The 57,671-nt window shown below is 62.3% G+C and carries 55 protein-coding genes and 1 tRNA gene (2 of these 56 cut by a window edge); 35 read left to right on the forward strand and 21 right to left on the reverse strand.

All coding sequences use genetic code 11. The annotated features are described in order from the left end of the window. From ABX74_RS12815 to ABX74_RS12825, 3 genes are all read left to right on the forward strand, one after another. Window positions 1–177, forward strand: the 3' end of a protein-coding gene (locus ABX74_RS12815; RefSeq protein WP_020907922.1) for a glutamate synthase subunit beta. Its footprint begins 1,326 nt before the window's first position; 177 of the gene's 1,503 nt are visible here — the last part of the coding sequence; its start codon lies off the left edge, out of view; it ends in the stop codon at window positions 175–177. Window positions 178–259: 82 nt separating this feature from the next. Further along, window positions 260–1,678: a pyruvate kinase gene (gene pyk / locus ABX74_RS12820; protein ID WP_003944038.1), complete on the forward strand. Its 1,419-nt coding sequence runs from the start codon at window positions 260–262 to the stop codon at window positions 1,676–1,678. Next, window positions 1,679–2,560, forward strand: a complete 882-nt coding sequence (locus ABX74_RS12825) for an acyl-CoA thioesterase (RefSeq protein ID WP_019748651.1) — start codon at window positions 1,679–1,681, stop codon at window positions 2,558–2,560. 33 nt (window positions 2,561–2,593) lie between these two features. Here ABX74_RS12825 and ABX74_RS12830 read toward each other — a convergent pair whose 3' ends face one another. Next, entirely contained in the window at window positions 2,594–3,097 is a 504-nt protein-coding gene (locus ABX74_RS12830) for an SRPBCC domain-containing protein (protein WP_003944006.1), read from the reverse strand. A 278-nt stretch (window positions 3,098–3,375) separates the two neighbouring features. On the opposite strand from ABX74_RS12830, the gene ABX74_RS12835 reads away from it, so the two are divergent. After that, the gene (locus tag ABX74_RS12835; RefSeq protein WP_046378636.1) at window positions 3,376–4,296 is read left to right on the forward strand and encodes a bifunctional 5,10-methylenetetrahydrofolate dehydrogenase/5,10-methenyltetrahydrofolate cyclohydrolase; all 921 of its coding nucleotides are present in this window, start codon (window positions 3,376–3,378) and stop codon (window positions 4,294–4,296) included. Between the two features lie 166 nt (window positions 4,297–4,462). Here the strand turns inward: ABX74_RS12835 and ABX74_RS12840 are convergent, their stop codons facing one another. Together ABX74_RS12840 and ABX74_RS12845 are read right to left on the reverse strand one after the other, a co-directional pair. Beyond that, on the reverse strand, window positions 4,463–5,095 hold the full coding sequence (locus ABX74_RS12840; RefSeq protein ID WP_047888956.1) for a hypothetical protein: 633 nt from the start codon (window positions 5,093–5,095) through the stop codon (window positions 4,463–4,465). 75 nt (window positions 5,096–5,170) lie between these two features. Beyond that, a tRNA-Leu gene (locus ABX74_RS12845) sits at window positions 5,171–5,247 on the reverse strand. 107 nt (window positions 5,248–5,354) lie between these two features. Here ABX74_RS12845 and ABX74_RS12850 point away from each other — a divergent pair. Further along, complete coding sequence (locus tag ABX74_RS12850) at window positions 5,355–5,972, forward strand: ANTAR domain-containing response regulator (RefSeq protein WP_003944029.1); 618 nt, start codon at window positions 5,355–5,357, stop codon at window positions 5,970–5,972. Between the two features lie 218 nt (window positions 5,973–6,190). Then, window positions 6,191–7,522, forward strand: a complete 1,332-nt coding sequence (locus ABX74_RS12855; protein WP_003944031.1) for an ABC transporter substrate-binding protein — start codon at window positions 6,191–6,193, stop codon at window positions 7,520–7,522. 56 nt (window positions 7,523–7,578) lie between these two features. Here the strand turns inward: ABX74_RS12855 and ABX74_RS12860 are convergent, their stop codons facing one another. From ABX74_RS12860 to ABX74_RS12875, 4 genes are read right to left on the reverse strand one after another with little or no spacing between them, the layout of a single operon-like run. Then, window positions 7,579–8,385 carry an ABC transporter ATP-binding protein gene (locus tag ABX74_RS12860; protein ID WP_007728720.1) on the reverse strand — a complete coding sequence of 269 codons (807 nt, stop codon included), beginning with the start codon at window positions 8,383–8,385 and terminating at the stop codon, window positions 7,579–7,581. After that, window positions 8,382–9,410 (reverse strand): ABC transporter ATP-binding protein, encoded by a 1,029-nt coding sequence (locus tag ABX74_RS12865; protein ID WP_020907906.1) that lies wholly within the window; start codon window positions 9,408–9,410, stop codon window positions 8,382–8,384. Before ABX74_RS12865 ends, ABX74_RS12860 begins: the two co-directional genes overlap by 4 nt. Beyond that, a complete protein-coding gene (locus ABX74_RS12870; protein ID WP_003944088.1) occupies window positions 9,403–10,392 on the reverse strand; it encodes a branched-chain amino acid ABC transporter permease in 990 nt (329 codons plus the stop codon). Before ABX74_RS12870 ends, ABX74_RS12865 begins: the two co-directional genes overlap by 8 nt. Window positions 10,393–10,397: 5 nt before the next feature. Then, entirely contained in the window at window positions 10,398–11,708 is a 1,311-nt protein-coding gene (locus tag ABX74_RS12875) for a branched-chain amino acid ABC transporter permease (protein WP_223257902.1), read from the reverse strand. Window positions 11,709–12,011: 303 nt separating this feature from the next. On the opposite strand from ABX74_RS12875, the gene polA reads away from it, so the two are divergent. Next, window positions 12,012–14,759 carry a DNA polymerase I gene (polA, locus tag ABX74_RS12880; RefSeq protein WP_047888958.1) on the forward strand — a complete coding sequence of 916 codons (2,748 nt, stop codon included), beginning with the start codon at window positions 12,012–12,014 and terminating at the stop codon, window positions 14,757–14,759. Between the two features lie 75 nt (window positions 14,760–14,834). Here the strand turns inward: polA and trxA are convergent, their stop codons facing one another. Together trxA and ABX74_RS12890 are read right to left on the reverse strand one after the other, a co-directional pair. Then, window positions 14,835–15,206, reverse strand: a complete 372-nt coding sequence (gene trxA, locus ABX74_RS12885) for a thioredoxin (RefSeq protein WP_003944106.1) — start codon at window positions 15,204–15,206, stop codon at window positions 14,835–14,837. 74 nt (window positions 15,207–15,280) lie between these two features. Further along, window positions 15,281–16,276, reverse strand: a complete 996-nt coding sequence (locus tag ABX74_RS12890) for a helix-turn-helix domain-containing protein (RefSeq protein WP_020969741.1) — start codon at window positions 16,274–16,276, stop codon at window positions 15,281–15,283. 213 nt (window positions 16,277–16,489) lie between these two features. On the opposite strand from ABX74_RS12890, the gene ABX74_RS12900 reads away from it, so the two are divergent. Next, entirely contained in the window at window positions 16,490–17,419 is a 930-nt protein-coding gene (locus tag ABX74_RS12900; protein WP_047888959.1) for a DMT family transporter, read from the forward strand. On the opposite strand, the gene ABX74_RS12905 is transcribed toward ABX74_RS12900, so the two are convergent. Further along, entirely contained in the window at window positions 17,364–17,939 is a 576-nt protein-coding gene (locus ABX74_RS12905; protein ID WP_223257901.1) for a 2'-5' RNA ligase family protein, read from the reverse strand. The two genes, ABX74_RS12900 and ABX74_RS12905, sit on opposite strands and share 56 nt — an antisense overlap. Here ABX74_RS12905 and ABX74_RS12910 point away from each other — a divergent pair. The 4 genes from ABX74_RS12910 (at window position 17,905) to ABX74_RS12925 (ending at window position 21,795) form a co-directional block, all read left to right on the forward strand. Further along, complete coding sequence (locus ABX74_RS12910) at window positions 17,905–19,002, forward strand: isocitrate/isopropylmalate dehydrogenase family protein (protein WP_021334021.1); 1,098 nt, start codon at window positions 17,905–17,907, stop codon at window positions 19,000–19,002. The genes ABX74_RS12905 and ABX74_RS12910 overlap by 35 nt on opposite strands. Before the next feature lie 206 nt (window positions 19,003–19,208). Beyond that, window positions 19,209–20,081 (forward strand): ABC transporter substrate-binding protein, encoded by an 873-nt coding sequence (locus ABX74_RS12915; protein WP_024487476.1) that lies wholly within the window; start codon window positions 19,209–19,211, stop codon window positions 20,079–20,081. Further along, entirely contained in the window at window positions 20,081–21,037 is a 957-nt protein-coding gene (locus tag ABX74_RS12920; protein ID WP_019748635.1) for an amino acid ABC transporter permease, read from the forward strand. The genes ABX74_RS12915 and ABX74_RS12920 overlap by 1 nt, the downstream gene beginning before the upstream one ends. Beyond that, a complete protein-coding gene (locus ABX74_RS12925; RefSeq protein WP_019748634.1) occupies window positions 21,034–21,795 on the forward strand; it encodes an amino acid ABC transporter ATP-binding protein in 762 nt (253 codons plus the stop codon). Before ABX74_RS12920 ends, ABX74_RS12925 begins: the two co-directional genes overlap by 4 nt. Before the next feature lie 3 nt (window positions 21,796–21,798). On the opposite strand, the gene ABX74_RS12930 is transcribed toward ABX74_RS12925, so the two are convergent. Further along, window positions 21,799–22,644 carry a class I SAM-dependent methyltransferase gene (locus ABX74_RS12930; RefSeq protein WP_007728737.1) on the reverse strand — a complete coding sequence of 282 codons (846 nt, stop codon included), beginning with the start codon at window positions 22,642–22,644 and terminating at the stop codon, window positions 21,799–21,801. Between the two features lie 338 nt (window positions 22,645–22,982). Between ABX74_RS12930 and rpsA the strand changes: the two genes are divergently transcribed. After that, window positions 22,983–24,470 (forward strand): 30S ribosomal protein S1, encoded by a 1,488-nt coding sequence (gene rpsA, locus ABX74_RS12935; RefSeq protein WP_019748632.1) that lies wholly within the window; start codon window positions 22,983–22,985, stop codon window positions 24,468–24,470. A 174-nt stretch (window positions 24,471–24,644) separates the two neighbouring features. Here the strand turns inward: rpsA and ABX74_RS29905 are convergent, their stop codons facing one another. Then, window positions 24,645–24,860, reverse strand: coding sequence for a hypothetical protein (locus ABX74_RS29905; RefSeq protein WP_003944056.1), 216 nt, complete (start codon window positions 24,858–24,860; stop codon window positions 24,645–24,647). A gap of 159 nt (window positions 24,861–25,019) precedes the next feature. On the opposite strand from ABX74_RS29905, the gene coaE reads away from it, so the two are divergent. After that, the gene (coaE, locus tag ABX74_RS12940) at window positions 25,020–26,234 is read left to right on the forward strand and encodes a dephospho-CoA kinase (RefSeq protein WP_021334024.1); all 1,215 of its coding nucleotides are present in this window, start codon (window positions 25,020–25,022) and stop codon (window positions 26,232–26,234) included. 4 nt (window positions 26,235–26,238) lie between these two features. On the opposite strand, the gene ABX74_RS12945 is transcribed toward coaE, so the two are convergent. Further along, on the reverse strand, window positions 26,239–26,757 hold the full coding sequence (locus ABX74_RS12945; protein WP_047888960.1) for a DUF402 domain-containing protein: 519 nt from the start codon (window positions 26,755–26,757) through the stop codon (window positions 26,239–26,241). Window positions 26,758–26,843: 86 nt separating this feature from the next. Between ABX74_RS12945 and uvrB the strand changes: the two genes are divergently transcribed. The 3 genes from uvrB to ABX74_RS12960 all read left to right on the forward strand — a co-directional run bounded on the left by uvrB (window position 26,844) and on the right by ABX74_RS12960 (window position 30,568). Continuing rightward, window positions 26,844–29,006, forward strand: a complete 2,163-nt coding sequence (gene uvrB, locus ABX74_RS12950; RefSeq protein ID WP_019748629.1) for an excinuclease ABC subunit UvrB — start codon at window positions 26,844–26,846, stop codon at window positions 29,004–29,006. Window positions 29,007–29,051: 45 nt separating this feature from the next. After that, window positions 29,052–29,927, forward strand: coding sequence for an SCO6745 family protein (locus ABX74_RS12955; RefSeq protein ID WP_029538185.1), 876 nt, complete (start codon window positions 29,052–29,054; stop codon window positions 29,925–29,927). 188 nt (window positions 29,928–30,115) lie between these two features. Beyond that, a complete protein-coding gene (locus ABX74_RS12960; RefSeq protein ID WP_019748627.1) occupies window positions 30,116–30,568 on the forward strand; it encodes a universal stress protein in 453 nt (150 codons plus the stop codon). 1 nt (window position 30,569) lies between these two features. Here ABX74_RS12960 and ABX74_RS12965 read toward each other — a convergent pair whose 3' ends face one another. From ABX74_RS12965 to ABX74_RS12975, 3 genes are all read right to left on the reverse strand, one after another. Further along, complete coding sequence (locus ABX74_RS12965; protein WP_019748626.1) at window positions 30,570–31,031, reverse strand: DUF732 domain-containing protein; 462 nt, start codon at window positions 31,029–31,031, stop codon at window positions 30,570–30,572. An 83-nt stretch (window positions 31,032–31,114) separates the two neighbouring features. Beyond that, entirely contained in the window at window positions 31,115–33,397 is a 2,283-nt protein-coding gene (locus ABX74_RS12970; RefSeq protein ID WP_047888961.1) for a HelD family protein, read from the reverse strand. Window positions 33,398–33,528: 131 nt separating this feature from the next. Then, complete coding sequence (locus tag ABX74_RS12975) at window positions 33,529–34,461, reverse strand: DoxX family protein (RefSeq protein ID WP_003944048.1); 933 nt, start codon at window positions 34,459–34,461, stop codon at window positions 33,529–33,531. A gap of 217 nt (window positions 34,462–34,678) precedes the next feature. On the opposite strand from ABX74_RS12975, the gene ABX74_RS12980 reads away from it, so the two are divergent. After that, a complete protein-coding gene (locus ABX74_RS12980; protein WP_020907890.1) occupies window positions 34,679–35,158 on the forward strand; it encodes a DUF2716 domain-containing protein in 480 nt (159 codons plus the stop codon). A gap of 28 nt (window positions 35,159–35,186) precedes the next feature. On the opposite strand, the gene ABX74_RS12985 is transcribed toward ABX74_RS12980, so the two are convergent. Beyond that, on the reverse strand, window positions 35,187–35,873 hold the full coding sequence (locus ABX74_RS12985) for an MBL fold metallo-hydrolase (protein WP_020969731.1): 687 nt from the start codon (window positions 35,871–35,873) through the stop codon (window positions 35,187–35,189). Window positions 35,874–36,047: 174 nt separating this feature from the next. On the opposite strand from ABX74_RS12985, the gene uvrA reads away from it, so the two are divergent. Beyond that, window positions 36,048–39,008 (forward strand): excinuclease ABC subunit UvrA, encoded by a 2,961-nt coding sequence (uvrA, locus tag ABX74_RS12990; protein WP_024487477.1) that lies wholly within the window; start codon window positions 36,048–36,050, stop codon window positions 39,006–39,008. 72 nt (window positions 39,009–39,080) lie between these two features. On the opposite strand, the gene ABX74_RS12995 is transcribed toward uvrA, so the two are convergent. Continuing rightward, window positions 39,081–39,791 carry an alpha/beta fold hydrolase gene (locus tag ABX74_RS12995; protein ID WP_019748620.1) on the reverse strand — a complete coding sequence of 237 codons (711 nt, stop codon included), beginning with the start codon at window positions 39,789–39,791 and terminating at the stop codon, window positions 39,081–39,083. 80 nt (window positions 39,792–39,871) lie between these two features. On the opposite strand from ABX74_RS12995, the gene ABX74_RS13000 reads away from it, so the two are divergent. After that, window positions 39,872–40,582 (forward strand): helix-turn-helix transcriptional regulator, encoded by a 711-nt coding sequence (locus ABX74_RS13000; protein ID WP_019748619.1) that lies wholly within the window; start codon window positions 39,872–39,874, stop codon window positions 40,580–40,582. Between the two features lie 5 nt (window positions 40,583–40,587). On the opposite strand, the gene ABX74_RS13005 is transcribed toward ABX74_RS13000, so the two are convergent. Then, window positions 40,588–41,004 (reverse strand): DUF1801 domain-containing protein, encoded by a 417-nt coding sequence (locus ABX74_RS13005; RefSeq protein WP_019748618.1) that lies wholly within the window; start codon window positions 41,002–41,004, stop codon window positions 40,588–40,590. Window position 41,005: 1 nt separating this feature from the next. Then, the gene (locus ABX74_RS13010; RefSeq protein ID WP_020907885.1) at window positions 41,006–41,374 is read right to left on the reverse strand and encodes a DUF1844 domain-containing protein; all 369 of its coding nucleotides are present in this window, start codon (window positions 41,372–41,374) and stop codon (window positions 41,006–41,008) included. Window positions 41,375–41,744: 370 nt separating this feature from the next. Between ABX74_RS13010 and infC the strand changes: the two genes are divergently transcribed. The 6 genes from infC (at window position 41,745) to pheT (ending at window position 47,770) form a co-directional block, all read left to right on the forward strand. Beyond that, window positions 41,745–42,437 (forward strand): translation initiation factor IF-3, encoded by a 693-nt coding sequence (gene infC / locus ABX74_RS13015; RefSeq protein WP_047888962.1) that lies wholly within the window; start codon window positions 41,745–41,747, stop codon window positions 42,435–42,437. 43 nt (window positions 42,438–42,480) lie between these two features. Next, complete coding sequence (gene rpmI, locus ABX74_RS13020; protein ID WP_003944043.1) at window positions 42,481–42,675, forward strand: 50S ribosomal protein L35; 195 nt, start codon at window positions 42,481–42,483, stop codon at window positions 42,673–42,675. A gap of 63 nt (window positions 42,676–42,738) precedes the next feature. Beyond that, complete coding sequence (gene rplT, locus ABX74_RS13025) at window positions 42,739–43,128, forward strand: 50S ribosomal protein L20 (RefSeq protein WP_019748616.1); 390 nt, start codon at window positions 42,739–42,741, stop codon at window positions 43,126–43,128. A 23-nt stretch (window positions 43,129–43,151) separates the two neighbouring features. Continuing rightward, the gene (locus ABX74_RS13030; RefSeq protein WP_007736261.1) at window positions 43,152–43,982 is read left to right on the forward strand and encodes a TrmH family RNA methyltransferase; all 831 of its coding nucleotides are present in this window, start codon (window positions 43,152–43,154) and stop codon (window positions 43,980–43,982) included. Window positions 43,983–44,152: 170 nt separating this feature from the next. Then, a complete protein-coding gene (gene pheS / locus ABX74_RS13035) occupies window positions 44,153–45,223 on the forward strand; it encodes a phenylalanine--tRNA ligase subunit alpha (RefSeq protein ID WP_047888963.1) in 1,071 nt (356 codons plus the stop codon). A 60-nt stretch (window positions 45,224–45,283) separates the two neighbouring features. Continuing rightward, window positions 45,284–47,770, forward strand: a complete 2,487-nt coding sequence (gene pheT, locus ABX74_RS13040; protein WP_019748615.1) for a phenylalanine--tRNA ligase subunit beta — start codon at window positions 45,284–45,286, stop codon at window positions 47,768–47,770. A 58-nt stretch (window positions 47,771–47,828) separates the two neighbouring features. Here pheT and ABX74_RS13045 read toward each other — a convergent pair whose 3' ends face one another. Next, complete coding sequence (locus ABX74_RS13045; RefSeq protein WP_047888964.1) at window positions 47,829–48,893, reverse strand: Lrp/AsnC family transcriptional regulator; 1,065 nt, start codon at window positions 48,891–48,893, stop codon at window positions 47,829–47,831. A gap of 56 nt (window positions 48,894–48,949) precedes the next feature. Here ABX74_RS13045 and ABX74_RS13050 point away from each other — a divergent pair, with 56 nt between their 5' ends. From ABX74_RS13050 to argF, 9 genes are all read left to right on the forward strand, one after another. Further along, entirely contained in the window at window positions 48,950–50,269 is a 1,320-nt protein-coding gene (locus ABX74_RS13050; RefSeq protein WP_047888965.1) for a flavin-containing monooxygenase, read from the forward strand. Beyond that, a complete protein-coding gene (locus ABX74_RS13055; RefSeq protein WP_041815009.1) occupies window positions 50,269–51,180 on the forward strand; it encodes a bile acid:sodium symporter family protein in 912 nt (303 codons plus the stop codon). Before ABX74_RS13050 ends, ABX74_RS13055 begins: the two co-directional genes overlap by 1 nt. After that, the gene (locus ABX74_RS13060; protein WP_047888966.1) at window positions 51,177–52,112 is read left to right on the forward strand and encodes an SDR family oxidoreductase; all 936 of its coding nucleotides are present in this window, start codon (window positions 51,177–51,179) and stop codon (window positions 52,110–52,112) included. Before ABX74_RS13055 ends, ABX74_RS13060 begins: the two co-directional genes overlap by 4 nt. Before the next feature lie 131 nt (window positions 52,113–52,243). Beyond that, window positions 52,244–52,705: a hypothetical protein gene (locus tag ABX74_RS13065; RefSeq protein WP_047888967.1), complete on the forward strand. Its 462-nt coding sequence runs from the start codon at window positions 52,244–52,246 to the stop codon at window positions 52,703–52,705. Between the two features lie 38 nt (window positions 52,706–52,743). Then, the gene (gene argC / locus ABX74_RS13070; protein ID WP_019748609.1) at window positions 52,744–53,814 is read left to right on the forward strand and encodes an N-acetyl-gamma-glutamyl-phosphate reductase; all 1,071 of its coding nucleotides are present in this window, start codon (window positions 52,744–52,746) and stop codon (window positions 53,812–53,814) included. Between the two features lie 59 nt (window positions 53,815–53,873). Further along, window positions 53,874–55,085, forward strand: coding sequence for a bifunctional glutamate N-acetyltransferase/amino-acid acetyltransferase ArgJ (gene argJ / locus ABX74_RS13075; protein ID WP_020907877.1), 1,212 nt, complete (start codon window positions 53,874–53,876; stop codon window positions 55,083–55,085). Beyond that, a complete protein-coding gene (gene argB, locus ABX74_RS13080) occupies window positions 55,082–56,005 on the forward strand; it encodes an acetylglutamate kinase (protein ID WP_019748607.1) in 924 nt (307 codons plus the stop codon). The genes argJ and argB overlap by 4 nt, the downstream gene beginning before the upstream one ends. Further along, complete coding sequence (locus ABX74_RS13085; protein ID WP_020969719.1) at window positions 56,002–57,201, forward strand: acetylornithine transaminase; 1,200 nt, start codon at window positions 56,002–56,004, stop codon at window positions 57,199–57,201. The genes argB and ABX74_RS13085 overlap by 4 nt, the downstream gene beginning before the upstream one ends. Beyond that, a protein-coding gene (argF, locus tag ABX74_RS13090) for an ornithine carbamoyltransferase (RefSeq protein WP_019748605.1) crosses the window boundary here: on the forward strand, window positions 57,198–57,671 show its 5' portion. The gene runs 477 nt beyond the window's last position; 474 of the gene's 951 nt are visible here — the first part of the coding sequence; the start codon lies at window positions 57,198–57,200; the stop codon falls past the right edge of the window. The genes ABX74_RS13085 and argF overlap by 4 nt, the downstream gene beginning before the upstream one ends.

Below are 57,671 nucleotides of genomic sequence, written 5' to 3' on the forward strand. Positions count from 1 at the left end.
CAGACCCGGACACCCGGCGTATTCGTCTGCGGCGACGCGCATCGCGGGGCGTCGCTGGTCGTGTGGGCGATTGCCGAGGGACGGTCGGCCGCACGTGCCGTCGACATGTTTCTCACAGGCGAGTCGGCGCTTCCGGCGCCAGTTCATCCAAAGGCATTTCCGCTGTTCGTGAGCTGACCAACTGAATCGAGTAAGTACAGAAAGTGCAGGTCGCAAATGCCGGATAGAAGTGCGGTGGGGTAGCGACTAGGCTCGAGCCGTGAACCGACGGACAAAAATTGTATGCACACTTGGACCTGCGACAGCTTCTGGCGACCGCATCCGTGAGCTCGTGGAGAGCGGCATGGACGTGGCGCGCCTCAACTTCAGCCACGGCGAGCATGCCGATCACGAAGAAAACTACATTCGCGTCCGCGCCGCGTCGGACGCCACCGGAAAGGCCGTCGGTGTTCTCGCCGACCTTCAGGGGCCCAAGATTCGCCTCGGCCGATTCAAGGACGAGCGGACCACCTGGGCCAACGGTGAAGAGGTTCGTATCACCGTCGACGACGTCGAGGGAACGCACGATCGCGTCGGGACCACGTACAAGGAATTGGCGCGCGACGCCAAGGCCGGCGATCGACTGCTGGTCGACGACGGAAAGGTCGGCCTGGTCGTCACGTCCATCGACGGCAACGACGTCGTCTGTCGGGTCACCGAAGGCGGTCCGGTCAGCAACAACAAGGGCCTCTCACTGCCCGGTATGAACGTCTCCGTTCCAGCCCTGTCGGGCAAGGACATCGCCGACCTCGAGTTCGCTCTCAAGCTGGGTGTCGACTTCATTGCACTCTCCTTCGTTCGCTCACCGGCGGACGTCGAATTGGTTCACGCCATCATGGATCGAGTCGGGCGCCGCGTTCCCGTCATCGCGAAGCTCGAGAAGCCCGAGGCCATCGACAATCTCGAGGCCATCGTGCTCGCGTTCGACGCCGTCATGGTCGCCCGCGGTGACCTCGGTGTCGAGTTGCCGCTCGAGCAGGTCCCGCTCGTTCAGAAGCGCGCAATCCAGATTGCTCGTGAGAACGCGAAGCCGGTCATCGTCGCGACGCAGATGCTCGAGTCGATGATCGAGAACTCACGTCCCACTCGCGCAGAGGCATCCGATGTCGCCAACGCCGTTCTCGACGGCGCCGACGCAGTCATGCTCTCGGGCGAGACTTCGGTGGGCAAGTACGTCATGGAAACCGTTCGCACCATGGCCCGCATCGTCGAGGCCGTCGAGAACGAATCAACCCGTGTCCCACCGTTGACCCACGTCCCGCGCACCAAGCGCGGAGTCATCTCGTACGCAGCACGCGACATCGGCGAACGTCTCGACGCCAAGGCCTTGGTTGCGTTCACTCAGTCCGGTGACACGGTGCGTCGACTGGCTCGTCTGCACACGCCGCTGCCGTTGCTCGCCTTCACACCGCTGCCTGCGGTGCGCAGTCAGCTGACGCTGACGTGGGGAACCGAGACGTTCCTGGTCGATGCGGTGGCCACCACTGACGAGATGGTGCGTCAGGTGGACAGTGCGTTGCTCTCCCTCGGGCGGTACGTCAAGGGTGACCTCGTGGTCATCGTTGCCGGATCCCCTCCGGGAACTGTCGGTTCCACCAACCTCATTCACGTCCACCGTATCGGCGAAGAGGACCACTGAGTGACCCACGCGAACGCGTCCACCGACCTCGGTACTCTTCTCGGTCTGTTGGATCTGGAGCAGATCGGTGACGACGCGTTCCGTGGATACCACCCGAAACAGGTAGGTTCGCGGACGTTCGGCGGCCAATTGGTGTCTCAGGCACTGATGGCCGCCGGACGGACTGTCGATGGTGATCGCCCCATCCATGCCGTGAACGCCCATTTCATTCGGGGCGGAGATGTGAAGGCGCCTATCGAGTACCGGGTGGAGCGTCATCGTGACGGGAGGGCATTCGCCAACCGTCAGGTGACTGCCTATCAGGGTGAGAACGAATTGTTCGTGATGCTCGCGGCGTTCCAGGACTCCGGCAAGGGGCTCGACCATGCTGTCGAGATCCCGGATGTTCCACTTCCGGAGTCGTTGCCTCCCATCGGCGATCATCTGGTGGGGTACGAGGAAAAACTGCCGCATTTCAGTGCGGCGCTCAAGCCGATCGACATGCGGTACGCCAACGATCCGGCGTGGATCCTCAAGGGCACCGGCGAGAAACTCAACCACAATCGGGTGTGGATGCGCCCCGACGGTGATCTGCCGGACGATTCGCTCATTCACGCTGCGACGCTGGCATATTCGTCCGACACCACCGTGCTCGATTCGATTCTGACCACTCATGGTTTGTCCTGGGGTCATGATCGTATCGTCGCGGCGACGGTCAATCATTCGATCTGGTTCCATCGCCCGTTCCGGTTCACCGACTGGGTTCTGTACGCCACCGAATCGCCGGTCGCCGCAGGTTCGCGCGGTCTGGCAACCGGACGGTACTTCTCGGTGGAAGGACTGCTGTTGGCGACGGTGGTCCAAGAAGGAATGATCAGGCATTTCCCGCGTAAAGGGGAATGAGATGCGGGCCCGAGACTGAACTCGGGCCCAGAATCAAGCAGACTTGCGATATTGCGGTGAGAGTTCGTCGGCGCGGTCCCACGGAGACCAGTCGACTTCGCGTCCATCGAGTTGGGCCGCAACAACTTCCAAGCCCGCGTGCCAGCCGGCAGCGTGGGCGTACGCGGACTCTTCGTCTTCCATCGTGTGGGTGAGGGTCAGCCAGCAGCCGCCGGTGCCGTCCGGTGCCAGTTCCCAATGCAGAGTATCTGCGTCCCAGAGGAATTCGAGAATTCGGTGCGGGTGGACGCTGATGACCGTCCCGCGCGTCACGTGATCTGCGGGCAGTCCGAATCGCTCGACTTGTTCCGGGGTCACCTTGAACAGCAGATCCGCGCCTGGAGTGAGATTGAAATCGACGTCCGCCGGGAACCAGGCGTCGAGGTACTCGCGTTCCGTTATCACTTTCCAGACCTTGTCCGGTGCGTGCGGAATTGCCAGTTGGAAGCTCAGTGACACCCGACCGTCATAGGTCAGGTTTATCTTGCCGTTGTCCATCGGTGCCTCCAATGCTTGGTGCCCGTGCGGTTGCCCCCATCGTGCCATCTAATTGCTTAGGATGGAATAACTGCAGGTCAGATCGTTACCTATTGATAGGTTATGTCGATTTGTCTCGATTTGAGAGCGGCGTTCCGGATGCGTTTCGTGGCAGTGAGACAAACGCGCGGTACGCTGACCGCGCACGACTGGCGCGGGTGGGAATTACCACCGGGGAGTGCACATCGCGAGGCATCGACCGCCTGGGTGCTTCACACATCTTGTGTGAAGGGGGATTCATGTCTACCGAAAATCTGCCTACCGAAAATCTGCCCAGCCAGAACGTGGCCGCTCGAATAATCGACGGACGCGCAATTGCCGATGCTGCGCTCGCGGACCTCTCAGTGCGCACGAGGCAGTTTCGTGATGAGACGGGGCACGTTCCTTGCCTGGCCGCCGTCATCGTGGGAGCGGACCCGGCCTCGAAGGCGTATGTACAGATGAAGGCCAAACGGTCTGTCGTCGTCGGAATGACGTCGCGGACGGTCGAACTCCCGGTGAGTACAACCACCGAAGAACTAGTCGACGTGCTGAGAGCGTCGTCGGCGGACCCTTCGATCGACGGCATACTGCTGCAACACCCGGTGCCAGGCCACATCGACGAACGGGCTGCGTTCGATGCCATCTCGGCCGACAAGGACGTTGACGGCGTTACCTCGGCAGCGTTCGCGGCAATGGCGTTGACCGGTGGGGGATTCGAATCATGTACACCGAGTGGCATCCTGCGCCTGCTCGACGCCACAGGCGTCGAACTCTCCGGAAAGCATGCTGTCGTGGTCGGCCGAAGCCCGATACTCGGATTGCCGATGGGAATGCTCCTCCTGCGTCGAGGCGCAACGGTGACATACTGCCATTCGCGAACCGTCGACCTGGCCGCCCACGTCGCTTCGGCAGACATCGTCATCGCGGCCGTCGGTGTTCCGGAACTGATCAAAGGGGCGTGGATCAAGCCTGGGGCAGTGGTGATCGATGCGGGGTACAACGCGGGCAACGTCGGAGATGTGGAGTACGCCGCCGCGCTCCCACATGCCGGTGCGATCACACCGGTGCCGGGTGGCGTCGGCCCCATGACGGTTGCCGTCCTGCTGGAACAAACACTGGCAGCAGCAGTTCGCGCAGCGGAAGTTCGGGCATGCAGTGAGAGTTCGGGCATGCAGTGAGAATCATGACAGTCGTGTTGGACCGGACCCAGCAATCGCCTCGGATCGATTGTGAGACCTCGGTTTCGAGACGGAGTATTCATCCGCCCCTCGATAACCGAATTACCGCGTCGAGCACCGCTGCGCTGGAATGGCTGAGCTGAGCGCGCAATTGGGTATTCGACAGTCAACTGTCTGCCGTGGGGATGTCGATCATCAACTGGGACGGTGAATCGGATGTCGATACGGTATATGCCGGACGGATGTCGACCGTGCCGACAAACGACTGCAGGATCGCACTGTTCCTGGCCGCACTGTCTATGCGCGTGATGTTTTCGCCCTCGTGAGATACGGAGTTGAGCGACGAATCCGATTGGACTCCCATCAGGTCGACTTGAAGTATCGATCGACTTCCGACGTCCACGACTGTGCTGTCACCCGCTCGGATTGCTTCGCTGACGTATTCGGTTTTCCAGAACACTGATCCATTTCCGTCGAATCGGTAGGTGATTCGGGTGAAACCGTCGTGATCGGTTACGTCGATCTCGGTCACGTCGACGCGCGGATTCGGTGAAAAGATCTCCGTGTCGTTCGGGAGCGGAGCAAGCGTGGAGATCTCGGTTGGTAGGGCATCGATCGGGGGAGTGCCGACCTGAAGGGTGCCTGTCTGTGTTGCAGCATCGAGGACGGTCTGGGTGGAAGATTCGCCGGCAGTGTTGGATTCGCCGGCAGTGTCGGATTGGTCGTCAGTCTGACACCCGGGGAGCAGCGCGAAAACAGATATGGCTCCGAGCAGAGCAATCAGGCGACGACCGTTCATGGATCGAATCTAACTGCGGTCGATCTGGGGTACAGCCGAATGCCGAAACCTTGCGGTACGGCCAACTGCGGCAGGTGGTGCCCTCGGTGAGACTCGAACTCACACTGGACGGGTTTTGAATCCGTTTCCTCTGCCAATTGGGATACGAGGGCTTGTTGCGATGACTACATTAGAAGATGCGATTTCAATGTCAAACACCGGTACCCTCTAATCGTTCGCGTCTCGTGTCGGGGCGGTTCGATGGAGGAGGATGGTGGCCATGAATTCGCCGCAGCCGCAAGGCAATCAGCTCGCACCCCGTCGTGTTGTCGTCGCTGAAGACGAGGCGTTGATCCGCATGGATCTGGTCGAGATGCTCCGCGAAGAGGGCTACGACGTCGTCGGTGAGGCCGGTGACGGGCAGGTTGCGGTGGAGTTGGCCGAGTCGCTCAAGCCTGATCTGGTCATCATGGACGTGAAGATGCCCAGGAGAGACGGCATCGACGCCGCTTCGGAGATTGCCGCCAAGCGGATCGCTCCTGTTGTCATTCTCACAGCGTTCAGTCAGCGCGAGTTGGTCGAGCGCGCACGCGATGCCGGCGCCATGGCTTACTTGGTCAAGCCGTTCTCGATCAGTGACCTCGTTCCCGCTGTCGAATTGGCGGTCAGTCGTTTCCGCGAGGTGACGGCGCTCGAGCGTGAGGTCGCTGATCTTTCCGACCGGCTCGAAGCACGCAAGCTGATCGAGCGAGCCAAGAGTGTTCTGATGGTTCGCCAAGCGCTCACCGAACCTGAGGCGTTCAAGTGGATTCAGCGTGCCGCGATGGATCGGCGCTCCACGATGAAGGCGGTCGCACAGGTCGTACTGGAAACTCTGGGCGGTGAACCGGACGCTTGAGCAAAGTGTCCGGGTTATCCGGCTGCACTGAGTGGCTGCGTCGACCGTCGAAACGTCGCGCAGCGCTACAGCCGTGTAAACACTGTGCGCCTTCAGATAACAGTCAGGTCACAGGGCTTTCTTGAAGGATCGCGAAACGGTTCCAAGGTCTAGCGTCTGATCCCACAGCGAGCGCCAGTTCGGGTGGCGCGAGCACCGGCTGATCTTAGGAGCGTGGGATGGCTAGACGAACACTTGTGCGTACTGCTGCAGTTCTCGGCGCGGCATCACTGGCACTTGCAGGCTGTAGCTCGGACAAGTCGGATGACTCGTCTTCGAGTGGCTCTACGTCCGGCGCTTCCGCCGCGACGACATCCGTCACGACTGATTGCACCCCGGAGCAGGCCAAGGCCGGCGCCACCCCGTCCACGGAAGCGCTGCGTATCGGTACGCTTCTTCCTGATACAGGCAGCTTGTCGTTCCTCGGGCCGCCGATGGTCGCGGGCACCCAGCTGGGAGTCAACGACGTCAATGCAGCCGGAGGCGTTCTCGGCCAACCGGTCCAGCTGATTCCCGGCGATTCGGGTGACACCACAACGGACACCGCCAACACCACCGTCGACCGCGAATTGGCTGCAGGCACTCAGGTCATCGTCGGCGCCGCGTCGTCCTCGGTCTCGCTCAAGGTGATCGACAAGATCGCCAGCGCAGGCGTCGTGATGTTCTCGCCTGCCAACACTTCGGACCAATTCGTCTGCTACCCCGACAAGGGCATGTACTTCCGCACCGCTCCGACGGACGTACTACAGGCTCAGGCCGTCGCACAGCTCATTTCGGACGACGGTGGTCAGCGCGTAGCGATCATGGCCCTCAACGACCCGTACGGGACGGGTCTGGCGGACAACATCGAAAAGAATCTGATCGATTCGGGCGTCCCCTCCGATCAGATCGAGAAGATCATCTACGACCCGAACGCGCAGTCGTTCAACTCCGAAGTCGATCAAGTCAAGAACTTCAATCCGGATGCAGTGGCATTGGTGGGCTTCGAGGAGTCGGCGAAGATCATCACGCGCATGCACGAAGTGGGCATCGGCCCGTCGGACGGAATGGCGATGTACGGCGTCGACGGCAACATGGGTAACGCGCTCGGCGAATCCGTGGCGAAGCCGTTGCTCGACACCATGCAGGGAACCACGCCCCTGACGGACGTCGGAGCTGCCTTCCAGGATCGTCTCAAGGCTGTGAACCCCTCTCTGATCGACTTCAACTACGCCGGAGAGTCGTACGACGCGGTGGTGATCTCAGCGCTCGCTGCCGAGCAGGCGAAGTCGACGGCCGGTACCGACATCGCGGCCAACATCAACAGCGTCACCGAAGGTGGCACCAAGTGCACGTCCTACGTCGAGTGCCTGCCGTTGGTGAAGGCGGGAACCGACATCGACTACGACGGCATCACCGGCGAGTTGGACTTCAACGATTCGGGAGAACCGTCCATCGGTTCGTACGGAAAGCTCAAGTTCGGCCCTGAGAACACGCTGACCACAGAAGGATTCGTGGTCGTGGGCAAGTAAGCAGCCAACGAGAATGGGCCAGGGTCGCAAGACCCTGGCCCATTCTCGTGTCTGTTCTACTTCTCTTTGCTGCCAGCGAGCGTTCCCAAGTACAACTCGATCACCTTGGGGTCGTTCATCAGATTGGCGCCGGTGTCGGTGTACGCGTTCTTACCCTGATCGAGTACGTAGCCGCGGTCGCAGATCTGAAGGCAGCGGCGCGCGTTCTGCTCGACCATGATGACCGAGACACCCGCAGCATTGATCTTCTTGCAGCGGATGAACACCTCGTCCTGGAACATGGGGGACAGGCCCGCGGACGGTTCGTCGAGCAGCAGCACCGACGGATCCATCATCAGGGCCCGGCCCATCGCGACCATCTGGCGTTCGCCGCCGGAGAGTGCGCCGGCCTTCACCTTTCGTCGTTCACTCAGAAGAGGGAACAGTTCACTCACGAAGGCGAATCGTTCCGCGAATGCCTTGGGCCGCAGATAAATGCCCATTTCGAGGTTTTCTTCGATGGTCAGAGTCTGAAAGACGTTCTGTGTCTGAGGGACGTACCCGACTCCCTTCTGAACGAGGACGTGAGCGGGCGCAGACGTGATGTTGTCCTCGCGTAAGGTGACCGACCCTTCGCGTACCGGTATCAGTCCGAACAGTGATTTCAGGAGTGTCGATTTGCCTGCGCCGTTCGGTCCGATGATCCCGACGATTTCCCCTTCCTTCAGGAAGAAGTTGCATTCACGCAGGATGTTGACGCCGGGAATGTAGCCCGCGACGAGGCTGTCGGCGCGGAGCAGGGCACCTGCCGACAGTCGCTGATGCTCCTCGGCCGTCGCGGCGAACTCTGCAGGCGTGAGTGAACGTGCGTGGTTCTCGCTCATGGCTTCTCGTGCCTTCCGCGCGGTTCCTCGGGACTCGATTCCAGCGTCGCGGCGAGATCGGCCGGAAGGCTGTCGACGTCGGGTTCCGACAGGTCCCCGCCCGACTCGAGGGTTTCGACCTCGGCTTCAGCCAGGGCGGCGGCCAGAACGGCCGTCTCGCCCACCGGATTTCCGTTGTCGTCGAACTCGAGGGCCTGGTCATGGTGGCTGCCCAGATATGCGTCGACGACGGCTGTGTTGGACGAGAGTTCGTCCGGGGTGGATTCGGCGATGACGCTGCCCTGTGCCATGACCACCACCCAATCGCTGATATCTCGGATCACGTCCATGTCGTGCTCGACGAACACGACCGTCATTCCGTCGTCGCGCAATGATTTGATGTGTCCAAGCAGGCTTTGCGTCAGAGCAGGATTGACCCCCGCCATCGGTTCGTCGAGCATCACCACCGAGGGCGAGGTCATGAGTGCGCGAGCCATTTCGAGCAGTTTGCGCTGCCCACCGGAGAGTGAACCGGCGAGGTCGTCTGCCTTGGTGTCGAGTTTGAATCGTGCGAGGAGTTCGTTGGCGCGTTCGGTGATCTCGCGTTCCTGCCCTTTCCAGATCCACGGAACGAGGGATGCAAAAATGCGTTCACCACGTTGGCCGGTGGCGCCGAGACGTACGTTGTCCAGCACGGTGAGTTTGGAGAGCGCCTTGGTCAACTGGAACGTCCGTACCACTCCTTTCCTGGCTACCTGGTGGGGATACATGCGGCCCAGCGATTGACCGTCCATCGACCACGTACCGGTGTCCGGCCGGTCGAAACCGGTGAGGAGGTTGAAGAGCGTCGTTTTTCCGGCACCGTTCGGACCGATCAGACCTGTGATGCACCCTCGTTGAATCTCGAGGTGATCGACGTCGACGGCCTTGAGACCGCCGAACGTCCGCGAGACGTTGTCAGCGACCAACACCGGGTCGGGTTTCGCCGATCCGGGAAGGTGAGGAACGTCGGCAAAGATCTGTGCTCTGGTATCGGCGTCAAGCATTGAGTTGCACCTCCCGCTTGTTACCCAGTATTCCCTGCGGTCTGAAGACCATCAGGAGAGCAATCATCAATCCGAGTAGGACATACCTGGTGGCGCCGACTTGCTGTTCCGTGAGTGAAAGCAGCGGATTTTCGCCGGAGATCGCCTGACGCAGCAAGGCATCAGGGATGGCGAGGAGGAACCAGAACAACATTGCGCCGACCACCGGGCCGAATACCGTTGCCGCCCCGCCCAGAATCAGTGCGCCGAACGCGAAGAACGTCTGCGCGGTCGAGTAGAAGTCCGGGTTGATGGACTTGGTCTGCAAAGCGTTGAACACACCGGCCAGACCACCGATCACGCCGCCGAGAACCAGCGCCTGCATCTTGTACACGAAGACGTTCTTGCCCAACGATCGCGCTGCGTCCTCGTCTTCGCGTACCGCCTTGAGGACGCGCCCCCACGGACTGTGCGTCAACAGGTAGACAAATCCACACAAGATCAAGACCAGCGTCCACCCCACGACCATCGACCAGAGGTCGTCTCCGTAGAACTTCACGCCGAGAAACGAGTACTGCTTGGCCGAGTCGAAGGGGCTCAGTGCGGTGAACGGGTCTGCGAAACCGAACAGGCCATTGGTGGAACCGGTCACCGAATCCGACGCGGTCGAGCGGAAGATCAGACGCAGGATCTCCGAAGCAGCGATGGTCACGATGGCGAGATAGTCGGCGCGCAGACGCAGCGTCGGGATACCGAGCACGAGCGCGAGGAGTCCGGCTGCGGTAAGTCCGACGAGGATGCCGAGCCACAACGGCTGGTCGTAGGTCACGGTCATGATGCCGACCCCGTAGCCGCCGAGGAGGGCAAAACCGATCTGACCGAAGTTGAGCAGTCCGGCGTAGCCGAAGTGCAGGTTCAGCCCGATTGCCAGCAATGCGTAGAAGATTGCCGACGGCCCGATCAACTGGGCGAAGGAAACCTGGAAAGCTCCCATGATGTCCATGTTCGTCACCCGATCCTTTGTCTGGATCCGAGGATGCCCTGGGGGCGAACCACGAGGATCACGATCAAGACGAGAAGTCCGCCGATGTATTTGAGATCGGGGTTGATGATGAGCGTCGAGAGTTGGACCAGAAGTCCCACGATGACGCAGCCGAGTAGCGCCCCGTACGCGGTTCCCAGACCACCGAGGGTGATTCCGGCGAACATGAGCAGCAGCAGTTTGAAGCCCATTTCCCACTGGACGCGTCCGCCGAGTTCGGAGATACCGAACAGCACACCGCCGAGGGCGGCCAGTCCGCCGCCGAGACCCCAGACGAACATGATCACGCGCTCGACGTTGATTCCGGACGAAGCGGCGAGGTCACGATTGTCGGAGACGGCACGCATGGCCTTTCCGATGCGAGTCTTCTGCAGAAGCAGTGCGACGCCGACCAGGACGACCAGACTGACGATCATGACTATCGCGTTGGCGTCGGTCAGTGCGATCGGACCCCAGTTCTTCTCGACCTGGCCCTGGTAGTCGTCGAACGGTTCGGCGCGGTCGGAGAAGAAGATCAGGATCAAGTAGCGCAATGAAATCGCGAGACCGATCGAGACCACCAATTGCGCGATCAACCCGGTCTTGCGCTTACGCAGTGGTTTCCAGACGATTCCGTTGGTCAGCAGGCCGATGCCGATGCCGACGAAGATCGCGAGGATCGTGGCGGGAATCAGCGGAACGCCGAAGGACGTGTTGATCACCCAGGCAGCAACGGCTCCTAACGTCACCATCTCGCCGTGAGCGAAGTTGGTCAGGCCAGTGGTGCCGTAGATCAGGCTCAAACCCACACCGGCGATCGCGATCACGAGGCCGAACCGCAGACCGTCGACCGTCGTGCGGATCAGCTTCTCGCCGAAGCTGACATTCGAGGCGGTACGTACCTCGCCGAACGAGAAGATCACGGTGTTCGCGCGGCCGGCCACCACCTCGCGTTCGACAGCGGCTTGCACACTGACCCCGTCGGGAAGTGTGTCGGCAACGATCTCGAAGGTGTAGGTGCCCGGTGCCACGGCCAGTTCCCAACGGCCGTTCGATGCCGATTCTCCGGTGGCGACTTCCGTACCGGAAGAATCGAGCGCACGGACGGTGACGCCCGCGAGGCGTGTGCCGCCGTTGTTGAGATTGCCGCTGACGGGGACCGCGTTGTCGGGAACCGGTGCTGTCGGTGTTGCGGATGCTGTCGGGGTCGGCGGTGTAGGGGAAGTGGTCGGTTCCTGAGCCGAAGCAGTTCCGGCCAGGCTGAGTAATGCGAAGAACGTCAGTAATGCAAAGGCCAGTAGTCGGCTGAGTGTGGCGAGGGTCTGCCGTTTCACTACGGGTGGGGCCACGTACGTCCTCCGAGCGGGTCGGGAATAGCGCGTCTGGACAAAGGTGCCGCGCAGCACAGGGATTGTTTCGTTGCTGCGATTTCCGGACTCTAACGGCTCCGTTCGCTTCAGATGGGGTTCTGAGATTTCCGGGATGTTTCGGTTCCGTATCGAAGGCCGAAGGCTGCATCAATTGTCCGATTCTTGTGTCTGTTCCTGCGTAAACAACGGCGAAGGCGTCGATGTCGGTCGCGATCCCTAGACTGATGAACCGTGAGCCCCGCAACCACAACTCGGTCCAGCACGTCCACCGCTTCAGCCGGCACCGCCGGCAAGGCGGACGATCGCCCTCTTCTGATGCTTCTCGACGGGCATTCGTTGGCATTTCGCGCCTTCTATGCGCTGCCTGCAGAGAACTTCAAGACACACAGTGGGCAGGCCACCAACGCGGTGTACGGCTTCACGTCGATGTTGATCAACCTTCTTCGTGACGAGCAGCCCACCCACTTGGCCGCGGCTTTCGACGTGTCGCGTCAGACGTTTCGCGCCGACCTGTTCCCCGAATACAAGGCGCAGCGCGCGAAGGCTCCGGACGAATTCAAGGGCCAGATCGACATCACCAAGGACGTTCTGGGCGCGCTGGGCATCCCGGTCATGGCCGAGGAAGGTTTCGAGGCCGACGACGTGATTGCCACGTTGACCACGCAGGCGGAGGCACTCGGATACCGGGTTCTCGTCGTGACCGGCGACCGCGACTCGCTGCAGCTGGTGACCGACAACGTCACTGTGCTCTACCCGAAGAAGGGTGTCTCGGAGCTCACCCGATTCACGCCGTCGGCCGTCGAGGAGAAGTACAGCCTCACTCCGTCGCAGTATCCGGATTTTGCTGCCCTGCGCGGCGACCCGAGTGACAACCTCCCCGGTATCCCCGGCGTCGGCGAGAAAACCGCTACCAAGTGGATCCGTGAGTACGGCGACCTGCAGGGACTGGTAGACAACGTGGACAAGGTCCGCGGCAAGGTAGGCGACTCGCTACGCGAGAACCTTGCAAACGTCCTGCTCAATCGTCAGCTCACCGAGATGGTTCGCGACGTTCCGTTGCCGTACACGCCCGAGCAGTTGGTGTTGGCCCCGTGGGACCGCGAGAAGATTCATGCGTTGTTCGACGATCTCGAGTTCAAGGTTCTCCGCGATCGACTGTTCGCGACCCTGTCGTCGTCCGAGCCCGAAGCAGAGGAAGGGTTCGAGGTCAGCGGCGACGCACTCGCCCCGGGTGCGGTTGCCGCGTGGCTCGATGCCCACGCGCGAACCGGTGAGCGTCACGGCGTCACAGTGCTCGGAACCAGAACTCCGTTTGCCGGCGACGTCACTGCACTCGCGATCGCGGCCTCCGACGGTGAATGTGCATACATCGCGGCGTCGACGGCAACACCGGAAGACGAAGCAGCTCTCGGTGATTGGCTCGCCGACGCATCGCAGCCGAAGGCGCTGCACGAAGCCAAGTGGGCGATCCACGCTCTGCGTGGGCGTGGTTGGACGCTCGGTGGACTGACCAGCGACACTGCTCTGGCCGCATATCTCGTCCGGCCGGGCCAGCGCAGCTTCAATCTCGACGATCTCTCGCTCCGCTACCTCAAGCGTGAACTGCGCGCCGAAACATCCGGCCAGGAACAGCTTTCACTGCTCGATGACACCGAACAGCTCGATGCCGAAGCAGCCGAGACCGCGATGCTCAGCGCTCAGGCCGTTCTCGACTTGGCAGCTGCACTGGACACCGAGTTGGAGTCGATCGAGTCCAAGTCGCTCCTCTCCGACATGGAACTGCCGTTGACGATCGAGCTCGCTCAGATCGAGGCCACCGGCATCGCCGTCGACAGCGCGCATCTGCACGATCTTCAGAGCCGTTTCGCCTCCCAGGTCGCTGACGCCGCAAACTCCGCCTACGAGGTGATCGACAAGCAGATCAACCTGGGTTCGCCGAAGCAGCTGCAGGTGGTCTTGTTCGAAGAACTCGACATGCCCAAGACGAAGAAGACGAAGACGGGCTACACCACCGACGCCGAGGCGTTGCAGGGTCTGTTCGACAAGACAGGACATCCGTTCCTCGAACACCTTCTCGCGCACCGTGATGCGACGCGTATGAAGGTGACCGTCGACGGTCTTCTCAAGGCCGTGGCCGAAGACGGACGCATTCACACGACGTTCAACCAGACGGTCGCCGCGACCGGACGTCTGTCGTCGACCGATCCGAACTTGCAGAACATCCCGGTGCGAAACGACGCGGGGCGCGAGATTCGCGACGGATTCGTAGTCGGGCAAGGGTTCGACGTTCTGCTCACTGCCGACTACAGCCAGATCGAAATGCGCATCATGGCGCACGTGTCAGGCGACGAGGGACTGATCGAGGCATTCAACACCGGTGAGGACCTGCACAGCTTTGTCGGCTCGCGCGCATTCGGAGTTCCGATCGAAGAGGTCACTCCTGAACTGCGTCGCCGGGTCAAGGCGATGTCCTACGGTCTGGCCTACGGGCTCAGTGCCTACGGATTGGCGTCGCAGCTGAAGATTTCGACCGAAGAAGCGAAGCAGCAGATGGATGCGTACTTCGCTCGTTTCGGCGGCGTGCGGGATTACCTCCATGCGGTGGTCGAGCAGGCACGTAAGGACGGCTACACCTCGACGCTCTACGGTCGTCGTCGCTACCTGCCGGACCTCAACAGCGACAACCGTCAGCGTCGTGAGGTGGCCGAACGTGCTGCCCTGAATGCGCCGATCCAGGGCACCGCAGCCGACATCATCAAGGTCGCGATGATCAATGTTCAGAAGGCTCTCGCCGACGCCGGATTGAAGTCGCGCATGCTGTTGCAGGTGCACGACGAATTGGTGCTCGAAGTGGTCGCCTCCGAGTTGGAGGAAGTCACCGCACTGGTCAAGGACAAGATGGCCACAGCCATCGAGTTGTCGGTACCCCTGGACGTTTCGGTGGGAACCGGTCGAAGCTGGGACAGCGCGGCTCACTGAGTCGGCGTCAAGACAGTCTGGCTACGAAAAGAGCGCGCTCCGAATCGAATTCGATTCGGAGCGCGCTCTCGTTCGCTATTCAGCTGAAGCGGTCTGCTCTGCGATCTGCTTGCGGACCTCGTCCATGTCGAGTGCCTTGACCTGAGTGACGAGCTCTTCGAGCTGAGCAGCGGGAAGAGCGCCGGCCTGGTTGAACACGAGTACGCCTTCGCGGAAGGCCATGATCGTGGGGATGGAGCGGATGTTCGCGGCCGCTGCGATTCCCTGCTCGGCCTCGGTGTCGACCTTGGCGTGAACGACGTCGGCATGCTTCTCCGACGAGGCTTCGAACGTCGGCGCGAACTGGCGGCACGGGCCGCACCAGGAGGCCCAGAAGTCCACGAGGACGACGTCGCTGCCGTTGATCGTTTCGTCGAAGTTCTGCTGGGTGAGTGTCTGGGTGGCCACAGGGGTCCTTTCCATTGTGCGGGCTGTTGGTGTGTGCAACGCCCCGGAACCGCTGATTCTTCCCTGAGCCGATTTCAGCTTGCGTTCTCGGTCGCCCGAAACGTCCGGCGGTAGGCCTGGGGCGTGGTGCAGCGAAGCCGGATGAAGTGCTGGCGAAGCACGGCGCCGCCGCCGAAACCGACGCGTTCTGCGATGACATCGACGGAGAGGTCCGAATTCTCCAGGAGTTGCTGGGCGGCCAGTACTCGCTGATCGCTGAGCCAGCGGGCGGGAGTTGTTCCCGTTTCCGCTTGGAAACGGCGGGCAAATGTGCGAGCGGACATGTTCGCTCGGGCCGCGACCATTCCGACAGTGAGATCGAGGGCGAGATTCTCCGTCATCCAGTCGAGGAGTGGGGCAAGGGTTGCACTCGGCGTCGAGGTGAGGGGAGTGGCGACGTACTGGGCCTGCCCACCGTCACGGTGGGGTGGCACCACCATCCTTCTCGCGATGCCGTTGGCGACACGAGAACCCTGTTCCTTTCGCACGATGTGCAGGCACAGATCGATTCCTGCCGCGGTGCCTGCGCTGGTGAACACCGGATCTTCGTCCACGTACAACACGTCCGGATCGACCTTGGCTTCCGGATACGTCTGGGCAAGCCTCTCTGCGTGCCGCCAATGCGTCGTGCATCGCCTTCCGTCCAGTAGTCCAGCCGCGCCGAGGACAAACGCTCCGGTGCACAGGCTCGCCACCTTGGCGCCCCGGGCTACGGCCTCGTTGAGTTTGACCAGCAGGGGATCGACACTCGAGTCGGGACTCGGTGAGCACATGTACGCGTCGCCGGCGTCGTAGGTTCCGCCGGCGGAAACGACGATGAGGTCGGCGTCGTCGAGAGAATCGAGGTTGTACGGAACATCGATGTTGTAACCGAACCGCGTTCGGATCGGGCCCGGAACTGCGGCGATCAGCGAGAAGTCGTACGTGGGGAGGCCGTCGTCGGATCGGTCGAAGCCGAAGACTTCACATGCCACGCCGAGTTCAAACGCCTCGGTCATCGGCATCAGTGGGACCACCACTTTCGCGAGCATCTTTCGAGTGTGACAGAAAAACGGGAAAGTGGCAGAAAATCGTCCAAGTCTGGCTTTTCTGCCACTACTGCCACGTGGGACATTCCGTCAGGCTGGACACATGGCAATCATCGTCGTCAGCCTCCTGGTCCTACTGGTCCTGAATGTTCTAGCTCTTGCCGGCCGAACGCCCGACACTCGTCACGACGTCAGTCCGCACGGAGACTTCACCCTTTGAGGGCACGTCTGGCCTTTCAATACACCGCAGCTGCGGTGGTGTGGGGAGCCAGTTTCCTCTTCATGAAGATCGGGCTCGAAGGTCTGTCCTTCACGCAGGTAGTTTTGTGGCGCTTGGTCTTCGGTGCGCTCGCGCTGGTTCTCGTGTCAGCGGTCAGCCGGATCGGCCTACCGAGGGAATTTCGTGTCTGGAAGCACCTGGCTTTTCTCGCAGCGACGCAATGCATCGTGCCGTGGCTGCTGTTCAGTTGGGCGGAGCAGGACATGTCCTCGGGACTCGCGAGCATCTACAACGCCACCACGCCACTGATGACTATGGCTGTCTCCCTTGCCTTTCTGCCGGGGGAGACGCTGACGCGGTACAAGTCGCTGGGGTTGCTTCTCGGATTCAGTGGGGTGCTGATCGTGTTGGCGCCGTGGAATCTCGGCGTTGGCGGAAGTGTGAGTGCTCAGGTCGCTTGCCTGGGAGCGACTGCGTCGTACGGGATTTCGTTTGTCTACCTCAGGCGTTTCGTGCTTCCTCTCGGCGTCGACACCCGTACGGTCGCGCTTGTGCAGATCAGTATCGGTGCTTTCGTGATGGTTCTGGCCTCTCCGGTCGTCGCAAACACGCCGATGCACCTCACGCCGGCAGTTGTCCTGTCGATGATTGCTCTAGGCGCACTGGGGACCGGGCTCGCATTCATCTGGAACACCAATGTCGTTCAGGGGTGGGGGCCGACTGCGGCGTCCACCGTCACTTATCTCAGTCCAGTGGTGGGCGTCGCTCTCGGCGCAATAGTCTTGGACGAAAGCGTTGGCTGGAATCAGCCGGTTGGTGCGCTGGCGGTGATCGCGGGAATCCTGGTGACCCGACGTGCAACCCGCTCTGTCACACCGGCGGTGTCAGTAACCATTCCGTCTTCTGTTCGCCGTCCCAGCGCCTGATCCCGCCGCTGCGCCCTTGAATCACGTCGGTGCCGAGCAGGGCGATGGCTTCACCCAGACGTGCAGGTTCGACGCGTCGGGCGAGCGTCACGTGAGGCGTCCACGCGCCGGGCTCGACGTGGGCGGGAAGTGCCGTCGAGCCAACTGTTGACTCGGCTATTTCTCGGTGCAGGTGAAGGAGTGCACGCGAAGGAACAACCGAGCGCGCCAAGACCATCTGCTTGCCGCCGAACACGACGTAGCCACCCAGCCGGACCTCGAAGTCCGGGGCCGAGAAGCGCCGCACCAACAGTTCGTCGATCTCCGCGGGGATCTCACGGGCGACGAACAGCGTGATGTGCGGACGGTTGGACGGGCTGTGATGAGAGGCCTGACTCGGTAGTCCGGCGTCGGCGAGAAGCTGCCATTGTGCTCGCACTGCCGACTCACTCACCGGATCGAGGAGCAATTCCACCGACTGGACCATGGTGAGCAATGATTGCCTGATGACAGGTGCGAGCGCAATCGGTACTCCGGCCATGCGGCTGGGACTCATGCACGGCGACGGAATCGGCCACGAAATCGTCCCGGCGACACGGCAGATCGTGGATGCGGCGCTGTCATCGGTTCATGCTCCGCCCGTCGAGTGGGTCGAGCTTCCGCTCGGGAGTACGGCCATCGACACTCACGGCACGCCAATTCCCGACGAAACCATCGATGCGTTGGGTCAGCTGCAAGGCTGGATCCTCGGACCCCATGACAGCGCGTCGTATCCCGAGAGGTTTCGCGGACAACTCACCCCCGGCGGCGTCATCCGGAAAAAGTTCGAGTTGTTCGCGAACATCCGACCGGCAGCAGCGTTCCCCGGCGTCAAGGCGATGGTTCCCGACATGGATCTGGTGATCGTCCGCGAGAACACCGAGGGGTTGTACGCGGATCGGAACATGGCAGTGGGCAGCGGCGAATTCATGCCGACGCCCGACATCGCCCTGGCCGTCGGTGTGTTCACCCGCGCTGCATGCGAACGGATCGCACGCACTGCCTTCGCGTTGGCGTCGCGTCGGCGCAATCACGTCACGATCGTCCACAAGGCCAACGTCCTGACACTGACCACCGGCCTCTTCCGCGACGCCTGCCGAACCGTCGCCGCGGAGTACCCCCACGTAGTCGTCGACGACGAGCACGTCGACGCGATGGCGGCGCACCTCGTTCGACGCGGCGGAGACTTCGACGTCGTGGTGACCGAAAACATGTTCGGCGACATTTTGTCGGATCTGGCGGGCGAGCTGTCCGGTTCACTCGGAACCGCGCCGTCGATCAACGCTTCCGAGACGCAGGTCATGGCTCAGGCTGCGCACGGAGCAGCACCCGACATTGCCGGGAAGAACCGGGCGAACCCGACGGCACTGTTCCTCTCGAGTGCGATGATGCTCGACTGGCTCGGTGATGCGCGCGGAGATCGGTTGTTGTCTGCGGCGGCACGCCGCATTTCAGACGCGGTTCGTACGACCATCGCGTCGGGTATCGCGACCGCCGACCTCGGCGGTTTGGCATCGACCAGCGAATTTTCCGAAGTCGTGTACGCACACACTCTGCGTCGCTGATTCTTGTACGACAGGCCGGAATCTTGCGAAGTCGGCGACGGTGGAACTCCTGCCGTAACCTACCGTTCGACTGAATTTCGGATGGACGTTGCAAGTGCGGCGATCGACGAGTGGAGAGCAGAGTCGTGGTCGATGAAAACGCACGGGCACCAAGGCCACGTGGCGTGGGTTATGGCTCGAGCAGTGGCGGGCGTATCCGCACCAACGTGGTGCGAGTCCTGTTGGTGGGCTTGATCGTCGCACTGTGCGGCGGATGTGTCACCAACAACGAGGGTCTCGTTCCGGAAGGGCCGCCACTTGATGTCCAGAAGGTGCCCGAGATCGCCGCTCTTCTGCCGTCTAAGGTCACGGATTCGGGCAAGCTGCAGGTCGGCGTCAACATTCCGTACGCGCCAAACGAATTCAAGGACGCGGACGGCAACATCGTCGGTTTCGACGTCGACCTGATGAATGCCGTTGCCGCCGTTCTCGGTGTCGAAGCTGTCTTCAACCAAGCCGACTTCGACAAGATCATCCCCGCTATCCAGTCGGGAAGCTACGACCTCGGCATGTCTTCGTTCACCGACTCCAAGGAACGCGAGAAGACGGTCGACTTCGTCACGTACTACAGCGCAGGTATCCAGTGGGCGCAACGGCCGGACAAGCCAGTCGATCCGAACAACGCATGCGGGCTTCGGGTGGCGGTGCAGACCACGACCACCGAGGACATCGACGAGGTGCCTGCCAAGAGCGAGGCATGCGTGGCCGAGGGCAAGCCCCCGATCGACAAGATCAAGTACGACAGCCAGGACGACGCGGCCAACGCGCTCATCCTCGGTCGAGTCGACGCGCTGTCCGCTGATTCGCCAGTGACCGGCTATGCGATCAAACGGAGCAAGGGCCGGATGGAAGCTGCGGGAGAACCGTTTGATTCGGCGCCGTACGGCTGGCCGATCGTGAAGGGTTCCGCCCTTGGGCCCGCCCTGCAGCAGGCAATGCAGTACCTGATCGACAACGGCGTCTATCAACAGATCGCGCAGACCTGGAGTGTCGAGGCCGGCGTCATCGAAGTATCCAAGATCAACGGCGCGGAAAGCTGATGAACATGACAACAACTGAGACCGGCGATCCGGTGCCGATCAAGGCGATTCCACTACGCAGACCTGGTCGTTGGATTGCCGCGGTCGTCGTCGTGGTCCTCTTCGGACTGTTCGTTTACGGCGCGGCGACCAACGAAGCCTTTGCATGGGGGACTTACGGTCAGTATCTGTTCGACAAACGGATCTCCGCTGGTGCGTGGACAACGATCCAGCTGACGGTGCTGGCAATGGTGATCGCGATCGTCCTCGGTGTGATTTTGGCAGTCATGCGACTTTCTCCCAACCCGGTGCTTCGCGCCGCGGCCTGGGGCTATCTGTGGATCTTTCGAGGAACCCCTGTCTACGTGCAGTTGGTCTTCTGGGGCCTGTTCCCGTCGATCTACAAGAGCATCGATCTCGGTATTCCCTTCGTACATCAGTTTGCGCACATCAATCTCCAGGACTTGCAGGCAGCGTTTCTGTTTGCGGTGATCGGTTTGGCACTGAACGAGGCTGCATACATGGCCGAGATCGTCCGTGCCGGCGTGAGTTCGGTCAACGAGGGCCAGACCGAAGCATCTGTTGCATTGGGTATGACGTGGAGTCAGACGATGCGCCGAACCGTACTACCGCAGGCGATGCGCGTCATCATTCCGCCGACCGGTAACGAAGTCATCAGCATGCTCAAGACCACCTCGCTCGTGACGGCGGTCCCTTACAGCTTCGAGTTGTACGGTCGAGCGCGCGATATCTCGGGCGCCAACTTCGAGCCGATTCCCCTGTTGATGGTGGCGGCAACGTGGTACCTCGCGATCACGAGTCTGCTCATGATCGGGCAGTACTACGTCGAGCGTCACTATTCGAAGGGCGCAACCCGAGCACTGACCACACGCCAGCTTCAGGCACTGGCCGACGCGCAAGGAAAAGCTACGGTAGTGGAAACGCTTCCGGATACCCCCGGAGGAGAACGCAAATGACACCCATGGTGAAAGCAGACCGAGTTTGTAAGAACTTCGGCGCACTGGAGGTTCTGAAAGGGATTTCGCTCGAAATCGACCCTGGCCAGGTCCTCTGCCTGGTCGGTCCGTCCGGGTCGGGCAAGTCGACGTTCTTGCGCTGCATCAATCACCTCGAGCAGGTCAACGCCGGCCGACTGTACGTCGACGGCGACCTGGTGGGTTACTCGGAGAAGAACGGCAAACTGTACGAACTCCACCCGCGAGCAGCGGCCAAACAACGCCGCGACATCGGGATGGTGTTTCAGCACTTCAACCTGTTCCCGCACCGCACCGCTCTCGAGAACATCATCGAAGCGCCGACGCAGGTGAAGCGCGTCAGTAAGAAGAAGGCTGTCGAACGAGCGAAGGACCTCCTCGATCAGGTCGGGTTGAGCGCTAAAGCCAACGCCTACCCGGCCCAGTTGTCGGGTGGTCAGCAGCAAAGAGTTGCCATCGCCCGCGCTCTCGCGATGGACCCGAAGCTCATGCTGTTCGACGAGCCGACGTCCGCGCTCGACCCCGAACTCGTCGGTGAAGTTCTCACTGTGATGAAGCAATTGGCCAAAGAAGGCATGACGATGGTGGTCGTCACCCACGAGATGGGTTTCGCCCGCGAGGTCGCAGATCAGTTGGTGTTCATGGACGGGGGAGTTGTGGTCGAGGCAGGCGAGCCCCGGGAACTCCTGGCCAATCCGCAGCACGATCGGACCAAGGCGTTCCTGTCGAAGCTGCTGTAGTCGTCAGGGTTTGACGGCGCTGAAAATTGCAGTGCCCGGAAAGAGTTGGCCGCGCAGGGGACTCCACTGTCCCCATTCGCGGTCCAACCACTCCGGCCATTCGGGCTCGATGATGTCGCGCACCTGAAGTCCGGCCGCGACGATCTCACGAACCCGGTCGCCGATGGTGCGGTGATGCTCGACGTAGGTGGGGACTCCGTTGTCATCGACCTCGACATACGGAGTGCGGTCGAAGTACGGGAGGGTCGCGGTCAAGCCCTTCGGCCCGGGATCGTCGGGGAAGATCCATCGGATCGGATGGTTGACGGCAAAGACCCACGATCCGCCGGGACGCAGAACCCGGGCGACTTCGTTCATCACTCGCTGCGAATCGGCAACGAACGGGACGGCGCCGAACGCGGAACAGACGATGTCGAAACTCTCGTCGGCAAACGGCAGGAGTTCCGCACTTGCCTGAATCAACGGGACTGCCGGTCCGCCGGCATTCATCGCGTCCTGCCCGCGGGCGAGCATCCCCATCGAGATGTCGAGACCGACGGCCCGAGCACCGTGTCCGGCGAGCCATCGGGCACACGGCGCCGAGCCGCAACCCACTTCCAATATGTCTTTGTCGACTATGTCGCCGAGTAAGTGGTGATCGCCCTCGTGCAGCCCTTCGGGGCACCAGACGAATTCACCTTCCGCGCTGTTCACGCCCAGAAACTCGCCGTGGGTTCGGTGGTAATCGTCGGCGTCGGCGTCCCACCACGCACGGCTGGCACGGTCGCTGGCACTGGAATCGACACGGACCCGGCCGACGCCGCTGGTACCGAGAATGGAATTGGCGGCGGCATGGCGCTCGTCAGACATGAACAACACAGTAGAACGGGTGATGCGGGCGCAGGGTACCCGGGTTTGCCCGGCAAGATAGCCGACGCGTAGTCTTACTCACGCGAGTGTCTGTCATCCGACCGATTGTCTATACGGGATCTTTACCAAGGTCTCGGAATCAGTTGGACCGAGGGAGCTCGCGGTGCGCTTCCGCGGTGTGGAATGTGATCCGGTATTCGGTTGTTCGTTATTGATGCAGCTGGGTACTTCGATCTAGTACTTCACAAAAGTACTTCCAACATTTGTACGCCACAGTTGCGCATCTCGTCCGACAAAATCCATCAACCGACCACAACTCGTCCGGAGCAATTCAACATATGCCCTCCACAACCGTCACCTCGCCGCAGGTTGCCATTAACGACATTGGCTCCGCCGAGGACTTCCTCGCCGCCATCGATGCCACGATCAAGTACTTCAACGATGGTGACATCGTCGAAGGAACCATCGTCAAGGTCGACCGCGACGAGGTTCTGCTCGACATCGGTTACAAGACCGAAGGCGTCATCCCTTCTCGTGAGCTCTCCATCAAGCACGACGTCGACCCCAACGAGGTCGTCTCCGTGGGAGATGCGGTCGAGGCTCTCGTCCTCACCAAGGAGGACAAAGAAGGTCGACTGATCCTGTCGAAGAAGCGCGCTCAGTACGAGCGTGCCTGGGGCACCATCGAGGAGCTCAAGGAGAAGGACGAGGCCGTCAAGGGCACCGTCATCGAGGTCGTCAAGGGCGGCCTCATCCTTGACATCGGTCTTCGTGGCTTCCTCCCCGCTTCGCTCGTCGAAATGCGTCGCGTCCGCGACCTCCAGCCGTACGTCGGCAAGGAGATCGAGGCCAAGATCATCGAGCTCGACAAGAACCGCAACAACGTGGTCCTGTCGCGCCGCGCATGGCTCGAGCAGACTCAGTCCGAGGTTCGCAGCGAATTCCTGCACCAGCTCCAGAAGGGCCAGGTCCGCAAGGGCGTCGTGTCCTCCATCGTCAACTTCGGTGCATTCGTGGACCTGGGCGGCGTAGACGGTCTGGTTCACGTTTCCGAGCTGTCTTGGAAGCACATCGATCACCCGTCCGAGGTTGTCGAGGTCGGCACCGAGGTCACCGTCGAGGTTCTCGACGTCGACCTGGACCGCGAGCGCGTCTCCCTGTCGCTCAAGGCAACGCAGGAAGATCCGTGGCGTCAGTTCGCCCGCACGCACGCCATCGGCCAGATCGTGCCCGGCAAGGTCACGAAGCTGGTTCCGTTCGGTGCATTCGTGCGCGTCGAAGAGGGAATCGAAGGCCTCGTTCACATCTCGGAGCTCGCTGAGCGCCACGTCGAGGTTCCGGACCAGGTTGTCGGCGTCGGCGACGATGCACTCGTCAAGGTCATCGACATCGACCTCGAGCGTCGTCGTATCTCGCTGTCGCTGAAGCAGGCCAACGAGGATTACAACGCCGAGTTCGATCCGTCCAAGTACGGCATGGCCGACTCGTACGACGAGCAGGGCAACTACATCTTCCCCGAGGGCTTCGATCCCGAGACCAACGAATGGCTCGAGGGCTTCGACAAGCAGCGCGAAGAGTGGGAGAACCGCTACGCCGAGGCTGAGCGTCGTCACAAGATGCATACCACTCAGATGGAGAAGACCGCTGCAGACGAGGCCGCTGAGGCTGCCACCGCTGCTGCCGGCTACTCCTCGGAGACGGCTGCTGCAGACGATGCTGAGGCTCCGGCTGCTGCCGGCTCCGCTCCGGCAGAGTCCGCTGGCGGATCGCTTGCCAGCGATGCGCAGCTCGCCGCACTTCGCGAGAAGCTGTCGGGCAACGCATAAGGATTACCGCTTGATCTGATCAAGCGAGATCTGTGAAGAACCCCGCCCCTGCACTTGCAGGGGCGGGGTTCTTTTCTCGGTCAGGTACCACTGGCGCGCGAAGAACTCAGTGAGTGAACACAGAAATGACCGGCACCGTAGGGTTGCCGGTCATTTTGTACTTCGTGAAAAAACTCAGTTTGCGGGAGCAGGCACCCAGTAGGTGGCGGTCGCTTCGGCTGTGCGCTTACGCATCGATGCGAAGCTGTGTCGGCCTTGGCTCACGAGCATCGTGAACCACGTACGACGGTGCTCTGCCAGGGCAAAAGCAACTTCGGGAAACTCTATGCAGTGCACGCCGTTCGGCATTCCGAGGCGGTGCTGACCGTGATGGTCGCGATCTGCTCGCATGGCGTCCACTTTCTCGAGAAGGTGCAGGTACAGGTGCGTTCGCTAGAACATAACCGCACGGTCACCGAAATTGTGGTATTTGAGCCTCGAACGCCTCGGCGTGTTCGATCGGTAGGCGTGTCTCAATCTCTCGGGCGCGGAGATGAGAGACTGTCGAGTGTGTTGAGAGTAGGCCTCACTGGAGGCATCGGAGCCGGTAAGTCGACAGTGTCGAAAATCCTCAGCGAACTGGGAGCCGTCATCGTCGACGCCGACCTGATCGCCCGAGAAGTGGTCGAGCCCGGTACTCCTGGCCTGGCCGCTCTGGTCGATGCATTCGGCGACGGGATTCTGTCCGAGGACGGCAGCCTCAACCGCCCCGCGCTGGCCTCGTTGGCGTTTGCCGACGACACGTCACGCGGAACTCTCAATGGCATCCTCCATCCACTTATCGGTGCGCGGACGATGGAGCAGATCTCGTCTGCGCCGTCGGATGCAGTGCTCGTTCAAGACATTCCGCTGTTGGTCGAGGGTTCGATGGCGCCGGCGTTCAACCTGGTCGTCATCGTCTACGTCGACGAGGAGGAACGAGTTCGACGCTTGGTGGGCTCACGCGGCATGCCGGAATCCGACGCTCGTGCGCGCATCGCAGCGCAGGCACATGACGATCAGCGTCGTGCGGTTGCCGACGTGTGGCTCGACAACAGCGGAGAGCCGGGTTCACTCGACGACGTGGTCCGCGACCTGTGGGCGAATCGACTTGTACCTTTCGAGAAGAACCTCCGCGAGCGCACGGTAGTACGTGCACTGCCGGAGCTGGCTCCAGCTGACCCGTCGTGGCCGGCACAGGCCGAACGGATCATCGGCCGGTTGTCGCTGGCGTCCGGCGACCGCGCGCGCCGTATCGATCACATCGGATCGACCGCGGTGCCTGGTCTCGATGCCAAGGACGTGATCGACATTCAGATCACTGTCGAGCACCTCGGCGTTGCCGACGACCTCGCGGAAGATCTGGCCGCTGCCGGGTTCCCCCGGATCGAGCACATCGTCGCCGACGACCCGAAACCGTCGTACCTCGGTGGTGAAACCGATCCGGCGGTGTGGGCAAAGCGGATTCACGGCAGTGCCGATCCAGGGCGCCGCGCGAACATTCACATTCGGGTGGACGGTTGGCCCGGTCAGCAGTTCGCGATCCTCTTCCGCGACTGGCTTCGCGCCGATGCGTCGGCGCGTGCCGAGTATGCAGAACTCAAGGTCAAGGCAGCCGAGAGTGCCGCAGGCATCGACGACTACGCCGCTGCGATCGACGCCTACCTGGGAGTCAAGACGCCGTGGTTCGACGCCGCTTTCCACCGGGCGTGGGAGTGGGCCGAGAAATCAGGCTGGTCCCTCTAACCGCTCAGCGCCACGTGACCGGCATGCCCACCGAGGTGAGCCAGGCGTCGAGATCGTGACCGTGGGCGGCGATGCCGTCGATAGCGCGGGCCGCGTTCAGCATCGCGCGCTCTGACGTCTTCGGGTCGAGAATCCCGGCGCTGTTCGCCTCGAGCAATTCGTCGACGTCGAGCAATTCGACGCTGTGTCCGGTCTGCACGATCAGGTCGAGGTAGTGGTCCTCGGAGGTCCAGACATGCTCGCCGCGGATGAAGTCGCCGATGTCGACATAGAAATCCCAGTCGCGGACATGCTCTGGTGTGAAGTGGAAAATCGATGCTCGAATTCCGAGTTCGGGAATGATCCAGGACTCCAGGTAGTGAAACCGGGGATGGTCGGCGTGGCGCGCCATGTACAGCCCCCACGGTTCTTCGCGGTAGTGCTCGACCGGGCGAACGAAACCCTTGGGATCGACGTTGGTGCGAGCTGCGATGTCGAAGGTTTCGACCTTCGGCCGGTGAATGTGGGGACGTTCCTCGCTCATGGTCGAAGAACCTACCGCCGAACTGCATTTTCGGCTGAACGCGGACGAGCAGGCATTGTGTCGGTGGGTGCGCCTACCCTGGTTTCATGGCGTTTGCTTCCGAACATCCCGTGGTCGCGCATTCCGAGTTTCGGCCGGTTGGTGACATCGAGCGCTCAGACGCGCGCTTCGAGGTCGTCAGCCCGTACGAACCGGCAGGCGATCAGCCGGCAGCTATCGCCGAGCTTGAAAAACGGATCAATGAGGGAGAGAAGGACGTTGTCCTCCTCGGTGCGACCGGTACCGGTAAGTCCGCGACAACAGCGTGGTTGATCGAAAAGCTGCAGCGCCCGGCTTTGGTGATGGCTCCGAACAAGACCTTGGCGGCTCAGCTCGCGAACGAGCTTCGGGAAATGCTTCCCAACAACGCGGTCGAGTACTTCGTCTCGTACTACGACTACTACCAACCCGAGGCGTACATCGCCCAGACGGACACTTACATCGAGAAGGATTCGTCGGTCAATGACGACGTCGAGCGGCTTCGCCACTCGGCAACGTCCAGCCTTCTGTCACGACGGGATGTGGTCGTGGTGGCCTCGGTGTCGTGCATCTACGGCCTCGGTACACCGCAGTCGTATCTCGATCGCTCGATTCAGCTCGACGTCGGTGTCGAGGTACCGCGCGACGCGTTCCTCCGTCTGCTCGTCGACGTTCAGTACAACCGCAACGACATGGCGTTCACGCGAGGTTCGTTCCGCGTGCGCGGCGACACGGTCGAGATCATTCCTTCCTACGAAGAGTTGGCGGTCCGCATCGAATTCTTCGGTGACGAGATCGAGGCGCTGTACTACCTACATCCACTGACCGGGGACATCGTTCGCCAGGTCGACACGGTTCGCATCTTCCCGGCGACGCACTACGTCGCCGGTCCTGAACGCATGGAGCGTGCAGCCAAGGACATCGAGGCGGAACTGGAAGAGCGACTCGCGGAACTCGAGGGCAAGGGCAAGCTTCTCGAAGCTCAGCGTCTGCGCATGCGAACGCAGTACGACCTAGAGATGATCAAGCAGGTCGGATTCTGCTCCGGCATCGAGAACTACTCGCGCCACATCGACGGCCGTGGCCCCGGAACTGCCCCCGCAACTTTGATCGACTATTTCCCCGAAGATTTCCTGCTGGTCATCGACGAGTCACATGTGACCGTTCCGCAGATCGGCGCCATGTACGAGGGCGATATGTCGCGCAAGCGCAACCTGGTCGAATTCGGATTCCGGCTACCGTCGGCAACCGATAACCGCCCTCTGACTTGGGAAGAATTCAGTAAGAGGATCGGTCAGACCGTCTACCTGTCGGCGACGCCCGGTAAGTACGAGTTGGGTCAGTCCGGCGGTGAGTTCGTCGAGCAGGTGATTCGCCCGACCGGATTGATCGATCCCGAGGTCATCGTCAAACCCACCAAGGGGCAGATCGACGATCTCGTTCACGAGATCCGTGAGCGTGCCGAACGTGACGAGCGTGTGCTGGTCACGACGTTGACCAAGAAGATGTCGGAAGACCTGACCGACTACCTTCTCGAACTCGGAATTCGCGTCCGGTATCTGCACTCGGATATCGATACGCTCCGGCGAGTCGAGCTGCTCCGGCAGCTCCGCCTGGGCGAGTACGACGTGTTGGTCGGCATCAACCTCCTGCGTGAGGGACTCGACCTCCCCGAGGTGTCGCTGGTCGCGATCCTCGATGCCGACAAGGAAGGCTTCCTTCGTAGCTCCACCAGCCTCATTCAGACGATCGGTCGAGCGGCTCGAAATGTGTCCGGCCAAGTACACATGTATGCGGACAAGATCACCGCATCCATGGCGCAGGCCATCGAGGAAACCGAGCGGCGACGCGAGAAGCAGGTCGCCTACAACGAGAAGATGGGCGTCGACCCACAACCTCTACGCAAGAAGATCGCGGACATTCTCGATCAGGTGTACGAGGAGGCAGAGGACACAGCGGCGTCCGTGGACGTCGGTGGTTCGGGTCGCAATGCGACGCGTGGTCGGCGTGCGCAGGGCGAGGCCGGTCGTGCGGTCAGTGCGGGTGTGTACGAGGGGCGCGACACCAAATCGATGCCTCGGGCCGAATTGGCAGATCTGGTCAAGGAACTCACCGATCAGATGATGAACGCTGCACGCGACCTTCAGTTCGAGTTGGCTGGGCGATTGCGAGACGAAATCTCGGATTTGAAGAAGGAGCTCCGAGGGATGGACGCCGCGGGTCTCAAGTAGGTCGCCTCGCGTGGGTTCGTGCTCTCGACCGCTACGGTTTCAGGTATGGATGCACAGACTGCAGGCAAGACCGCGCGGACTCTCGAACTTCTCCACTCGTTGGCGTACTTCGTCCCGGAGACGGAGAAGGAGCTTGTCGGCGTCGGGTTGGAGCCCGGCCGAATGGTGTACTTCGCGGGGCGATCAGCACCGCTCGGCGCTCCACCGGCGACTGTCGTCACGGCCACCTTCTTCAACTTCAATCCCGAACTGATCGCCAGCGTCATCCCACGTGCCTGGGAATTGGCAAGGCCCACAGAGGTTGTCGCCGCGCGGTATCGGGCAATCGACGCGGCGTACGTCCGCCTGTTCGGTGCGGACGTGACAGGATCGGCAGACATGGCCGAGGCCGCCGAACTCGTGTCGATCGCGGCTCAGAACATACCCGGAGTGGACGGCCGCCCCCTGTACGCGGGTTGGGCGTCGCTCGACTGGCCGACCGAACCGCACCTGCGTTTCTGGCACGCGCTGACACTGCTGCGTGAGTATCGCGGCGACGGCCACATTGCGGCTCTTCAGACCGCGGGATTGAACGGCCTGGACGCGTTGATCACGCACACCGCGACGGGAATCGGGTTTCAGCGTAAGTTCGCGCAGACTCGCCGCGGATGGTCGCAGGAACAGTGGGACGAGGCCGTCGAGAGTTTGAAGGACCGCGAACTGCTGGATCGTTCGTCCGGTGCACTGACCGAGGACGGGCAGGAACTGCGTGACGTCGTCGAAGACCTGACTGACGACCTCGCTTTGGCTCCGTGGGATGCGCTGGGTGAGGAGGGTGCCAAGCGGTTGCTGGAATTGGCGACGCCGTGGCGTACCGCCCTGGTCGAGCAAGAAGTTTTTCCGGCGGCGCTGTTCGGGCCCCGCTTCGGCAAACTTCGCTGAGTGGTCACCGCCGCACAAATGTGTCTGTGACGAAGAATCACATTCATTGTGGGCTTGTGGCGTGTACTGCAAATAACACTATCCGCGGCACAATCCCGCTAATGTCAGCGCAGCGGTTGTCGAGCGGGCGCAACAGCGTTGCGCCCGGTGCCGGCCGTACCGTCCGTCCCGTAACCATGGAGGAATGAATGAGTGCCTACCGGACCGTTGTCGTAGGAACCGATGGCTCCGAGTCGTCACTGAAGGCAGTCGACAGAGCTGCCGCCATTGCCAGTGGCTCGGACGCTCAGCTCGTCATCGCGTGTGCGTACTACCCGGCTGATCCCAAGGACGTGAGCGCTGCCGCTGATGCGTTGGGTAACGAGGCCTACCAGGTCACCGGTTCCGCTCCGACCTACGAGATCCTTCGCACCGCTCGTGAGCGCGCACATGCCCAGGGTGCAAAGGATGTTGTCGAGCGCGCTATCGTCGGCGCTCCCGTCGAATCGCTTCTCGCTTTGCTCGACGAGGTCAAGGGTGACTTGCTGGTCGTCGGAAATCGCGGATTGAACACACTGACCGGGCGTCTGCTCGGATCGGTGCCTTCCGATGCGGCGCGCAAGGCGACATCCGATGTCCTGATCGTGCACACCGTTCGCTGACCTACCGGCAGTAGTCGGCCTCGGCCGCATCGACGAACACTTCAGCCAGCTGATCGGCGCTGGGGGGCGTTGTCGATGCGGCCGAGTCGTTTCCGGTGGTGACCATCGGTTCGCTCGCGCCGTTCAGCGATACCGTCCGCAGATTCGCGATGATCATCGCTCGATCCGTGCCGGCCGCGAGTTGCTGGCAGACGCCGTCACCGAGCGCCTGCAACATGTCGTCGGAAAAGGCGGGCTTGACCCCCGTAGACGCGAGCGCCGCCCGCAACCGTTCGGCATCGTCTACCGGTTTTTCGGTCGGTGCGGCAGCAACGGCAGCGATGTCGTCGCTTCCTGCAGCAGCCGTTGAACTCGAATCATCCTCTGAACAACCGGCTGTCACCGCCGCAAGCATCCCGACACCGATCACCACGCGAGCGATCTTGCGGAAGGGTGCGGCGGAACTTGCGGGCAGGCCAAGCACGAGGGGTCATTCCTTCAGTCGTCGACACAAATTGGGGTGACACCACGATTCGTGGTGTCACGCACGAACCTACTCCGTGAGGCTCACGAATCGAAGGCCAACTCTGCTGCCGCGACGCCGTCGAGAACCGCGGGGAGCGACTCGACGTGAATGATGCCGAGCCTCTGGGTAGCGCGGGTCAACGCGACGTAGAGGTCGTTCATTCCGCGTGGTGACTCGTCGAGAATGTCGGCAGGTTCGACGATCAACACGGTGTCGAACTCGAGTCCCTTGACGTCCTTGACCGACAGGACACTTACGGTCTCACTCGCAATGCCCGCCAGATCGGCAACGACCTCGGAACCGGCGATCACTGCGGTGATACCGGGATGCGACTCGGACTCGATGCAACGGCGCACGGTCGATTCCAATTCTTCGGCAGTGGTCTTGAGTGCCCACGGCGCGAATCCGCTGTCGCGTACCGACCGGGGCACGGATTGCTCCGGGTCGATCTCTTCGAGCACACGGTGCGCGACATCCATGATCTCCGAGGGAGTTCGGTAGTTGACGGTCAGTTCGGTGAGCTTCCAGCGCTTGGCGACGTAAGGCTCGAGAATCTTCTGCCAGGACGAGGTTCCCGCGGGATCACCGGTCTGAGCTGTATCGCCGACCAACGTCATCCAGCGATTCGGTATGCGCCGCATCAGCATTCGCCACGCCATTTCGGAGAGCTCTTGGGCTTCGTCGACGATCACGTGACCGTAGGTCCAGGTTCGGTCGCCGGCAGCGCGTTCTGCCGTGGTCTGGCGCTGGCCCTGATCGTGGCGCTGGGCGAGTTGGCTGGCGTCGATCAAGTCGTACGCCATCAAGATCTCGGGGTCCAGCTCGTCTTCGAGATCCTGTGGTGCAGAGCCGGTGAGGATGTCGAGGGCGCCCTGGGCGTCGGCGATCTGCGCGCGCCATTCACGTTGTGCGCGTTCGCGTTCGGCGGCATCGTCGACTCCGAGGATCTCGGCCAGTTCATCGAGGAGGGGAGCGTCTGCCGCACTGAAACCCGGTCCGACGCTCTGCAGAAGCTCGTCGCGTTGGGCGTCGTCGAGTTGCGGCGCTGCCTTGGCCAACCTCGCCGGAGAGGTCCACAGTTCCGCGAGGATTTGCTGCGGCGACAATTCAGGCCACAGCTTTCCGATGGCGGACATGATGTCCGCGTCCTCACGCATCTCGTCGCGAATGTCGGCGATGTCGTCCCGACTGAGGAGTGAGCCGCCGTCCACGAGGTTGCCGCCGATGAGATCGGCCATCTGCAGTGCCAACGCCTCGATGACTGCTGCCACGAAGATCGGGCGCGCCAGGTTGTGTGGGCGACGCGACGACCGAGCACGTCCGCGAGCCTTCGTGACAGTCTTGCGATCCAGCTTCAAGTCGTACGTGTCGAATCGAAGGGTGATCGGCTTCGACGGGACTTCCTGCCGATCCCGGACGGCGTTCTTGAGTACGTCGAGGATCGCGAGGGAACCCTTGATCTCACCGGCGGCGAGGGAATCCGTTCGAGTCGCACGCACTCCGGGGTACAGGTCCCCGATCGTCGAGAGCAGAACTCCGGTCTCACCGAGTGAAGGAAGGACCTGGCTGATGTAGTCGAGGAACGTCGCGTTCGGCCCGATGATGAGAACACCGGCCTTGGCCAGTTGCTGGCGGTAGGTGTAGAGCAGGAACGCGGCACGGTGAAGTGCGACCGCGGTTTTGCCGGTGCCCGGACCGCCCTGGACCACCAGAACGCTTTTGTGCTCGGAGCGGATGATGGCATCCTGCTCACTCTGAATGGTCTCGACGATGTCGTTCATCTGACCCGTACGCGCTGCGTTCAGAGCGTCCAGGAGTGCGCTCTCACCGGCGACGCCACCGGCTTCGGTCACCACGCCGGCGGCTCGGGCAGCGTCGAGGTCCAGGTATTCGTCGTTGATTCCGGTGACTGTTCGGCTCCGACTGCGGATATGGCGTCGTCGCTTGACGCCCTCAGGTGCCGCGGGCGTCGCCAGATAGAACGGGCGTGCCATCGGAGCTCGCCAGTCGAGCAGTAGCGTTTCGTAGTCGTTGTCGGTGTCCAGAATTCCGAGTCGGCCGACGTAGCGTCGCTCGTCGTCGAAGTCGATGCGTCCGAAACACATTCCGTTCTCGGCTGCGTCGTACTTGGCGAGATCCTCGGTGTACATGGCATTGAAGGATTCGCGTTCACTGCGTGCTTGCGGGGTTCCGCCGGTCTCGAGGAGGACCGTGCTCAAGCGAGTTTGGGCATACTTTCGAAGATCGTCGAGACGGGAGTACAACATCGTCACGTACTGCTGCTCGAGCTCTTGCTCGTTCAGTGACGGGTCCGCGTCGGGCAAAGGATCTCCTAGGCTTGATGAGAAATTCACGCGCTGCAAAAGCGCCAAGACAGTCTAGTTCCCCCAGATGAACTGCCGCATAGATACAGGTCAGGCCACCCGAAGGTGGCCTGACCGTGTTTTCGGTGCACTCAGTGCGTCAATTCGTCCTTCTTGGCGCGAGCCTTTTCGAGCGCCTTCTCGGCGCGCTTTCGGGCACGCTTACCCAGTACCTCGGTCTGCTCCGACGCCGTTTCGGCCCACTCGTTGCTCTTTTCGAGCGCGAGTTCGGCGAACTCGGAGCTGCGCTTGCTCGCCAGCTCTGCCAGTTCGGCGCTGCGCTCGCGTGCGGTCTCGGCCAGTTCGGAGCCGCGCTTCTGCGCGACTTCGAGGATGTCCGGGCCGCGTTCTTTGGCGACCTCTCCGAATTCAGCGGCACGCTTGCTCGCGATCTCCGCGAACTCGGAGCTGCGCTCCTTGGCAAGTTCGAGCCAATCCGTGCCGTGCGCCTTCGCGGTTTCGGCAAGTTCGGAACCGCGTTCGGACGCCACCGACAGAGCGTGTTCGACGCGATCGCTCGTGTGATCGGTCTGCGATGCGACCAACGGAAGTGCCGCGGCGATAGACGCCTGAGCCTTCTTCGCGGCGCGGCGGCCACGCCAGCCGAGCGACGGCTTGCCCTCTGTGTCGACGGACGCGATCATCAGTCCGCCGAGCAGGCTGACGTTCTTGATGAAGTTGGTCCGCTGCATCGCTCGCAGTGACGGATCGGTTTCGTTCCAGAAGTCGTGACCGGCAAGCGTGGTCGGTACCAGGCTCCCCGCGAGGACCAACGACGCGAGACGCGGCGCCTTGCCGGTGGCCAGCAGGGCACCGCCGCCGATCTGGACGGCGGCGTTGATCTTGACGAGTGTTTCCGGATCAGCAGGCACCTTCTGCGTCACTGCTCCTGGCAGCGTCTCGACGGATTTGTCGATCAGCGGTGACGCTTTGGCTGCTCGCTGAGCGGGGTTGCGCAAAGCATCGATTCCCCCGGCGATGAAGATCGTGGAAAGCAGTGGACGAGCAATTCGACGTACCAGCATGTTTCAAGCCTCCCGATGTAGGTTCGTTTTCCACCCTAGCGATCTCACAAGGAATTGGTCCGGTTCGGCGATCCCGCGACGCCTGACCCGGTTGACGGATTCCTGGTCGCCGAAGCGCGCTGTACTGCGTCGATGACTTCTCCACCGATCCGGACACACCGTTCTGAAGTATCCGTTACCGCGTATCCGCATACGGCGTGTTCGAAGGTGTCACACAATGCGCACCGTTCGAGCACGATGGTGTTGTGACCACGAAGGTATCGCTGAGCCGACGCCGTCCGTGGTCTTCGATTTGGGTGCGGCGCCAGCTGCGACTCCAGGGGCGTGGGCCGCTCGCGTGGATGCGATCAACGCCGAAGCGTTGCGCTGTTTTGTCACCGATTGGAACGACGATCCCAACTTCGTCGTTCTGGATTGGCAGCATCCGGGCTACACCTTCGACGCGGAGGCGCATGCTGCCGCGAAAGAGTTGGCGGAGTGGCGTGTCCCGATCTATCCGAACGGCGACTACTACATATTCAGTCGAGACGACTTCACGGAAGGGACCTTCGGCCATCCGTGGGAACGCACGCTGTGTGTGTTCGGGGAACGGATGGTCGAAGGACTCGGCCGGACTCTGTCGACCTGGCTTCCGCGACTTCGCGTCGACGGTGAACAGGTCGACGATGAACAGGTCGATAGTCAGGAAGTCGGCTAGCAGGGTCCAGTACGGAGCAAGCGGAACGTCACCAACCGCGCTCGCGCCATTCCGCCAAGTGCGGGCGCTCGGTACCCAGCGTCGTGTCCTTGCCGTGCCCGGGGTAGACCACAGTCGCGTCGTCGTACCTTCCGAACAGCTTGTTTTCCACGTCGTCGAGCAGGGAAGTGAACTTCTCGGGGTCGGCGGTCTTTCCGACGCCTCCGGGGAAGAGTGAGTCGCCGGTGAAGAGGTGAACCTGCCCGTTCGGTTCGGTCAGAGCCAACGCAATGGAACCGGGCGTGTGGCCGGACAGGTGAATGACGTCGAGGCTCAGATTGCCAACTGTCACCTTGTCACCGTCTTCGAGGAGTACGTCCGGGGTGACGGGAAGGACCTCCGCGTCGAGAGGGTGAGCGGCGGTCGGCACCTTGGTGGCAGCGTGGACGTCCTGCAGAGCCAACCAGTGATCACCGTGTTGGTGGGTGGTGACGATGGAATCGAAAACAGGTGCTTCCTGTTCGATGAGCGCAATGATCTTCTCGGCCTCGTTGGCCGCATCGATCAGGAGAGATTTCCCGGTCGCGGAACAGACGACGAGGTAAGTGTTGTTGTCCATGGGGCCGACCGACATCTTCGTGATGACGGCGCCGTCGACTGTGCGCCGCTGAGGGGCAGAATCGGGGGAGACCTGACCGGTGTAGGAGTCGTCGATCACGATGGGCTGATTCGTCATGAAACGCAGGCTACCTTCGAATAGGGGCAGGTAGAGCGATGGGCTCGCCTGGTGAGAAAAACGTGTCGGTGGCTCGGCCTACGATGACGATCGCTCGAGGACTCGCGTTTGCGAGGCCACTCGAGACTTCTCCGGGGGGACGGCCCCGGACGATTGACAATGAAGGGAATTGGTGTGGCGGATCGCCTGATCGTGCGGGGTGCGCGTGAGCACAATCTGCGAGGAGTCGATCTCGACCTCCCGCGAGACAGCCTGATCGTCTTCACCGGGTTGTCCGGCTCCGGCAAGTCCAGCCTCGCGTTCGACACGATCTTCGCCGAAGGGCAGCGCCGTTACGTCGAGTCACTCTCGGCGTACGCGCGTCAGTTCCTCGGTCAGATGGACAAGCCCGATGTCGATTTCATCGAGGGATTGTCGCCGGCGGTGTCCATCGACCAGAAGTCGACCAACCGCAACCCCCGTTCGACAGTGGGCACGATCACCGAGGTCTACGACTACCTCCGGCTCCTTTATGCCCGCGCAGGTTCGGCGCACTGCCCGGTCTGTGGTGAGAAGATCGCACGTCAGACCCCGCAGCAGATCGTCGACCAGGTGCTCGAGATGGAGGAGGGCATCAAGTTCCAGGTCCTCGCACCAGTGGTCCGTACTCGTAAGGGCGAGTTCGTCGATCTCTTCGATCAGCTCAACACCCAGGGCTACTCGCGTGTGCGCGTCGACGGAGTCGTCCATTCGCTGGCCGATCCGCCGAAGCTCAAGAAGCAGGAAAAGCACGACATCGAAGTAGTGGTCGACCGATTGCAGGTCAAGGCGAGCTCGAAGCAGCGCCTGACCGACTCGGTCGAGACCGCACTTCGATTGGCCGAAGGCATCGTGGTCCTCGACTTCGTCGACCGCGAGGAAAATGCACCTGATCGCGAGCGTCGTTTCTCCGAGAAACTGGCCTGCCCGAATGGCCACGCACTCGCGATCGACGATCTCGAACCGCGCTCGTTCTCCTTCAACTCGCCCTACGGCGCCTGCCCGGAATGCACCGGCCTCGGTATCCGCAAGGAGGTCGACCCGGATCTGGTGGTTCCCGATCCTGACCTGAGTCTCGAAGACGGTGCAATCGCGCCGTGGTCGATGGGCCAGAGTTCCGAGTACTTCGGACGGTTGCTGTCCGGCCTCGGCGACATTCTCGGATTCGACATGAAGACGCCGTGGAACAAGTTGCCGGCGAAGGCCCGCAAAGCGATCCTCGAAGGCAGTGAGGAGCAGGTTCACGTCCGGTACAAGAATCGGTACGGCCGTACCCGTTCTTACTACGCGGAGTTCGAAGGTGTGATGCCGTTCTTGCACCGCCGGCTCGAACAGACCGAATCCGATCAGATGAAGGAACGCTACGACGGGTACATGCGCGACACCCCGTGCCCGGCGTGTGGTGGTGCTCGCCTGCGCCCCGAAATCCTGTCGGTGACTATCGCGGCGGGAGACTTCGGCAGTAAGTCCATCGCCGAGGTCTGTGAACTGTCGATCTCCGATTGCGCGGATTTCCTGAACAGCCTCACTCTCGGCTCGCGTGAAGAGGCCATCGCGGGTCAGGTCCTCAAGGAAGTTCAGGCGCGCCTCGGCTTCCTGCTCGACGTCGGCCTGGAATACCTTTCCCTCTCGCGAGCCGCGGGCACGTTGTCCGGTGGCGAAGCCCAGCGAATTCGCTTGGCAACGCAGATCGGATCCGGACTGGTCGGTGTGTTGTACGTGCTCGACGAGCCGTCCATCGGGCTGCACCAGCGCGACAACCGGCGACTGATCGAAACCCTGACGCGCCTGCGCGACCTCGGCAACACGCTGATCGTCGTCGAACACGACGAAGACACGATCCGTACATCCGACTGGGTGGTCGACATCGGACCGTACGCCGGCGAGCACGGCGGCAAGGTCGTCCACAGCGGACCGTACGAAGAACTGCTGACGTGTGAAGAGTCTTTGACCGGGGCCTACCTGTCGGGTCGCAGCTTCATCGAGGTTCCGGCCATTCGTCGGCCGGTGGATCGCAAACGCCAGGTCACGGTCGTCGGAGCTCGCGAGCACAATCTCGACGGCATCGACGTGAGTTTCCCGCTGGGTGTTCTCACCGCTGTCACCGGTGTCTCCGGTTCGGGCAAGTCGACGTTGGTCAACGACATTCTCGCGACCGTCATGGCGAACAAGCTCAACGGTGCACGCCAGGTGCCTGGCCGTCACACACGAATCAACGGTCTCGATCAGCTGGACAAGCTCGTGCAGGTCGATCAGTCTCCGATCGGCCGGACTCCGCGATCGAATGCGGCGACGTACACCGGTGTGTTCGACAAGATCCGAACCCTGTTCGCGGCCACCACGGAAGCGAAAGTCCGCGGTTACCAGCCCGGTCGATTCTCGTTCAATGTCAAGGGTGGACGCTGCGAAGCGTGCTCCGGCGACGGAACCTTGAAGATCGAGATGAACTTCCTGCCGGACGTGTACGTGCCCTGCGAGGTATGCCACGGCGCTCGGTACAACCGCGAAACGCTCGAGGTCCACTACAAGGGCAAGTCGATCGCCGAGGTACTCGACATGCCCATCGAGGAAGCCGCCGAGTTCTTCCAGCCGGTCACCTCTATTCACCGGTACCTCAAGACGCTGGTCGACGTCGGACTGGGCTATGTCCGACTGGGTCAGCCGGCACCGACCCTGTCCGGTGGTGAGGCGCAGCGCGTCAAGCTGGCCGCCGAGTTGCAGAAGCGGTCCACCGGTCGCACGGTGTACATCCTCGACGAGCCCACCACGGGTCTGCATTTCGAGGACATCCGAAAGCTCCTGATCGTGATCAACGGTCTGGTCGACAAGGGCAACAGCGTGATCGTGATCGAGCACAACCTCGACGTGATCAAGACGTCGGACTGGGTCGTCGACATGGGGCCCGAAGGTGGATCCGGCGGCGGAACCGTTGTGGCGCAAGGTACCCCGGAGGACGTTGCCGCGGTCCCCGAGAGCTACACGGGCAAGTTCCTCAGTGAGGTTCTCACCGCACAGCACGCGCCGGTCAAGGCCAAGCCGATCACCAAGAAGCGTGCAACGAAGGCAGTTGCCGCAAAGAAGGCGGCGCCACGGAAGAAAGCTGCTTCCGTGAGCTAGTGGAAGGTGAGGAAGTAGAAGTCGGTCAGTGATGCCGGGTCGGAATCCGATCCGGCATCACTGCTTTGTCGATCAGGAAGCGGCGGCCTCGAGGATCACCTGGGCGACGTCTTCGGGGCGCGACCACATCGGCCAATGGCCGGTCGGGAGGTCGACGTACGTCACGGGGAGTTTCGCCAGTTCGGCGGCCATCGGATGACCTCCGTCGGCCATCTGGGCAATCACCGCGGACGGGAACGTGCTGCAAACGACGGTTGACGGCACCTGGTAGCGCTTTTCGTTCGTCAGGACAATCGGCTCACGCGCCGGCCCGGCCGGTTCGGGGACGGCGTTGGCGCGAAACGCCTCGAGAGCCTTCTCGTCGAGTCCTTCGAGGCTGCTGCCGTCTGCTTCAAGTTCTGCCCACGTCGGCAGCGGTATCTCGACGACGTCAGCCGCCAGATCCGGTCGCAGCGCCGCGCCGTCGGGCATGGGACCTGAATCGACGTAGACGATCCGCGCGACTCGATCCGGGATGCGATCGGTTACCGCGTATCCCACCGGGCCGGCGCCGCTGTGTACGACCAGGACCGTACGTTCGTCTGAATCCGATACAGCGTCGATGACTGCGCGGACGTGGGCGTCGAAGGTGACCGCTGATCGATCTGCATCGACGGCGTCGAGTCCGGGCAGCGTCAGGCTGGTCACGCGGGTGGTGTCGGAGCGCTCGAGGTGGGGGAGGACTGCGTCCCAAGCCCATGAGCCGAGCCAGAATCCGGGAACAAGAACGATGTGAGTTTTCATGGACTCACTGTGCAATCAGGTTGGTGACAACAGAGTGTCACCAATTATGTCACTGTTTGGTATCGAAATCTGAGACACTGGTGAACGTGAATCGAGCTGCGAGATTGCACGCTCTCGTCGAAGAGCTTCGGCGACAGGGCGATCGAGGGGCTACGTGTTCCCGATTGTCCGAGGAATTCGGTGTCACCACCCGGACGATCAAGCGGGATATCGAGACTCTGATGATGTCGGGCGCGGCGATCGAGGCGCGCTCGGGCCCCGGGGGTGGATACCGACTCGTAGGTCGCGCCACGCTACCGCCGGTCAACTTCACTGTTCCGCAAGCAGTTTCAATCGCATTGGCCTTGACGGCGGCCGGTGACGCCCCGTTTGCGCCGGACGGACGAGCAGCTCTGGCGAAACTGCTCGACGTGATGGACGAGGAGAGTCGTCGTAAGGTCGCCGAACTCGGTGGCCGTGTGTGGATTCGCGGTGACGGCGGGGTAGTAGCGGATTCGCGCACGAACCGGCGGGCCGTCGAGCAGGGGCTCGAACAGAGTCGCGTCGTGTCGTTGCACTACGTGGACGGGGACGGTGCGGAGACGGTGCGGGCAGTTGAGCCGCACATTCTGGCGCAGGACCGTGGGCAGTGGTTTCTCATCGGCTGGTGTCGCCAGCGCGACGCGGTGCGGTGGTTTCGACTCGATCGAATGCGTCGGGCCACGCTCACGAACGATCACTTCACACCACGGGATTCGACCCTGTTCGGCCAACCGCCCGAAGACGCTCGGCCTGTAGCCCCACGAAGGTGACCTGTTCAGTCGATCATGTTGCGGGCTGCGGCAACGGAATCCGCGATCAGTTCGGTCAGGACTGCCATGTCGACGTCGCTCAGCCGTTTGACGTACAGGCAGCCCTTGCCGATCTTGTGCTTGCCGAGGCGCGCCAGTGTGTCGGTGTAGTCGTCGAAGTTCAGCGACAAATACAACGTGAGCGCGGTGGCCCTGGGGGAGAACCCGATCAGTGGGGTGTCACCTTCGTGGCCACTCGCATACCGGTAGTGCCGTGCCCCGAAACCGATGATGCTCGAGCCCCACATGACGGCAGGCTCGCCGGTCGCGGCCGACAGCAAGGAGATCAACTCCACGCTGTCGGCACGCTTGCGGTCGTCGACGCGTGAAATGAATGCGTCGACGTCCTCGGGCGTCGGTTGAGTCTTGTTGGCGGTTGCCAACTCAGTAGACCGGACCGGTGAACTTCTCGCCCGGTCCCTTTCCTGGCTCGTCCGGGTGCGAGGAGGCCTCACGGAATGCGCGCTGCAGGGCTTGAAGGCCTTCACGGATGGGTCCGGCGTGGGGGCCGAGGTATTCGACCGACGCAGTCACGAGTCCGGCAAGCGCCGTGATGACTCGACGAGCTTCGTCGAGGTCCAGATAGGGACTGGAAGACGGATCGGCGTCGGAGAGGCCGAGTTTTTCGGCAGCCGAACTCATCAGCATAACTGCGGCGCGGCTGATGACCTCGACCGCGGGAACTTCGGAGAGTTCGCGGACGTCGGGGTTCGCGCCGTCGGTGTTCTGATCTGCCTCGAAGTTCTCACTCATGGTTGTAAGGATTCCATCAGGCTGTGGTCGTGTTGAATCGGGCCTCTCCCGGCAGCACTGGGAGCGGCACCGATTTCTTTCATCTGTGGCGACCTGTTACTCTTGTTGCAACGACCGCCTCCGACTTGTTCGGGGGCAGCAAGTGGAGTCCGACTCCCACCTCTGCGCGGCAGGTAAAACTGCGGTTCAGTGGTTCCGGTCACCTGTTATCGGAGATCAATTCTTCGTCAGGTTCCTCGCTCAGTCGAGGAGATAGGTTTCGGCGTGAGCTGGATCTTATGTGATCGGTCGACATCGGGCCCCGCGGATGAGCAATCATCACAGCGGGGCTTTTTTGTTGGGGTGCGGGCGGTACGGGCTGCGTGCGGTCATGAAGACCGCACCGTTCAACCTAGGAGGCCCCATCAGCACTGAGACCCGCATCAACGATCGTATCCGCGTTCCCGAGGTTCGTTTGGTCGGACCTGGCGGGGAACAGGTAGGCATCGTGCGTGTTGAAGATGCACTCCGCTTGGCCCTTGAGGCCGACCTCGACCTGGTCGAGGTAGCTCCTGATGCCCGTCCACCGGTCTGCAAGATCATGGACTACGGCAAGTTCAAGTACGAGGCTGCGCAGAAGGCACGTGAGTCACGTAAGAACCAGCAGCTGACGGTCATCAAGGAGCAGAAGCTCCGACCCAAGATCGACGACCACGACTACGAGACCAAGAAGCGCAACGTCGTTCGCTTCCTCGAAGCCGGTTCCAAGGTCAAGGTCACGATCATGTTCCGCGGACGTGAGCAGTCACGCCCCGAACTCGGCTACCGCCTTCTGCAGCGTCTCGGAGCAGACGTCGCAGATCTCGGATTCGTCGAAACCTCGGCAAAGCAGGACGGCCGAAACATGACGATGGTCCTGGCACCGCACAAGGGCGCCAAGACTCGCGTCAAGGCGCAGGAGAGCGCTCAGGCGCCAGTGGCTCAGGCTGCTCCGCGTCCGGCTCCGGCCGCACCGGCTTCCAGTGAAGCAGCTCCGGAAGCACCGGCGACCGGCGATGCCGCTCCCGAGGCTCCGCCCAGCTAGTCGATTTCCCAAGATCCACCACGTAACAAGAACTGAGGACTCCATGCCCAAGATGAAGAGCCACAGCGGCGCCTCGAAGCGATTCAAGGTGTCCGGCAGCGGAAAGCTCATGCGCCAGAAGGCCGGCCGTCGCCACCTTCTCGAGCACAAGTCCAGCAGGGTTACCCGTCGTCTCGACGGTGTCGCTGTTGTCAGCCCTGACGACGCTCCGCGCATCAAGCGCATGCTCGGCATCTGAGTCGCCCCCTTACTGACCACCCGGGGCCGTACTTTCAGCCCCTAGATTGACAGGATTTTTCAAGTGGCACGCGTAAAGAGGGCGGTCAACGCCCAGAAGAAGCGTCGTTCAATTCTTGCTGCATCCAGCGGCTACCGTGGACAGCGTTCGCGTCTGTACACCAAGGCCAAGGAGCAGCAGCTCCACTCGCTCACCTACGCGTACCGCGACCGTCGTGCGCGCAAGGGCGAGTTCCGCAAGCTGTGGATCACGCGTATCAACGCTGCAGCTCGCGCAAACGACATCACGTACAACCGCCTCATCCAGGGCCTGCGTCTGGCAGAGGTCGAGGTCGACCGCAAGATCCTGGCCGAGCTCGCTGTCTCCGATGCCGAGGCCTTTGCCGGCCTGGTCGCACTCGCGAAGGCCGCTCTGCCGGCTGACGTGAACGCTCCTGCCGGAGAAGCAGCCTGATTCACGCATCACAGCAACGGCCCGTGGACCCGCTCACCGAGCGGACTCCGCGGGTCGTTTCTGCTGTCAAGCTCCTGCGCACAGCAGAACGACGCAAAGCAGGACGTTTCCTCGTCGAGGGCGAGAACTCGGTCACCGAACTGTTGAACGGTGCACTCTCGAACGGCGAGGCCCGCCCGGTACACGACCTCTTCTACACCGAGGACGCAGCCGAGCGCTATCAGCACGTCATCGATCGGGCGCTGACCGCTGGAGTTCGTGTTGCTCTTGTGACCGATCGAGCAATCAAAGCTCTGAGCGACACCGTCACGCCGCCCGGTCTCGTTGCCGTCAGCGATCTACTGGATGTACCGCTGAGCGCAGCCGTCCATCAGGAGACCCGCCTGCTCGCAGTGCCGGTCGAGGTCAACGAACCAGGTAACGCGGGCACCGTCATTCGCATCGCCGACGCAGTGGGTGCCGATGCGGCAATCCTCGCCGGTGACAGCGTCGATCCGCACAACGGCAAGGTCGTTCGTTCGTCGGCGGGCAGCCTCTTTCACCTGCCAGTCGTCCGCGATCGAGACACGGTGTCGGTGATCGAGCAGATTCGCGCAGCCGGCATTCAGATTCTCGCGACTGCAGCTGACGGCGAGGTCGATCTCGACGAGGCCGACGAGTTGCTGAGCAAGCCGACGGCCTGGCTGTTCGGTAACGAAGCTCACGGTCTCGATCCGGCGATCGCCGCGCAGGCTGATCATCGGGTCAGGATTCCGATCCATGGCCGCGCCGAAAGCTTGAACCTCGCGACAGCGGCGGCAATTTGCCTGTACGCAAGCGCGCGGGTGCAAAATCGCGCCACCGATCACGGCTGAAAACGCACGCGAAGACCTCACGGAATCCCATTTGCGGAAGCCTGAGACAATACAAGAGCAGAGACAATGCTCGAGCGAGTTCGAATGCTCGCTCGCAGTACAAGAAGTAAGCAGTACAAGAAGCACGCAGTACGAGAAGTAAACCGAGAAGCGACAGGAGCGTCACAGCCGTGGCCAAAAATGAGGGCGCGACACCGCCGGAGGTCGACGCGAGTGTACTCACCGAAGAGGCGTTGACCGCTGCGGCTGAGAACGCCGAGAAGGCGCTGGCGGACGCCGCTGACCTGGACGCGCTGGCGCACGTGAAGGTGGAGCACCTGGGGGACAAGTCCCCGATCGCCCTCGCGCGCCGGGGACTCGGCAGCCTTCCGGGCAAGGAAAAGGCGGACGCCGGTAAGCGCGTCAACATCTTCCGCACTCGGATCAACAACGCGTACGACGCTCGTCGTGAGGTCCTCCTCGCCGAGCGTGACGCCGCGGTGTTGGTTGCCGAGGCAATCGACGTCACTCTGCCCTCCGATCGCTACCCCGTCGGGGCGCGTCACCCGATCAGCCTGATTTCCGAGCAGGTCGCCGACGTATTCGTCGCGATGGGTTGGGAAGTTGCCGAGGGTCCGGAGGTGGAGACCGAGCACTTCAACTTCGACGCACTCAACTTCTTGCCGGATCACCCTGCGCGCACGATGCAGGACACCTTCCACCTGGCACCCGAGAACTCGCGCCAGGTGCTGCGTACCCACACCTCGCCGGTGCAGGTCCGCACCATGCTCTCGCGTGAGGTGCCGATCTACGTGGTGTGCCCGGGCCGCACGTTCCGCACCGATGAACTCGATGCGACCCACACGCCTGTCTTCTCGCAGGTCGAAGGCCTGGCCGTCGACAAGGGCCTGACCATGGCCAACCTGCGCGGGACTCTCGACGCGTTCGCTCGTGCCCTTTTCGGCCCCGAGACGCGTACCCGTATGCGCCCCAACTACTTCCCGTTCACGGAACCGTCGGCCGAGGTCGACGTCTGGTTCGCGAACAAGAAGGGCGGCGCAGGCTGGGTCGAGTGGGGCGGCTGCGGCATGGTCAACCCGAACGTTCTGCGCGCCAGCGGTATCGATCCCGACGAGTACTCGGGTTTCGCATTCGGCATGGGCCTCGAGCGGACCCTGCAGTTCCGCAACGGTATCCCGGACATGCGCGACATCGTCGAAGGTGACGTGCGTTTCACGCTGCCCTTCGGTGTCGCAGGCTGACCGATCCGGTCCGCGGAACCTTCACAAAGACTTATCGACAAACGAGAGAGCTGAGCAGACGTGCGAGTAGCGCAATCCTGGCTGACCGAGATCCTGCAGCGGGCAACTCCGGACTGGGAGGTGACCCCGGAAGAGTTGGACGCCGGGTTCGTCCGGGTGGGACTCGAAGTCGAGGAACTCGACACACTCGAGGCGATCGACGGCCCGTTGGTCGTCGGCAAGGTCGTCTCCATCACCGAACTGACCGAGTTCAAGAAGCCGATCCGCTTCTGCCAGGTCGAGGTCGGCGAACCCGAGCCTCGCGGCATCGTCTGTGGCGCGCGCAATTTCAACGAGGGTGACCTCGTCGTCGTTGCGCTGCCCGGCGCGGTGCTGCCCGGCGGATTCGAAATCGCCACTCGCAAGACGTACGGCCAGGTGTCCGACGGCATGATCTGCTCCGTCTCGGAACTCGGTATCGGCAAAGACCATTCGGGCATCTTGGTGCTCGAGCCTGGTACCGCCGAACCCGGCGCCGACGGCAACGAGTTGCTCGGTCTCGGTGACACGATCATCGAACTGAACATCACCCCGGACCGTGGCTACTGCTTCTCGGTCCGCGGTCTCACGCGAGAGCTCGCGTGCGGCTTCGATCTCGAATATGCCGATCCCGCTTCGGTTCCCGCGCACCCGGCTGAGGGTGAAGCCTGGCCGGTGCGCCTCGAACCGGAGTCCAAGGCTTCGCGTTTCGTGATGCGGAAGATCACGGGTATCGATCCGCAGGCAGTGAGCCCGTGGTGGCTGCAGCGTCGACTTCTGCTCTCGGGTGTTCGCCCGATCTCGCCGGCCGTCGACGTCACCAACTACGTGATGCTCGAACTCGGCCAGCCTCTGCACGCGTTCGATGCGACCTCGGTGCAGGGCGACCTGGTGGTCCGTCGCGCCAAGGCGGGGGAGAAGCTGACGACGCTCGACGACGTCGAACGCACGCTCGATCCCGAAGACGTTGTCATCGCCGACGATTCCGGAGTCATCTCGCTGGCTGCCGTCATGGGCGGCGCAACCACCGAGGTGGGAACGGCAACGACGGACATCCTCCTCGAAGGAGCTACTTGGGATCCGCTCGCAGTCTTCAAGACGGCGCGCCGGCACAAGCTGCCGAGTGAGGCGAGCAAGCGTTTCGAGCGCGTCGTCGATCCGGCGATTCCGCTCGCGGCCGTCGACCGCGCAGCCGCTCTGCTGGTCGAGATTGCCGGCGGACGGATCGAGCCGGTCCTGACCGACGTGGGCGATGTCGCCCCTCGCGCTGCCATTCGCATGGATATCGACCTGCCCGATCGTGTCGCCGGAGTCACGTACCCCAACGGCACCGCAGCTCGCCGCCTCACCCAGGTTGGCTGCAACGTCGAGGTCGGCGTCAGCGAAGAGGGACACGGCCAGTTGGTCGCGACGCCGCCGTCGTGGCGTCCGGACCTGGTGCAGCCTGCGGACCTCGTCGAGGAAGTTCTTCGCCTCGAAGGTCTCGAGCAGATCCCGTCGGTGCTTCCCGCCGCTCCGGCCGGACGCGGATTGACTCCGTCGCAGCGGCGTAAGCGCACGGTGTCGAAGGCCGTGGCTCACGCCGGTTACGTCGAGGTACTTCCTCCGGTCTTCCTGCCCACCAACGTCTTCGACGTCTGGGGCCTCGACGCGGATGATCCGCGCCGCAACACCAGCAAGGTCCTCAACCCGCTCGAAGCCGATCGTCCGGAGTTGGCGACCACGCTGCTCCCGGGTCTGCTGGAGATCCTGGCTCGCAACGCTTCTCGCGGTCAGCGTGATCTTTCGCTGTACGGCATCGCGCAGGTTGTCCTGCCGGGCCCCGATACCAAGCCGGTGGATGCATTGCCGGTGGATCGTCGCCCGACGGACGAGCAGATCGCGAACCTGATCGCGTCGTTGCCGGCTCAGCCCGTGCACATCGCTGCAGTGTTGAGTGGTTTGCGTGAGCCGAGCGGCCCCTGGGGTCCTGGCCGTCAGGCCGAGGCTTCGGACACTTTTGCAGCAGTGCGGGTCATTGCAGCTGCAGCAGGCGTCGAGGTGGAACTGCGTGCGGCGCAGTACCTGCCGTGGCATCCCGGCCGTTGCGCCGAGGTTGTCGTTGACGGCAACGTAGTCGGTCATGCGGGCGAACTGCATCCGGCTGTTCTCGAGCGTGCGGGATTGCCTGCGCGCACTTGTGCACTGGAAATCGACCTCGACGCTTTGCCGTTGGTCGAGAACCTGCCGGCGCCGCGCATTTCGCCCTTCCCCGCAGTGCTCCAGGACGTGGCGGTTGTTGTCGATCGCGATATTCCTGCGGCGAAGGTCCAGGAAGCTCTGCGTTCCGGCGGTGGCGAACTTCTCGAAGACATTCGCCTCTTCGACGTCTTCGAGGGCGAGCAGGTCGGTGAAGGCCGCAAGTCGCTCGCGTTCGCGTTGCGATTCCGTGGTGTCGACCGGACACTGACCGAGGACGAGGCAAGCGCGGCTCGCGATGCCGCGGTCGAGGCTGCCTCCAAGGCCGTCGGTGCGCAGATGCGCGGCTGATTTACTCAACTGATCACAGAGCCCACGTCCACTCCCGGTGGTCGTGGGCTCTGTTGTGTTATCGGTCTTCCGGTGAATCGGTGCGGCTCGGCAACCACACATCCGGGGCGATAGTCGAGGTTCTGCGCCCGTCCTGATCGAGTACGTGACCGAGCAGTTTGCGCAGGTGCAGCACGATGGATCGTTCGGTGACGTAAAGCTCCGAAATCTCCTTGCGCAGACGAATTTCGAATGCATCGAGTTCTGCAGGAGAATGCAGCCACAACTGAACCACCAGGTTGTCGGCGCCCACCACCGCGAAACAGTTTCGGACTTCCGGCGCTCGGCTCAGTAATCGGCCCGCCGTATCGAGAAGTTCGGGTTCGACGCGGCACCACAGTGTGGCGAGCAGGGGAAGCCCGGCCAGCGGCCGGGCAAATTCACACCGCAGCGCCACCAACCCCGAAGACGTGAGCCGGTCGATCTGGCGTTTGCACGCCGCCGGACTGACACCGATCGCGTCGGCCAACTCCTTCATGGGAGTGCGCCCGTCGTAGGCGAGGATCGTGAGAACCTTGCGATCCTGTTCGGAAATGCCGGTCGCCCGAGCGCGCACGGCAGTACGGTTTTCGCTGGTGGTCAGCACACCCTTCTCGGACGGTGCCAGCGCATTGAGTCTCCATCGCCCACCTTCGGTGAACCAGCGTGTGATGATCGAGGTTCGTGTCGCGAGTACGCCGTCGATCGTTGCGATCTCTTCCGAGATGAAGCGCGACATCGACGCCAAGTCCGCAGTACCGGCTGTGACGAGCAGATCGGCTCTACCTGTTGATACTTCGATGGTCACGGCGTGGGCCAAGACGGTGAGACGTGCCGCGACGGTGTCGAGAAGTTCTGGTGAGCAATCGATTTCGATGATCGCTGTGACGATGGAGCCCAGCACCTGTGGCCCCGGAGTAACCGTGACCCAGGCCAACGACGATTCGGACAGTCGATTCCAACGCCGGGCGAGAGTCGCGGCGTCGAGTTCGAGTGGGCCGGCCAACGAAAGCCACTTCGATCGCGGTGCGAGCTGCAGCGCATTGATTATCCTCAGATCGATTTCATCTATCCCGCGATCGTTGTCGGCATCGAGTGCGCTCATAACGTCATTATCCTGCACATTGCCGCAAGATTCGAACTATCTGCGACGCTCGACCCATGAGCACAGAGGCCAAGTACGCGCTGATCGGAGCGGGTCCGTCTGGATTGGCCGGCGCGCGAAACCTCGATCGAGCCGGAATAGCGTTCGACGGCTTCGAGAGCCACGACGACGTCGGTGGGCTCTGGGACATCGACAACCCGCACAGCACCGTCTACGAGTCGGCGCACCTCATTTCGTCGAAGGGCACCACCGCATTCGCGGAGTTCCCGATGGCGGATTCGGTTGCCGACTACCCGAGCCACATCGAACTTGCCGAGTATTTCCGCGACTACGCCGATACCCACGATCTTCGCAGGCACTTTGCCTTCGGCACTACCGTCATCGACGTTTCGCCGGTCGATTCGCTGTGGCAGGTCACCACGCGTAGTCGCAGCGGTGAGACGACAGTCGCGCGGTATCGAGGCGTGATCATCGCGAACGGAACGCTGTCGAAGCCGAACGTACCGACGTTCCGGGGCAACTTCACCGGCACGTTGATGCACACGAGCGAGTACCGCAGCGCCGAGATCTTCCGCGAAAGGCGGGTACTGGTCATCGGAGCGGGCAACAGTGGATGCGACATCGCCGTCGATGCCGTCCACCAGGCCGAGTGCGTCGATTTAAGCGTTCGGCGAGGCTACTACTTCGTCCCCAAGTATCTGTTCGGGCGACCCTCGGACACCTTGAATCAGGGAAAGCCGTTGCCGCCGTGGATCAAACAACGCGTCGACACCTTGGTACTCAAGCAGTTCACGGGAGATCCGGTGCGGTTCGGATTTCCGGCACCGGACTACAAGATCTACGAATCGCATCCGGTCGTGAACTCGTTGATCCTGCACCACATCGGGCACGGTGACGTGCACGTGCGCGCCGACGTCGACCGGTTCGAGGGGAAGACGGTGCGGTTTGTCGACGGATCGTCTGCCGACTACGACCTCGTTCTCTGCGCCACGGGGTATCACCTCGACTATCCCTTCATCGCGCGCGAGGACCTGGACTGGTCGGGCGCTGCCCCGGACCTGTTCCTCAACGTCGCGAGTCGCCGCCACGACAATCTCTTTGTGCTCGGCATGGTCGAAGCATCCGGTCTCGGGTGGCAGGGCCGTTTCGAGCAGGCCGAGTTGGTGGCCAAATTGATCACCGCACGCACCGAAGCCCCCGCCGCGGCGCGCGAATTCTCGGCAGCGGCGGCCGGCCCTCCTCCCGATCTGTCCGGGGGATACAAGTACCTGAAGCTGGGACGAATGGCCTACTACGTGAACAAGGACGCCTACCGATCAACGATCAGGCGGCACATCGGACTGCTCGATGCCGCTCTGACGAAGGGAGGACAGTGATGCCGATCGACGACGTGGTGCTCAACTTCAACCCGGGATCGTTGATGATCCTCAACGTGGTGCTGGCCGCGATCATGCTGGGGATCGCCCTCGACACCTCGGTCGACGACTTCCGTCGTGCGCTCACCAAACCCAAGGCGATGGCGGTGGGTATCGCTGCCCAGTTCCTGCTGCTGCCGGCAGTGACTTTTCTGCTGACGCTGATTCTCTCGCCCGCTCCCTCGGTAGCGCTCGGCATGATCCTGGTGGCGTGCTGCCCGCCGGGCAATATCTCGAATGTCCTGACTCACCGGGCGGGCGGCGACGTCGCACTCTCGGTGTCCATGACGGCGGTGTCGAACGTCTTCGCGATCTTCCTCATGCCGCTCAATCTCGCGTTCTGGGGGAGCCGACGCCCGGAGACCGACGCTCTGTTGCAGTCCGTGAACCTGAATGCGCTCGAGATGGTCGCGCAAATCGCCCTGATCATCGGCGTGCCGTTCGTTCTCGGCATCTGGGCGGCACAAAAGTTCCCGGAGATCGCCGCGAAAGCGCAGCCTTGGGTGAAAAACGGTTCGTTGGTGGCGTTGTTGATCTTCATCGTCGCGGGTGTGTCAGGGAATGCGTCGTACTTCGTCGACTACATCGGGGTGGTACTGCTCGCGGTCTTCCTGCACGACACGGTTGCCCTCGCACTGGGATACTTCTGCGGCGCCGTCACCGGGTTGAACGAATACAGCCGTCGCGCCGTCTCTTTCGAGGTCGGCATCCGCAATGCCGGACTGGGGCTTGGCCTGGTGTTCACGTTCTTCGACGGGCTCGGTGGCATGGCCGTCGTGGCCGGCTGGTGGGGGATCTGGGACATCATCGCCGGGTTGGCTCTGGCGACGATCTGGTCCAAGCGACGCGCCCGAAAGGCGGTACCGGCATGACCGTCGCACTCGTCACGGGCGGGAACGGGTTCCTGGGTACCGCTGTCATCGACGCACTGATCGCGCAGGGCATCACCGTCGTCTGTGCCGACCTCACGGTCAAGGACACGCCGGACGATCGCATCCGCCGCGTTAGGGCGGACGTCTGCGACCCCACAGAATTGGGGCGGGTGTTCGGTCAGTACCGACCGAACGTCGTGATCCACCTTGCGTCCATCGTGAATCCCGGCAAGAACACGACAGCAGAGCAGGAGTACCGCGTCGACGTCGACGGGACACGAAACGTGCTCGCGGCCTGCGTCGAACACGGGGTTGGACGGATCGTCGTGTCTTCGTCTGGAGCGGCGTACGGCTACCACTCCGACAACCCACCGTGGATCACCGAGGACGTACCTGTCCGAGGCAACGACGAATTCACTTACAGTCGCCACAAACGCCTGGTCGAAGAGATGCTCGCCGAATATCGCGTCGAACACCCGGAGTTGGAACAAGTTGTCTTCCGGATCGGCACGATCTTGGGTGAGAGCGTCGACAATCAGATCACCGCGTTGTTCGATCGCCGCAAGCTGCTCAAGGTTGCCGGGAGCGACAGCCCCTTCGTGTTCGCCTGGCACACCGATGTCGCGGGCGCTTTTGCGGAGGCCGTGACCGGAAACCAAGTGGGCATCTTCAATGTCGCGGGCGACGGCGCGTTGACCGTCGACGAGTTGGCTTCCCGGATGGGCAAGCGCACGGTGACGCTTCCTGCATGGCTGTTGCGAGGCGTTCTACGCGTCGGACGGCGATTGGGCGTAACGGAACACGGTCCGGAGCGCGTCGGATTTCTCCAGTACCGACCCGTTCTCGACAATCGGCGGCTCAAGGAACAGTTCGGGTACGTCCCCGCATATTCGAGCGAGGACGCGTTTGCCGCTTACCTCGCCTCACGCTGACCCCTTCGGCAGACAGTCGTGGAAGGATCGGAGTTGTCCGTCGGCATTTCGAGAAGGGACTGACAGTGTCACGAAATGATGGGCCCGAACATGATGGGTCCGAGCACGATGGGTCCGAGCACGATGGGTCCGTGCACCAGGTAGTCGAGGCCGCCAGTGCACTCGACGACAAGGACTTCCTCGCGGTCGTTCGCGCAGTGGTCGAGCGTCGTCCGAGCTTGTCGGTCCTTCTTTCCGTGGTGGACACCGCTGCCGCGAGCCTCGAGCCGCACCGTGTAGAGGACGACAACACGATCACCGACGCCGAAGAAGTCGAACTGCCCGACACCATTGTGGAGGTCGACGAGATCATCGACGTCCCGGTGGTACTTGCGACCGACCCGAGAATTCCCGAACCCGACTACACCGAAGGGGGAGTCCCCACTTTCGACCGTGTTCGGGAGAAGATAGAGGGGCGCTTCGGTACTTCCATAGGTTCGGCCGAATTGGCACACGAGAGTCCTGCCGGAAAATCCGTCGACGAGCAGTGGGACGAGCGCCAGAAGGCCGCAAAAGCCAAGCTCGAGGAGATCCGGCGATCCATGGGTAAGTAATTATGCATTCCGATGCACAATGATGCATACTGTGTGACATGACTGAAGGTGGTACGACCGAGAACGCACGCAAGCCGATCAGAGTCGCCGTTGCCGGCGCCAGTGGGTACGCCGGTGGTGAGGTTCTGCGTCTGCTCCTCGGGCACCCGTCCTACGCCGACGGCAGTCTGGTGATCGGTTCGCTGACCGCCGGTGGCAACGCCGGTTCGACGCTCGGTGAGCATCATCCGCACTTGCTCCCACTCTCTTCGCGGGTACTCGAAGAGACCACTGTCGAAATCCTCTCGGGTCACGACGTCGTCTTCCTCGGTCTCCCACACGGAAATTCGGCTCAGTACGCCAAGTTGCTGCCCGAGTCGACGGTCATCATCGACTGCGGCGCGGACTTCCGGCTGCAGGATCCCGCAGCTTGGGAGAAGTACTACAAGAGCACTCATGCCGGTACCTGGCCATACGGTCTTCCTGAATTGCCCGGTGCCCGTGAGAAATTGGTAGGCGCAACCCGCATTGCCGTTCCGGGCTGCTACCCGACGGCAGCGAGCCTCGCGCTGGCCCCCGCCGTTGCCGCGGGGATCGTGGACTCACACGTGAACGTGGTTGCGGTCAGTGGCACTTCGGGCGCCGGCCGGGCGCCGAAGGCCGATCTGCTGGGTTCCGAGGTCATGGGCTCCGTCCGCGCATACGGTGTCGGAGGTGTCCATCGCCACACCCCTGAGATCATTCAGAATCTTTCGGCCGCAGGCGGCAAGGACATCAGTGTTTCTTTCACTCCGGTCCTCGCGCCCATGCCGCGCGGCATCCTCGCGACCTGCACGGCAGCCACCACGGCCACCGAAGAGCAAGCGCGCGAAATCTACGAAAAGGCATACAACGACGAGCCGTTCATCCACGTGCTGCCTGCCGGAGTCTTCCCGCAGACCGGTGCCGTGATCGGATCCAATGCCGTGCAGATCGGGGTCACCGTTGACGCCGACGCCGGTCAGCTCGTTGTCATCTCGGCAATCGACAATCTCACCAAGGGCACCGCCGGTGGCGCGGTGCAATCGATGAATCTCGCCCTTGGCCTACCCGAGACCGCAGGTCTCTCTACCGTGGGAGTAGCTCCGTGAGCACCGACAATCCGCAGCAGATCGACAACGCAACCGAGCCTGACGCGACAGTTGCAGACGTGGTTCACGTCGCCGGGGGACGTCTGCTCCGCACACAGGGCGTTACCGCACCTGCCGGATTCCGCGGTGCCGGAATTGCTGCCGGTATCAAGAAGAGTGGCAAGTCGGACCTCGCATTGGTGCTCAACGAGGGACCCGATCTGGCCGCTGCCGGCGTCTTCACCCTGAACAAGGTCAAGGCTGCTCCGGTGCTGTGGTCTCAGCAGGTTTTGACGACGGGCAAGCTGCGCGCGGTCGTGCTCAACTCGGGCGGCGCAAACGCGTGTACCGGCGCGGGTGGATTCCAGGATGCGCACAAGACTGCCGAGGAAGTTGCGTCGGCACTGAGCAATTGGGGAACCGAGACGGGCGCGATCGAGGTCGCCGTCTGTTCGACCGGCCTGATCGGTGACCGCTTGCCCATGGACAAGCTGATCCCCGGTGTCACCGAGGTAGTGCACGAACTGGCCGGCGGAATCTCCGGCGGTACCGACGCGGCGTACGCGATCATGACCACCGATACCGTGCCGAAGCAGGCGTCGCTGCACCACGCAAACAAGTGGAACGTCGGCGGAATGGCCAAGGGTGCAGGCATGCTCGCGCCCGCACTGGCGACGATGCTGTGCGTCGTCACGACCGATGCTGTCGCAACGGCCGAGCAGCTCGATACCGCTCTGCGCGCCGCCACCCACCTGAGCTTCGATCGCCTCGACGTCGACGGCGCCACGTCCACCAACGACACGGTGCTCCTGTTGGCCTCCGGCGCCAGCGGTGTCACACCGACCCAGGACGAACTCAACGCCGCGGTCTTCGCAGTGTGCGACGATCTCGCGGATCAGTTGATGGCAGACGCCGAGGGCGTCACCAAGCGGGTCAAGGTGACGGTTCGCGGCGCAGCGTCCGAATCCGATGCGTTGATCGGCGCTCGGACCATCGCCCGCGACAGCCTGGTCAAGACGGCACTGTTCGGATCCGATCCGAACTGGGGCCGCGTCCTCGCAGCAGTGGGTATCGCTCCCATCGAGCTCGATCCCGATCGAATCAGTGTGTCCTTCAACGGGAGTCCCGTCTGCATCGACGGCGTCGGCGCTCCGGGAGCGCGTGAGGTGGACCTGAGCGGGATCGACATCGAACTCGACATCGACCTGGGAATCGGCAACGAGTCCGTGAGCATTCGCACCACGGACCTCTCGCACGCGTACGTCGAAGAGAACTCGGCGTACTCGTCATGACCGAGACGTATCCCGTGATCAGCGAGCATCAGAAGGCGCATGTCCTCGCCGACGCGCTGCCGTGGCTGCAGCGATTCCGAGACAAGGTGGTCGTGGTCAAGTACGGCGGAAACGCCATGATCGACGAGACACTCAAGACCGCCTTCGCCGCGGACATGGCGTTCCTGCGGACTGTCGGCATCCACCCCGTCGTCGTGCACGGCGGCGGCCCGCAGATCAACGCGATGCTGGCACGCCTTGGCATGAAGGGTGAGTTTCGCGGTGGTTTCCGGGTCACGACGCCCGAGGTGATGGACGTCGTCCGGATGGTGCTCTTCGGTCAGGTGGGCCGTGAACTCGTCGGCCTGATCAACGCGCACGGTCCGTACGCGGTCGGTATCTCCGGTGAAGACGCGCACCTGTTCACCGCTACTCGACGCACTGTTGCGGTCGAGGGGGAGCAGACCGACATCGGCCTGGTCGGAGACGTCACCACCGTGAACCCAGACGCGGTACTCGATCTCATTGCGGCAGGACGCATTCCGGTGGTCTCGACCATCGCGCCCGACGCCGACGGCGTCGTCCACAACATCAACGCCGATACCGCCGCTGCCGCACTGGCCGAGGCGATCGGTGCCGAGAAGCTCGTTGTCCTCACCGACGTCGAAGGCCTGTACACCGATTGGCCGGACCGATCCTCGCTGGCCACCGAAATCGACACCGACGCCCTTGCCCAGTTGTTGCCGAGTCTCGATGCCGGCATGGTGCCAAAGATGGAGGCCTGCCTTCGCGCGGTGCGCGGAGGTGTGCCGTCGGCGCACGTGATCGACGGCCGGCTCGAACATTCAGTCCTACTCGAACTTTTCACCGGTGAAGGAATCGGCACGATGGTCGTGCCCGGCTCCTCGGTCGCCGGTCCCCAGCAGGGAGCTACTTCATGAGCACGATCGATCTGCAGCAGCGGTGGTCCGCTTCGCTGATGAACAATTACGGCGTACCCCGGGTTGCTCTCGTCCGCGGTGACGGCGCCGTACTCACCGACGCCGACGGCAAGCAGTACGTCGACTTCCTTGCCGGAATCGCCGTCAACATCCTCGGACACGGACATCCGGCCGTCGTCGAAGCCGTCACTACTCAGTTGTCGACACTCGGCCATGTTTCCAACCTGTACGCCAGCGAGCCGGTCGTCGAGTTGGCGGAGCAGTTGCTCGCTCATCTCGGCAACGTCACCGGGCGCGCGTTCTTCTGCAACTCCGGTACCGAGGCGAACGAGGCTGCCTTCAAGCTCGCTCGCGCCACTGGCCGGAAGAAGATCATCGCGGCCGAGGGCTCTTTCCACGGTCGCACTATGGGGGCACTCGCTCTGACGGGTCAGCCGGCCAAGCGGGCGCCGTTCGAACCGATGCCCGCCGGTGTCGAGTTCGTGCCGTACGGCGATGTCGAGGCACTGGAGCGGGCAGTCGATTCCGACACCGCTGCTGTGTTCCTCGAACCGATCATGGGTGAGGGCGGCGTCGTGGTGCCACCCGAGGGATACCTCGTCGAGGCTCGGCGGATCACCGCCGAACGCGGGGCGCTGCTCGTACTCGACGAAGTTCAGACCGGCATCGGCCGGACCGGCTGGTTCTACGCACATCAGGCAGTCGGCATCGTGCCGGACGTCATCACTCTTGCGAAGGGACTCGGCGGCGGAATGCCGATCGGCGCCTGCATCGCGACCGGAGCAACGGCAGAGTTGTTCGGACCGGGCAAGCACGGTACGACGTTCGGTGGCAATCCGGTGTGCGCTGCGGCGGCGCTTGCCGTGCTGAAAACCATTGCAGCGGAAGACCTGATCTCACGCGCCGACAGCTTGGGCAAATCGATCTCGGCGGGCATCGAAGATCTGGGCCATCCGTTGGTCGACTACGTACGGGGATCAGGACTGTTGCTGGGTGTCGTGCTGACCGAGGACGTCGCGCCGGCGGTGGAAAATGCCGCGCGCGAAGCCGGGTACCTTGTGAATGCAGCGCAACCCGGAGTGATCCGGTTGGCGCCGCCGCTCATCCTCACGGATGAGCAGGCCGAAACCTTCGTGGCAGCACTACCTGCCATCTTCGACAGTGCACTATCGGCTGACCAGCCGGGGGAGAAGTGACTACCGTGGTGAAACACTTTCTCAGGGACGACGATCTGACTCCGGCGCAGCAGGCCGAAGTTCTGGAACTCGCTGCGATTCTCAAGAAGGACCCGTTCGCTCGGCGTCCACTCGAGGGTCCTCGCGGAGTCGGCGTCATCTTCGAGAAGAACTCGACGCGTACACGTTTCTCGTTCGAGATGGGCATCGCGCAGATGGGCGGCCACGCCGTCGTCGTCGACGGGCGCAGTACCCAACTCGGTCGTGAAGAGACGTTGGCGGACACCGGACGCGTACTCTCCCGCTATGTCGACGCCGTCGTGTGGCGCACGTTCGGCCAGAAGCGCTTGGAGCAAATGGCAACGGGTGCAACGATTCCCATCGTCAATGCGTTGTCCGACGAATTTCATCCCTGTCAGGTTCTGGCCGATCTGCAAACGCTGATCGAGCAGAAGGGTGAGCTCAAGGGACTGAAGCTGACCTACCTGGGC

This window comes from Rhodococcus sp. ARP2 (assembly GCF_001029585.1).
Classification (GTDB): domain Bacteria; phylum Actinomycetota; class Actinomycetes; order Mycobacteriales; family Mycobacteriaceae; genus Rhodococcus_F; species Rhodococcus_F erythropolis.

Coding starts and splice junctions, on each gene's coding strand:
- ABX74_RS12830 (WP_003944006.1), bottom strand. CDS start 3,097: ATGGACAACGGCAAGATAAACCTGACCTATGACGGTCGGGTGTCACTG.
- ABX74_RS12835 (WP_046378636.1), top strand. CDS start 3,376: ATGTCTACCGAAAATCTGCCTACCGAAAATCTGCCCAGCCAGAACGTG.
- ABX74_RS12840 (WP_047888956.1), bottom strand. CDS start 5,095: ATGAACGGTCGTCGCCTGATTGCTCTGCTCGGAGCCATATCTGTTTTC.
- ABX74_RS12850 (WP_003944029.1), top strand. CDS start 5,355: ATGAATTCGCCGCAGCCGCAAGGCAATCAGCTCGCACCCCGTCGTGTT.
- ABX74_RS12855 (WP_003944031.1), top strand. CDS start 6,191: ATGGCTAGACGAACACTTGTGCGTACTGCTGCAGTTCTCGGCGCGGCA.
- ABX74_RS12860 (WP_007728720.1), bottom strand. CDS start 8,385: ATGAGCGAGAACCACGCACGTTCACTCACGCCTGCAGAGTTCGCCGCG.
- ABX74_RS12865 (WP_020907906.1), bottom strand. CDS start 9,410: ATGCTTGACGCCGATACCAGAGCACAGATCTTTGCCGACGTTCCTCAC.
- ABX74_RS12870 (WP_003944088.1), bottom strand. CDS start 10,392: ATGGACATCATGGGAGCTTTCCAGGTTTCCTTCGCCCAGTTGATCGGG.
- ABX74_RS12890 (WP_020969741.1), bottom strand. CDS start 16,276: ATGCTCGCGAAAGTGGTGGTCCCACTGATGCCGATGACCGAGGCGTTT.
- ABX74_RS12910 (WP_021334021.1), top strand. CDS start 17,905: ATGACAGGTGCGAGCGCAATCGGTACTCCGGCCATGCGGCTGGGACTC.
- ABX74_RS12905 (WP_223257901.1), bottom strand. CDS start 17,939: ATGGCCGGAGTACCGATTGCGCTCGCACCTGTCATCAGGCAATCATTG.
- ABX74_RS12920 (WP_019748635.1), top strand. CDS start 20,081: ATGAACATGACAACAACTGAGACCGGCGATCCGGTGCCGATCAAGGCG.
- ABX74_RS12925 (WP_019748634.1), top strand. CDS start 21,034: ATGACACCCATGGTGAAAGCAGACCGAGTTTGTAAGAACTTCGGCGCA.
- ABX74_RS12930 (WP_007728737.1), bottom strand. CDS start 22,644: ATGTCTGACGAGCGCCATGCCGCCGCCAATTCCATTCTCGGTACCAGC.
- rpsA (WP_019748632.1), top strand. CDS start 22,983: ATGCCCTCCACAACCGTCACCTCGCCGCAGGTTGCCATTAACGACATT.
- ABX74_RS29905 (WP_003944056.1), bottom strand. CDS start 24,860: ATGCGAGCAGATCGCGACCATCACGGTCAGCACCGCCTCGGAATGCCG.
- ABX74_RS12945 (WP_047888960.1), bottom strand. CDS start 26,757: ATGAGCGAGGAACGTCCCCACATTCACCGGCCGAAGGTCGAAACCTTC.
- uvrB (WP_019748629.1), top strand. CDS start 26,844: ATGGCGTTTGCTTCCGAACATCCCGTGGTCGCGCATTCCGAGTTTCGG.
- ABX74_RS12955 (WP_029538185.1), top strand. CDS start 29,052: ATGGATGCACAGACTGCAGGCAAGACCGCGCGGACTCTCGAACTTCTC.
- ABX74_RS12960 (WP_019748627.1), top strand. CDS start 30,116: ATGAGTGCCTACCGGACCGTTGTCGTAGGAACCGATGGCTCCGAGTCG.
- ABX74_RS12975 (WP_003944048.1), bottom strand. CDS start 34,461: ATGCTGGTACGTCGAATTGCTCGTCCACTGCTTTCCACGATCTTCATC.
- ABX74_RS12980 (WP_020907890.1), top strand. CDS start 34,679: ATGCGCACCGTTCGAGCACGATGGTGTTGTGACCACGAAGGTATCGCT.
- ABX74_RS12985 (WP_020969731.1), bottom strand. CDS start 35,873: ATGACGAATCAGCCCATCGTGATCGACGACTCCTACACCGGTCAGGTC.
- ABX74_RS12995 (WP_019748620.1), bottom strand. CDS start 39,791: ATGAAAACTCACATCGTTCTTGTTCCCGGATTCTGGCTCGGCTCATGG.
- ABX74_RS13010 (WP_020907885.1), bottom strand. CDS start 41,374: ATGAGTGAGAACTTCGAGGCAGATCAGAACACCGACGGCGCGAACCCC.
- infC (WP_047888962.1), top strand. CDS start 41,745: ATGAAGACCGCACCGTTCAACCTAGGAGGCCCCATCAGCACTGAGACC.
- rpmI (WP_003944043.1), top strand. CDS start 42,481: ATGCCCAAGATGAAGAGCCACAGCGGCGCCTCGAAGCGATTCAAGGTG.
- ABX74_RS13045 (WP_047888964.1), bottom strand. CDS start 48,893: ATGAGCGCACTCGATGCCGACAACGATCGCGGGATAGATGAAATCGAT.
- ABX74_RS13050 (WP_047888965.1), top strand. CDS start 48,950: ATGAGCACAGAGGCCAAGTACGCGCTGATCGGAGCGGGTCCGTCTGGA.
- ABX74_RS13055 (WP_041815009.1), top strand. CDS start 50,269: ATGCCGATCGACGACGTGGTGCTCAACTTCAACCCGGGATCGTTGATG.
- ABX74_RS13060 (WP_047888966.1), top strand. CDS start 51,177: ATGACCGTCGCACTCGTCACGGGCGGGAACGGGTTCCTGGGTACCGCT.
- argC (WP_019748609.1), top strand. CDS start 52,744: ATGACTGAAGGTGGTACGACCGAGAACGCACGCAAGCCGATCAGAGTC.
- argB (WP_019748607.1), top strand. CDS start 55,082: ATGACCGAGACGTATCCCGTGATCAGCGAGCATCAGAAGGCGCATGTC.
- ABX74_RS13085 (WP_020969719.1), top strand. CDS start 56,002: ATGAGCACGATCGATCTGCAGCAGCGGTGGTCCGCTTCGCTGATGAAC.